Below are 57,671 nucleotides of genomic sequence, written 5' to 3' on the forward strand. Positions count from 1 at the left end.
GGGCATTCTTACACTGACTTTGTGGATGGCATTGATTGATGCCGTTATTGCGATACTGATCGGTATTTGGATGGTTCGCATGATTGCCCGCCCAATGGGCAAATTGAAAGATCTGATGCAAGAAGGTGCAAAAGGGAACCTCAAGGTGCGCACACCTTATAGCTCCCAGGATGAAATTGGCCAATTATCGGCTGCATTCAATCTGATGATGGAGCAAATTACGAAACTCGTGGAGCAAACCAACCGTTCTGCTCAGGAAGTATTGGATACCGCTTCTGAGCTGAGCAGTGCATCCAAGAAAACAGCAGTCTCGGCTTCCGAGATTGCCGTAGCCACTGAAGAAATTGCAGGTGGAGCAAGCAGTCTGGCAACAGAAGCGGAGCGTGGAAACGAATTGACCGACAATATCTCCCGTCAGATGGAGAGTGTGGTCGCCGCGAATGAACAAATGGGTGATTCAGCCCGTCATGTAGAGAAATCCAGTCAGACAGGTACACAGCATCTGAACCAGTTGATGACCAAAACGCAGAAGACAGAAGAAATGATTGGTGCGTTGGTAAACAAGGTGGATTCCTTGAAAGAGAGCACGTCCTCTGTTCTGAAGGTGCTTGATGTCATGCAGAATATTACCAAACAAACGAATATTCTCTCCTTGAATGCAACAATTGAAGCCGCTCGTGCCGGTACAGCTGGACGCGGATTCATGGTGGTAGCAAATGAGGTTCGTCAGTTGGCTGAACAATCCAGACAGTCCATTGATATGGTTGGCGACATTACAGACAAGATTATGACCGAAATGAATGAGACCGTGGATCAATTGTCTGCAGCTTATCCATTATTCAAAGAACAGATGGATGCCGTAAAAGATACCAATGTAATATTTGCTTCAGTACAGCAACAAATGGGTGCTTTTGTTGAGAGTCTGAGCATGGTCACTGGTTCAATCGGAGATTTGAATCAATCTCAAGGTACGTTATCCGAAGCGATGAGTAATGTCAGCGCTGTAGCTGAACAATCTTCTGCAACGTCCCAGGAAGTTGCCTCCTTGAGCAGTGAACAACAAAATATCAGCAACCAACTGGTGAATTTGTCAGCAAAACTGGAGAATGTATCGACAGAATTGAAAGATACATTGTCTCGCTTTACAGTCTAATTCGAACCTGTTTGCTTCATTCGAGATGCCTGTCCCTAATAAGGGACAGGTTTTCTTGTTGTTACCGGATAATTCCATTCCAAATGAAGAATACTATGCCAAAACGCTGAACGGGGTGGCTTGATGCATGTACAACTGAAGCGGCGCATTTATATTACATGTATTCTTCTTACGGGCTTATTTATTTTGCTTATGATTCGTTTGGCTTGGGTTCAGGGCATTCAAATCAACCGCACGATGCCAGGATTCCAACGTACCGTTCGTGAAATGTCCGTATTGCAGCGAGAGCGAGGAGTGGTACTGGATACGGGACGAGGCCAGTTTACCGATTATAAGGGTCAGCCCCTAACAGGCAAGCTGGAATGGGGCTTGGTCCTTTTTCCGCATTCAGATCAAACAAGTCATTCATATCCATCCACAATGGCAAATTCGGAAGTTAAGGAATTGGCGGCTCTCTTACATACTGATGTGAAGTCGTTACAAACGGAATGGAATCAAGGGAACGCACCTCATTTCTGGACAGCAGGTGCCAATCAGCCGAGTACGTTGACCGATTCTCAGGTTGCCCGATTACGTGAATTGAAGGCAGACGGAGCGAGTGTATATCCTATGATGACACGTTATGGACAAGCCGCTACGGGCATGCAATGGTTGGGTTATCTTGCTGAACAGCCTGGATTCCCGAACCCACAGTCGCGTCATAAGAATGAGGTGAAGCAGCCTTTTGCCATGAAATCTGGAGCAGCTGGGCTGGAAAGAATAATGGAGCCTTTATTGATGGGCATTGGGCCTACCCTGTTAACACGCATGGTTACAGGTTCAGGAGAAGTTATTCCGGATATCCAGCCACGCGTGATTGCCCCCTCCAATACACACTATCCATTGCATGCAGAGACGACGATCAATATCAATATGCAGCAAGGGATAGAGCAGATTGTGAAGAAGTCCGGAATGAAGGAAGGGGCTATCGTTGTGCTGGATGCAGCCAATGCAGACGTACGTGCAATGGTTTCTGCGCCGTTCTATGATCCTCAGCATGTGGACCCCAAACAAACGGCTTGGTCAAATCGTGCCGTGCAGGGGGCTGTACCGGGTTCCATATTCAAAATCGTTACAGCAGCGGCAGCGTTGGAATATCACGCTGTATCCAAAGGGGAGACTTTCCATTGTGATGGTGAGTGGGGGAAATATGGTCTGTCCTGCTGGAAGGAGCATGGACATGGGACATTGAATCTGGAGCAAGGGTTTGCCGAGTCCTGCAATATTGTTTTTGCTGAAACTGCTCGTCGGTTAAGTATGGAGCAGTTGGAACGTACGGCGGATGCTTTAGGATTGGCACGTCCAGTTGGCTGGGAGGGAAAGCAGGTCGCAGGTATGTCGGTACTGCATCATTTTGATCACGAGGAAGCAGGAAGAGTGAGACTGCCATCCGTCTCTCCTCAGGATGAAGGAGCCAAGGTACAGACGGCTATCGGTCAGCGGGATGTTCTAGTTACTCCATTACAAGCGGCCAATCTGATCGTCACGCTCTTGCATGATGGCCAGGTCAGCGCTCCACGCCTCGTTCAGCGTATCCGATATGCCGATGGCGATACGATGCTGGATATGCCGATACATGATTCCCCATCTTCAGCAGGATGGATCTCTCCAGCTACAGCGCATCAGCTGTTATCCTGGATGAAGAAGGTTGTTAGTGACGGAACGGGAAAATCCCTGCAACATGCACGGTGGCAGGTGGCAGGGAAGTCAGGCACAGCACAGGTACAGCAGCGTGGAGAGAAACGTAACCATCAATGGTTTATCGGGTATGGGCCTACGGAACAACCCAAATATGCTGTAGCTGTCCTTGTCCAAAACGTTGCTCCAAGCAGCCGTCATCAAGCAACAGCAATGTTCAGAAAAGTGATGGACTATTTGGCTGAATCCTCATGATTACCGGGAGGAGCAGGTTCTTGCACCGAAGGCTCATCATTCATACCAGGCGTGGTGCTGCCCTGTGTGTCCATCACTAATGGGGAAGATTCGAATTCATCCTTCGGCAAGTGAATCCATTGCTGGAGATATCCTTGTTGCAGTAGTTCTTTGAGCAGAATCAGCAGCACCGGAGACAATACCACACCGGCTAGGCCAAAGACGGAGAGCGAGATCAGCATAAAAGAAAGCATCAAGTAAGCGGAAGAGACTCCGATTGAATTACCCGATATTTTGGGCTCCAGCAGTTGGCGTGTCAGCATGGTTACAGCAAGAACTACAATTAGGCCAATCGCAAGGCTGCTATTCCCCACAATGAACAGATACACAATCCACGGAATGAATATAACTGGAACACCCAGCAAAGGCACAAGGTCAAAAACGGCGCAGATGGCTGCGATGGTGAAGGCATTGGCAGTTCCAAGAATCAACAAGCCTGCATAAATCAATACAAAAGTAATCAGCATCATAATCATCTGGGCCTTCAAATACGAACGAATCGTCTTGAACACATGATTACGCATAAATTCAAGAGCCAGCTTCAACGTTTTTGGTGTTTTGGCCCGGGCAAATTTCCGCCAGGATTCAATCTCAATGCTGAGAAAGAACGCGAGAATGATGGCAATCCCGAAATTAGTAATAAAGGAAGAAAATGAACTGAGAAAACCAATGACGAATTGCGCACCGCTGGTTACCCATTTGGACAGAAATCCGGTCAGTGTAGCAAAATAGTCATTAACCTTATCGGTTATTCCGTCAGGTAAAGCATCGGACTTGTCCTGAATGAAATAAACCAGATTGGTGAATTCACGCTGGACCATCTCGATATAATAAGGAAAATTATCTTGCAAATTAGAAATTTGAGATACGATAATTAATCCCAATCCAAAAAAGGCAGCAACAATAACCGCAAGAAACAACAAGACCGAAATGGCGGCGCCTAAGGTTTTGGGCAATCCTTTGCGATGCAGAAATCTTGCCAGGGGTTCAATCATCCAATACACTATAAATGAAAGAAAAACTGGCGCAGCCAATTGATATAATCGACTGAAACCGTACATGATAAAGTACACGGTTAATACTAGCAGCGCAATGTCAAAGACGGTGCGCCCGTATTTTTTGTAAAGCGGCAGCATGGGCAGGGCTCCTTTATACGTCATTAAGGTAAAAATTAGGATGCATTTATTGTACACGATAGCTATCTTTTTGGGAAAAGAGGATTCAAGAAAAGGCTGAATTATGATAAAATTAAAGGCGGTTTATTTTGGTTAGTGCTATATTATGGCACGGTAATTCAGCAAGAGAAGCGGGGAGTTTGTAGCATGACAAATTTACTTCAGAGCATATTACTGTGGTTATTGTACATTTCATCGTTTTACGCCTTTATTCCGAGTTTAGTTAGCAGACTTTTCGGTTTTCGTGTGTTTAGGCGCGGGAGAAGTGAGACGGAGTTTTCCTTAACCTTTGATGATGGGCCGGACCCGGAATACACACCCAGATTGCTTGATTTACTACGTCAGTATGAAGCAAAGGCAACGTTTTTTGTAGTCGGCGAGCATGCAGCCCGTCATCCCGAGCTTATTCAGCGTATACATGAGGAAGGTCATCTTCTCGGAATTCATAATTATATTCATAAAACGAATTGGTTGATGCGGCCGCGTACGGTTCGAGATCAGATACAACGAACAGGTCAGATTATTCAAGGGGTAACGGGGGTAAGAACTTGTTATTATCGTCCACCATGGGGCATTATGAATCTGTTTGATTTTTTCAGTAAAAAAGATCGCCGTATTATTCTGTGGTCGTCCATGTTTGAGGACTGGAGAAGCAGTGTGGGCGTTGAGAAATTGACGGAACGAATGTTGAAGGAGCTAAGGGGCGGAGAGGTCATGTTACTGCATGATCGAGGGACTACCCTCGGCGCTGATGCACACGCGCCGGAGCAGATGCTCCAGGCGCTCGAAGTCGTATTGCAGGAAGCTAACAGGCAGCAGTTGCACAGTGTACGCATCGATACGTTGATGGGAGGCGTTACGGTGAGCGAATCTAAAAGTACAGGTCAACCACAAACACATTTATCACCTTGGAAACGTATGGTTGTTGCGTTATGGCTAGGCTGGGAGAAGTTGTTTCATTGGGTATACCATTTGCATACAGCATCGCCGGAGGACCCATTGTTACACTACCGCTCCCGCGTATATCATGGAGCATTGGTTGAAATGAATGACGGTCATGTGATTCGTAACGGAGATCCGGTTATTGAACTTCATTTTGATAATAAAAAGCTTTTCGATCTAGGTATGACTTCACGCTCAAGTATGCATCTGGCCATTCGCATGATTCGGGCCATGGAACAGCAACTTCCTGATTTGGCCCGGCAGGTCGCACTTGAACCTGAACTTCGTTCAGCCAAGGCTCTATATGGTGTGAGTATGATTAACCGGGGACCGGAGAAATTCGGGTTTACGGTTCGGGAGTTGGCACCTGGGCCGTTCAGTTCTGCATCAAAAGTGTATCTGAAACTTCTGTTAAGCGTCATTCATCCGGCTGGAACGAAACGTCTGAAACAGCGTTCCGAACAATTGGTTCCAAAAATGATTGCCATGCCGCTTGATGTGCTGCTGGATCGATATGGTCAGCACGCTCTGGTAGCAGCGACAGCGGAACAGTCCTCAGAGGAATTGTTGGTTCCTGAACAGGATCTTGTACCTGAACGAAACTGATTGCGAAATGAATAAAGAAAAGGGTTGCCCTTCGCCGAAGTCGGCTGAAGAGCAACCCTTTATTTATGTTTCCGATAAACGAAATTCACCGGATATTACTTGAATTAGATACTGAGTACGCCACCGTTGCTTGCATTCGTTACCAGTTTGGAATAACGAGCGAGGTAACCGGTTTTTACTTTCGGTTCAAAGCCTTTCCAACCTGCGCGACGACGTTCGAATTCTTCGTCACTGATATGCAATTCGATGATGCGGTTGTTCAGATCAAGTTCAATGATGTCTCCTTCTTCAACAAAAGCGATTGGACCGCCTTCAGCAGCTTCCGGAGAGATATGTCCGATACTGATTCCGCGGGATGCGCCAGAGAAGCGTCCGTCGGTGATCAGACCTACTTTGGCACCAAGGCCCATACCTACGATCTGGGAAGTAGGAGCGAGCATCTCAGGCATACCTGGTCCACCTTTTGGTCCTTCATAACGGATAACAACAACATGTCCTTCTTTTACTTTGCCGTTTGCAATACCTTCGAGTGCTTGTTCTTGGGAGTCGAAGCAAATAGCAGGACCTTTGTGATATCCGCCAACCGAAGCGTCAACAGCACCAACCTTGATGATGGCGCCTTGTGGTGCAAGGTTACCAAACAATACAGCCAAGCCGCCTTTTTCGGAATGCGGATTATCCAGGTGGTGGATAACATTGGTATCCTGGATTTCTTGTCCTTCAACGTTCTCACGGATCGTTTTACCTGTTACCGTGATACAGTCGCCATGAATTGCACCTGGTTTCTTGAGCAACTCGTTCAGAACTGCACTTACGCCACCCGCATTATGAACGTCTTCGATGTGAAGATCGGAAGCAGGTGCCAATTTTGCCAAGTGAGGAACGCGATTAGCAACTTCATTGATTCGCTCGATTGGATACTCGATGCCTGCTTCATGAGCCAGTGCCAATGTATGAAGTACCGTGTTCGTGGAACCACCCATAGCCATATCCAGTGCAAAAGCGTTGTCGATGGCTTCTACAGTAACGATATCGCGTGGTTTCAGATCCATTTTGATGAGTTCCATCAGTTGTTTAGCGGATTGTTTAACAAACTCACGACGCTCAGGAGCAACAGCTAGGATGGTTCCGTTACCTGGCATAGCCAGTCCCATCGCTTCAGCCAGACAGTTCATGGAGTTCGCAGTGAACATACCGGAGCATGATCCACATGTTGGACAGCCGAACTGTTCAAGTTCAAGCAAGCTCTTATCATCAATTTTACCAGCTTGATAAGCACCTACGCCTTCAAATACGGAAGTCAAGGACAGAGCTTTACCATTGCTGTCACGACCTGCCTTCATTGGACCGCCGCTGACAAACACGGTAGGAATATTACAGCGGAGTGCGCCCATCATCATGCCTGGTGTGATTTTGTCACAGTTCGGGATACATACCATGCCGTCGAACCAGTGTGCAGATACAACGGTTTCTACGGAATCCGCGATAATGTCACGGCTTGGCAGCGAGTAACGCATACCAATGTGTCCCATGGCGATTCCGTCGTCAACTCCGATGGTGTTGAATTCGAATGGAACGCCACCGGCTTCACGAATAGCTTCCTTTACAATTTTACCGAATTCCTGCAGGTGGACATGGCCGGGCACGATATCGATGTAAGAGTTACAAACGGCAATAAATGGTTTGCCAAAGTCCTCTTCTTTAACGCCCGCTGCGCGGAGCAAACTGCGGTGCGGTGCACGGTCAAAACCTTTTTTGATCATATCGGAACGCATCTTCTTGGCTGACATGGTGTATTTCCCCCCAAATTTATAATATTGAGCAACATGAATGGAAATATAAATGGCAGTGCATCTGTCGTTTAATTTCATCCGTACTCTAAAAAAATAGACCAGTGATACTGGTTTCGAGCTTCCCGTAGTTTGTGAAGTTCTTTGCTGCTTTAAACCCGTGAACAACCCGGTTTTTCTATAGAGTCTATCACAACCGTCGTCATATTTCTACAATTCAATAGAAAGAAGCTTCAATCCATTAGTGGAATGAAGCTTTCTTGATTTGATGCACTTCCTCAGGTTATCTTTTACCTTACCCATGGGGATCGGTTAACTGCTCCCGCCTTTGCGACCAATCTCCCGATAGAATTCTTTATTATGAGTTTCGGAAGTTGCTTCTCCACCTTTGCGTCCAATTTCCTTATAGAACTGAGAATCATGCGCATCTGAAGTCGCTTCTCCACCTTTTTTACCTATCATTTGGTAGAAGCTCCGATCATGTTTTTTGGATGTGGCCTTGCCACCTAATCTACCCGCTTCCTCGCGACTCATTTTGTGTTCAGACGTCTGTGGACGTGCCATTACAAATCACTCCTTATATCATAAGTAGATTGTTGTAGCGCGTATTCCTACTTACCACATAATTTCCAGCCTGAAACAAGTCGATTTTGAGGAACAGAAGCAGGATTTCAGTTCATCTAAACCAGGATGCTGAACGTTTTAATACCCCCTGACGATTGAAGTGAAAGCGGGAAATATCGGGCTCAATGAGAGGCCGAAAGGCATGACGGACGGCTGGGTGGGCCAGCGTTATAGCGAACAGTAACGCAATGGAGACAATTACCGGAATGTACAAGCTGGTCTCCATATAGTTGTAAACCCCGGACCAGACCGCCAAGCGAACGAGAAATCCATGTAAAAGGAACACATACAGAGTGCGTCGTCCCAAATCAGTCAATCTGGATGTTAATGAAGGGACCCATGCGAGAAATAATGCTCCTGATCCAATCTCAAGTGCATAGATTCCGAGTCGGTAAATTCCTGCAAACCACTCATAATGTCCAAGCTCTGCGTAAGTCATGCTTCCCAGTAACCAGCCTGGTGAAATGTTGAGCCCTCCGAGTCCAATCCAACCAAGAAGAGCAGCAGATAACGTAGCTGCAATTCTTTGGCCCCAGCCGGATCGCAAATGGGAGCGGATGGACGCTCCGTAGTCATACCCAATAACAAAGAAGGGAAGAAATACAAACGTTCGGCTGAAGCTCAGCCAGAAACCGTCAATGGGTAAATATCCGGCACATACTCCCAGTGTCACGGCACCGAGTAATCTATAGATCGGTTTCCAAGAGAGTGTAAGACGAAGCAACAGCCGCCAGCAGAAATGACTTGCCAGAAACCAGAGCAATAGATAAGGTGCAAAGAAAGACAAACGCATATGCGGTGTGTGGAATACGGTGAAATCCATTACTGCATACAGAGACTGAAACAGAAGGTACTGTAATGCAATCTGCTTAAGCACATTGCGGCCAGATGTACCATTGAGTGAATGTCTGGCGAAGTAGCCGGTTACCCATACAAACAGCGGCATGTGAAACGTATATATCCACAGAAACAGAGCTTCTGCTCCTGCAAAACGTGTAATGATTGGTTCAAGAGCATTGCCCGCTAGTACACAGACAATGAGCATAAAGCGCAAGTTGTAAAAAAAGGAATCCTGATCGTCGTGAATGATGGTTGGTTTGTTCATGTTGTAGCCCCCCTGATAACCCTTGGCGATTGCAATCTTGTTCTGTAATAAGGGTAATATGGATGTGTAACATTAATTGTGATATATTTCACATGAGAAAGCGCTATCCTTTCTCAAAGCTGTGACAACAAAATGAACGCTCCGGGATTGACAACGGTTGCATAGAGGCTGACAATGGGGAAAGAAGATGAGAAATTGTAAATATAAGGAGGGGAGAATTCATGTCGACGAATACCCGCCCTAGCCCGGAAATTGTTACGTTTGGCGAAAGCATGGGTTTGCTGACAGCAAAGGATACAAGAGGTCTCGAATATGCAGCGACATTAGATAAATCATTTGGAGGCGCAGAGAGTAATCTGGCGATTGGTGTATCCCGACTAGGGCATACCAGCGGCTGGTTTGGCCGCCTAGGTAATGATCCGATCGGTAACATGATCTTGAAGGCTATTCGTGGTGAAGGTGTAGATGTATCCAGAGCAAGGATGAGCGACAAAGAGCCCACCGGTTTGATGATTCGTGAGAACGCTTCCGGGAAAGCCTCGGTGCACTATTATAGGAAGCTATCCGCTGCAAGTGCAATCACCCCTGAAGATCTGGACACGGATTATATCGCGGGTGCGCAAATCCTTCACGTTACAGGCATCACCGCAGCAATAAGCGCGTCGGGACTTGCTACTGTTGAAGCTGCTATACATATAGCTAAGCAGGCTGGTGTGAAAGTGAGTTTTGATCCGAATCTGCGTCTTAAACTGTGGTTAGCTGAAGAGGCGCGTCCCGTACTGCTTCGTCTGGCTGAGCAAGCGGATTATTTCTTGCCGGGTCTGGACGAGATGAAACTTCTGTATAACGAAGAGGATGATCAAAAAGTACTTGAGCGTTTGTCCGCCATGAACGCAGTCTGTATCGTGAAGGGCGGCCCTGATTTGACCTACGTATTGGTGAATGGTACCCTAACGGAAGTTCCGTACTTCAAGGCAGATCATGTCCTGGATACGGTTGGGGCAGGAGATGGATTCTGTGCGGGCTTTTTGTCCGGCCTTATTAAAGGATATTCTCCGCAGGAGGCGACCCGTCTCGGGAATTTGACCGGTTCCATGGTAATACAGGCTGTTGGCGATTGGGAGGCGCTCCCGACGTGGGAGCAGGTCGAGGCCAAGCTGAACAATGTAGCTCATGTTGAGCGCTAGTCGCTGCTGATATCATATATGTCTCATCTTCGTTCATTAATGTAAGGCTTGTAATAGACAACCACATTGACAAGGGAGAGAATGAAATGAAGAAGCTTCAGCTGCTACAAAAAATAACGGACAGTGGGGTTGTTGCGGTTCTGCGTGCAGATTCTGCTGATCAAGTTATCGCCATGGCCGAACAAGCCATCGCGGGTGGCATCAAGATTATCGAGATTACGATGACGGTGCCTAGTGCCCTCAAAGCCATCGAGAAATTAAGCCGTGTATACCATTGGAACACACAAGATCCAGAGAAATTTGCCATTATTGGAGCTGGAACAGTGCTTGAACCACAGACAGCGCGTGCTGCGATTATGTCAGGGGCTGAGTTCGTTGTGGGTCCTTCCCTGAACCCGGACACTGTAAAAATCTGCAACCTGTACCGGATTCCGATTCTTCCAGGGGTGATGACCATTGCGGATGTACAACGTGCATTGGAACTTGGCGTGGATATTGTGAAGTTGTTCCCGGGTAATCTCTACGATCCGTCCATTATCAAAACGATGAAGGGACCTATGCCACAAGCGAATTTTATGCCGACTGGTGGGGTGTCCTTGTCCAATCTAGGTGACTGGATTAAGGGAGGCGCTGTTGCTGTAGGTATTGGCTCGGACCTTACAGCGGAAGCAGTGAAGACGGGGGACTTGAGTCATGTTCGCCGCAAAGCGGAACAATATATGGATGCTTACCGCAAGGCCAAGGCTGAATAGCGATGAATGATGGAGAAGGGGAGCCTCAGGAATGAAGGCTCCCGTTCTGCAAGCCGCGGCACCTGCGGAAGTGCAGAAAGGTGATGAACGTTGAGAAACCGATATAGTACAGGGCGCAAGAAGAGGGGCATCGGGAAATTCCTGCTCGTTCTTCTGGCGCTCATTGTCATTGGGTGTGGGTTTGTGGCCTGGAAGCTGTTTACGCCTTATGGACCACAGGAGATGGCTCAGACAGCCATGGAAACTGCAAATCAGGTGACTGTAACTGAAAAAGACAACTGGATTAATTTTGTGCCGGACAAATCTGTTGGGGTGAGTGTTATTTTTTATCCAGGTGGATTGGTTAAACCGGAAAGTTATGCACCTCTTGCCCATGAACTTGCGGCAGCAGGACATCATACTATTATTGCGAAAATGCCGGTTAATCTGGCGGTAATCAAGCAGAATCTCGCAGATGATATTATTAAAGCCTATCCGGATGAACAATTTGTTATTGGAGGGCATTCTCTTGGCGGATCGATGGCGGCGCGTTATGCGGCTTCCCATCCAGATGCACTTCAGGGCATCTTTTTCCTAGCATCTTATCCGGATGAAAAAGGCAGTGTGAAGTCACTGGGGATACCCGCGTTATCCATATTGGGTACTAATGATGAAGTGGTGAATGCCACAAAGTATCAGAATGGTCGGTCATATTTGCCAGAAGATACGGTGTATTACACCATTGAAGGTGGTAACCATTCGCAGTTCGGTGACTATGGCCACCAGAGTGGTGACGGGGAAGCTGGGGTCAGTGAAGAGGAACAACTATCTCAAACGGTTAAAACGACTGTAGGCTGGCTGGATACAATCAAGTAATCTGCAAGTTCAACGGTGAGAGAGACTAATCCATAGCAGACGGAAACTGGAGGTGATACGTATGTCTATGCTTCAAATCCGTGGTAAGCAAGTTACCTGCCGAGGCATTCTTTTTGATAAGGATGGTACGCTGCTGGATTTCTTACAGCTATGGGGGCCGTGGGCGGAGTCTTTGCTGAATCAGTTGGAATCACAGCTGTCAGAGCTTGGTGCCTCGTTCACGGTGGAGCGTGAGCAAGTTCTCGGTACGGTCCGCAATCGCGAAGGTCAGCTGATCGGATATGATCTTCAAGGGCCATTAGCTATTGCCACGGTGGACGAGAGCAACGGTTTGCTTGCTGGGCAGTTGTATGCCGCAGGCATGCCGTGGAACGAAGCAATCACTACGATCCGTCATTTTTCCAGTGTCGCCATGGATGAGGTACGGCAGAGAAAAATGGCCGAACCACTACCTGGATTAAATGCATTTTTGCAGAGCTGCCAGGAAGCATCGATTCCGATGGCAGTGGTCACTTCGGACAGCACAGCTGCTGCCGAGGAACATCTGGAGTGGATGGGAATCCGGTCATATTTTACATCGATTGTTGGCAGTGACCGGGTGACTCGGGGCAAACCGGATGGAGAGGCTGCGGTTCTGGCTTGCCGGGAATTACATATTCTTCCTGAAGAGGCTGTTGTGATCGGTGACAGCAATGGAGATATGCAGATGGGACGTAAAGCAGGAATGTCCTGTAGGATTGGCTTCTGTCCAGAAGTTGAGGGAAGCCATTATTTATATGACGCCGATGTCATTATCCAAAATTATGATGAGTTAAAAATCATCTCTGAACGTTCCTCACAGGGGTGATCTCGTAAAGGAGGAGAGAGGATGAACGCAACAGAACAACTGGCTGCCTGGATTAAGGAAAGTTCAAATATTGTTTTTTTCGGAGGGGCCGGAACTTCAACGGAAAGCGGGATTCCCGACTTCCGCTCTGCCGCTGGCTTATACCAGACAGAGCAGCATTCACCCTATCCACCGGAAGAGCTGCTGAGCCGACATTTTTTTGACCAGCATGCTGATATTTTTTATGATTTTTATCGAGGTAAAATGCTACATCCCGATGCGATGCCCAACGGCTGCCATCGACTGCTCGCCAGATTGGAGCAGGAAGGAAAACTTCAGGCGGTTATCACACAAAATATCGACGGGTTGCACCAGAAGGCTGGCAGCAGCAATGTCCTGGAGCTTCATGGTTCGATCCATCGAAACGCCTGTATGGATTGCAAGAGGTTTTACGGGTTGGATGACATTATTACGGCAAAAGATACGGTTCCTTGTTGCACTGCGTGTGGTGGCGTGATCAAGCCGGATGTCGTGCTGTATGAAGAGGAGCTGGACCAGACGATATTATATCGTTCGGTTGACGCACTGTCTTCGGCGGATTTGCTGTTGGTAGGTGGAACTTCACTAACGGTGTATCCTGCCGCACAATTGATTACGTACTTTCAAGGGAAACATACGGTCTTGCTTAACGCTACACCTACGGCTTACGACAGGCAGGCTGATTTGCTGATTACAGACCCTATTGGTGAGGTAATGAATAAGGTGGACCAGCTTCTTGGTTAAACGTAAGTCAACAATGTCCGAATAACCGCATTCTCCGGCATACGGACCGGGTACTAGAGGCGGAACCTGGGGAAAGAAGGGATTCATGATGGTCTACGTAGCCAGCGATGCACGCTACGAAACAATGAAATACAACCGCGTTGGACGTTCAGGTTTGAAACTGCCAGCGATTTCACTTGGGTTATGGCATAATTTTGGTGGCATTAATAATGCGGAGAACGGCCGAAATATGATCACCCGTTCGTTTGATCTGGGCATTACGCATTTTGATCTTGCCAACAATTATGGTCCGCCGGCAGGTTCGGCAGAGCAGTTATTTGGTCAGGTATTGGCGCAGGATCTGAAGCCATATCGAGATGAACTCGTCATCTCGACCAAAGCCGGGTACTATATGTGGCCTGGACCTTACGGTGAGTGGGGTTCTCGTAAAAACCTGGTTTCCAGTCTCAATCAGAGCTTGAAGCGCATGGGTCTCGATTACGTAGACATCTTTTATTCTCATCGTTATGACCCCGAAACACCTCTGGAAGAAACGATGATGGCGCTGGACCATATTGTTCGTTCCGGCAAAGCACTATATGTCGGCATCTCCAACTATCCTGCAGAACAGACGAAGCAGGCGGCCGAGATTCTCAAAGGCCTGGGTACACCTCTGTTAATTCATCAACCCAAATATTCCATGCTGGATCGTTGGATTGAGGATGGGCTGCAGGATGTACTTGATGAGTATGGAACAGGCAGCATCGCTTTTTGTCCATTGGCACAAGGCGTGCTCACCAATAAATATCTGAATGGCATTCCAGAAGATTCACGTGCCAAGGGCCCGTCTGTATTCTTGAATGAAAACAACATCTCGCCAGAGACATTGCGCAAAGTGCGTGCTCTGAACCAGATTGCAGCATCGCGTGGTCAGAGTCTGGCCCAATTTGCTCTGGCTTGGGTATTGCGTGATGGCAAGGTAACTTCTGCACTGATTGGTGCAAGTCGTCCTTCGCAGATTGAAGAGAATGTCGCTGCTCTAAGCCAGTTGGAATTCTCCTCAGAGGAATTGGAGCGTATTGAATCGATTCTCCGTCCGGAACCGGATCATAAATAAAGTTCAAAAGGTGCATCTTAGCCATAATGGCGGGATGCACCTTTTTTGTTCCTTATTATGCAGACCTATGGGATAGGAGATCCTACTTTTGATTACAGGGTTACCGCTGGTTCGGTGGTACTTGGCGTGTCGCTTGATGCAAGGGCCTATTAAGGATGTTCTCCCGGTACAGACTAGGAGCTTCTCCATGGAATCGCTTGAACTGTTTGGAGAAATACAGCGCATCTGGCAAGCCCACGGAGGCCGATACCTGTTCGATGGACAGGTCAGGACGTTCCCGCAGCAGCTGGCGCGATTTATCGATCCGCAGTTTAAGCAGGTAGGTCACTGGTGATAGCCCGGTTTCCTGTTTGAAAATGCGGGACAGGTACGCACGGTTATAACCAAGGCTGGCCGACATTTGCTCAATCGAGACAGGATAGGCATATTGAGTAGACATGTATTGAATCATCTGTTTTACAGTTCTTCGTATGGAAGATTCACCTGGAATTAAGGTTTGACCCTGAGAAAGGTGATTTTGTGCCTCGGCTAGAATCATATATAACGTACCCAATGATGTAAAATGAGAGCTTTCTTTCCGCTCGGCAAAAGCCGTCTGCATCACGGATAACCAATCGGAAATACCGCAGGAAGGACCGGCATGAAAGACGGATTTCTCCGGAAGGAAACCTGCTTCCTCTATATGCTTCGCAGCCTGGCTGCCGGTAAAGGCCATCCAGCGGTATTGCCAGGGATGTCGTGTATGGGATTGATAGCTTACAAGCTGCCCTGGTTGAATAAGGAAACAATCTCCTGCGGATAGTTCGTAGGTATGTAGTTCAGTACGAAATGTACCGGCTCCTTTTTCTACATAATGCAATAGATAATAATCGTATAGCTTCGGTCCAAGGGCGTGACCGGGAAGGGTCTGGCTTGCGCCTGCAAAGAGGACATGCAATGCCCCTTTTTCATAATAAACAGGATTGGAGGCAACCGAGTAGCTGAGTGCTCCACTTTTGCCAGAGGTTTCCGGAATTTGTTTTATCGGATCCCCCGTTGCACCCGTTTTTGAAGCTTCCTTACGTTGTTCAGTCATGATGACATTCCTTTCCTTCCTGGATGTTCCATTCATTATACGTCGAAAGGTCACATTTATCCATATGGAACACACATGGTTTCATTTCAAGAGGAACCGCCTTCTTGTATAATAACATTAAGAAAACCAACAACATTGAGATGGGGTGCAGCAGCAATGAACATAAATGAATTGAAACAAAAGTTTATTGATAAGTACGGAGAGAGTGGAGCGGACCTCCGTGTATTCCATGCCCCTGGGCGGGTGAATCTGATCGGTGAGCACATTGACTATAACGGGGGGTACGTGCTTCCGGCAGCGCTTGAATTCGGTACCACTTTGATTATCCGTGAGCGTGAGGACAACAAGTTGCAGTTGGCTTCCACGAATATGTCCTATGAAGGAACGCTGGATACGTCCTCCATTGGCAAAGAGAAAACAGGGGAATGGACGGATTACCCGGTAGGCGTCATGGTTGAACTACAAGGCAAAGGCGTAAAAGTAACCAAAGGTTATGACTTCCTCTATCATGGAGAAATTCCGAACGGCGCAGGACTTTCCTCTTCCGCATCGCTGGAGGTACTTACTGGGTATGCCATCCAGTCACTTGAAGGTGTTAAGGATATTGATACGGTTCAACTGGCGCTGCTGTCCCAAAAGGCAGAGAACGAATTCGTTGGCGTCAACTGTGGCATCATGGATCAGTTCGCTGTAGCTAATGGAGCAGAGGATCATGCGATCCTGCTGATGTGTGACACCCTTGAATATGAAAAAGTGCCATTCCGTACCGGCGCCTACAAGCTGGTCATTGGTAACACGAACAAACGTCGGGGGTTGGTGGACTCGGCTTATAACGAACGTCGCTCCCAATGTGAGCAGGCACTTGCCATTTTAAAAGAACAATTGCCTGCACTGAACTATCTGGCGCAACTTACACCTGAACAATTCGTTACACTGCAGGATCACATCAAGGATGAGAAGGTAAGACAGCGTGCCCAGCACGTCGTGGAAGAGAATGCACGTGTACTTGCATCGGTGGATGCACTGCGTGATAACGATCTGGAATCCTTCGGCAAGCTGATGAATGCTTCTCATGAATCCCTTCGTTATCTATATGAAGTGAGTTGCGAAGAGCTGGACGTGATGGTAGAGGAAGCTCAACGAATTCCAGGCACTCTGGGTGCACGCATGACCGGAGCAGGATTCGGCGGATGTACAGTATCCCTTGTGCATGAGGACGATGTAGATCGTTTTGTAAGTGAAGTTGGAGCGGCATATGAAGCACGTACCAGTCTCAAGGGCGAGTTCTATGTATGCGGAGTAGGCGACGGCGTTAAAGAATTGAAGGAGGCGAAGTAAGATGGCGATTTTGGTGACAGGTGGAGCAGGGTATATTGGTTCTCATACGGTAGCGGCTTTGTTGGAGCGTGGCGAAGAGGTAGTTGTACTGGATAACTTGCAGACAGGGCATCGTGAAGCTCTGCTGGGCGGAAAATTGTATGAAGGTGATCTGCGTGACAAGGAACTTCTGGCGAAGCTGTTCGCTGAGAATTCCATTGATGCTGTCATCCACTTTGCGGCTAACTCACTGGTCGGCGAGAGCATGAAAGATCCCGTGAAATACTATGACAACAACGTGTTTGGCACATTGTGCCTGCTGGAAGCGATGAATGCAGCGAATGTACGTCGCATCGTCTTCTCCTCCACGGCTGCTACTTATGGCGAGCCGGAGAAAGTGCCGATTGAAGAGAGCGATCGCACAGAGCCTACGAACGTATATGGTGAAACCAAGCTGATGATGGAGCGCATGATGTCCTGGTTCGATAAAGTACAGGAGATCAAATATGTCTCCCTGCGTTACTTCAATGCTGCCGGAGCCCATGATAGCGGCAAAATCGGTGAAGATCACCAGCCTGAGAGCCATCTTATTCCACTCGTACTGCAAACGGCATTGAAACAACGTCCACACATCGCCGTGTTCGGTGACGACTACGCCACAGAAGACGGAACCTGTGTACGTGATTACATCCACGTAAGTGATCTGGCGGATGCGCATCTGCGGGCCGTAGATTACCTCCGTAAAGGGGAAAACAGCAACGTGTTCAACCTGGGCAACGGTCAAGGCTTCTCTGTTAAACAGGTTATTGAGACGGCTATGAAAGTAACCGGACTGGATATTCCGGTTGTTCAGGAACCACGTCGTGCAGGTGATCCAGCTGTACTGGTGGCCTCGTCTGCCAAAGCAAGATCCGTACTGGGCTGGAATCCGAAATGGACAAATCTTGAAGATGTCATTCAAAGTGCTTGGAGCTGGCATCAGTCCCACCCTGACGGCTACGGAAAAAACTAGGAGGCGAACATCGATATGTCACAGACTCATATTGCAGCAGGCGCCACAGAGCGGACACCGGAGCAGCAGGAAGCACTGCATGCCATTGAACGTCTGGTAGCATTTGCCTTGCAGAACAAATTGATTGAAGAAGCGGATCGGGATTACAGCCGTAATCTGATGCTGGAACAGTTCGGGTTCTCCGAGCCGTATGCTGGAGTATTAAACGAGACGGTGTTGGATGGACCCCAACCATTGCTGGATACACTGATTGATTATGGATTTGAGATCGGACTTATACCTGAAAATACGGATACGTACCGTGATTTGCTCGATGCGAAAATTATGGGTCAATTGATGGCCCGTCCATCCGAAGTGGTGCGCGCATTCCGTCATACAGAGCAGACCGAAGGCATCGAGGCGGCAACCTCCCAATTTTATGAGCTTTCGATTCATTCCAATTACATTCGGATGGACCGCATCTCCAAGAATGTGTATTGGACACAGGATACAGCTTATGGAGACATGGAGATTACGATCAACCTCTCCAAGCCGGAGAAAAGTCCGAAGGAAATCGCGATGGCCAAGCTGCTTCCGCCTCCGGTATATCCGAAATGCCAACTCTGTCGTGAAAATGTGGGCTATGCGGGTCGGGTCAACCACCCGGCCCGTCAAAACCTGCGTGTCATTCCATTGGAATTGAACGGCGAACCATGGTTCTTCCAATACTCGCCATATGTTTACTACAACGAGCACTGCATTATTTTCCATCACGATCATGTGCCGATGAAATTAACCAAGGATACGCTGCGCAGGCTGCTGGCTTTCGTGGGGGAGTATCCGCATTACTTTATCGGTTCCAATGCCGATCTGCCTATCGTTGGCGGTTCCATCCTGACTCATGACCATTTCCAGGGTGGACGTCATACCTTTGCCATTCAAAATGCGAAACCAGAGGCAGTATTCCGCCATGCTGGTTCGCCAGGGCTTACGCTTAGCCTTGTGAAATGGCCAATGTCCGTATTGCGACTGGCATCACAGGATCCGGCCGAGTTGCTCGAAGCGGGGAACGCTGTTTATGAAGCGTGGAAGGTATACAGCGATTCTACGGTGGAGATCGAAGCATTCAGTGAGGTTGATGGAGAGCGGATTCCACACAATACGGTTACTCCAATCGTTCGTCGCAGTGCGGACGGTGGATATGAGATGGACCTCGTTCTGCGGAACAATCGCACGAATGATGAACATCCCGAAGGGATTTTCCACCCTCACCGTGAAATGCATCATCTGAAGAAGGAGAACATTGGACTCATCGAAGTGATGGGTCTTGCAATTCTGCCAGGTCGTTTGAAAGAAGAGCTGGACAGCATCGCGGATATTCTCGCTGGGGATACCAAACTTGCTGAGGCGGCCAAAACTTCCGAACATGTGTTGAACAAACATCTGGGCTGGGCAGAAGAATTGATCGAACGTTTCGGTCCAAACCTGAACAAGGAGCAAGCCGTCGCGCTTGTGCAACAGGAAGTAGGCTTGAAATTTGCCGAGATTCTGGAACATGCAGGTGTTTACAAATATGATGAGGCAGGACGTCAAGCCTTCCGTCGTTTCGTGACCAGCATGGGATACACCGAATAGTAGCGTGGTGATGTGGACAGGGTACACTTTTGAGTTCCCTTCATCCCTCTTCAATTTATTTTATAATACGATGCACGACACAGAGCCAGCCCTTTAATAGGGCTGGTTTTTATCTGTGATCTAATCAGAGCATAGTCGTGGCAGAAGCAGGGGACTTCACTGTATAATGTGAGAAAGGGTCTCATTAACCAAGAGAAGACAAAGATCCTGAAATGTCAGGACACAAAAGAAACGGGGATGAATAATTGGAAAAGCAGCCATTGAACATACCGATCATTACGAGTGCAGAGGAATTGCAAAGCATGGTGGGTGAACCACACGAACATGTACGTAACAAGGCGATTTCGTTTGTGGATTCACATGTTCAGAACTTTGTATCTCTGTCGCCTATATTTTTCCTCTCCACCTCTGATCGGGAAGGAAAGAGTGACGCATCCCCTCGGGGAGACGGACCAGGGTTTGTGAAGGTACTGGATCAACATCGGCTTGTCTATCCCGAACGTCCAGGCAATCGCCGAATCGACTCATTGCTGAATATTTTATCCAACCCCGGAGTTGGTATGATCTTTTTGATTCCGGGTCTCAACGAAGTGCTGCGAATTAATGGAACAGCTTCGATTACCAAAGATGAAGAATTTATCGAGAGTATCGGATGGAGCGGCAAAACCATCGGTGCGGCTGTCATTGTGGATGTGGAAGAATGCTTCATTCATTGTCCAAGAGCATTTAAACAGGCGGGATTATGGTCGTCCGAGACATGGGTGGATCAGGAAAATCTGCCTTCTACCAGCGAAATGTTCCGTGCCCATTTGCAAATTAACGGATTGATATAAAGTGAGTGGCTATCGATTTGTTTTTATATAATCGGGGTACTATAATGGGAGTTGCACTAAAAAATGAATCTCCATTGGAGGCGACATAGATATGCGATCTTTTCAATTTTATAATCCAACCCGACTGATATTCGGTAAAGGTCAGCTGGAAGCACTGAAAACCGAAGTGCCGAAATACGGCAAACGGGTTCTGCTTGTATATGGTGGCGGCAGTATCAAACGCAGCGGTTTGTACGATCAGGTGATCGGTTTTCTGAAGGAAGTTGGAGCTGAGGTTACGGAGCTGGCTGGTGTAGAACCGAACCCACGTCTTTCGACGGTACACAAAGGGGTAGACCTTTGCAAAACGAACAACATTGACCTGGTCCTCGCTGTAGGCGGCGGCAGTGTACTGGACTGTGCCAAAGCGATTGCCGTAGGTGCTAAGTATGACGGTGACATGTGGGACTTTGCTCAGCGCAAAGCCGTTGCACAGGATGCACTTCCGCTCGGTACCGTGCTGACAATGGCTGCAACTGGCTCGGAAATGAACTCCGGTTCGGTTATTACGAATCAGAATACACAGGAGAAGTTGGGCTGGGGCAGCGCGTATTCGTTCCCTGCGTTCTCGATCCTTGATCCAGTAAATACATATACCGTCCCTCTGGACCAAACGGTTTATGGCATGGTTGATATGATGTCCCACGTACTGGAGCATTACTTCCATCTGGATGCCAACACACCGGTCCAACTCGGATTCTGTGAGACGATTCTGCGCACAGTTATGGATGCAGCGCCTCGTCTGGTTGAAGACCTGGAGAACTATGAACTGCGTGAAACGATTCTGTACTGTGGAACGATGGCATTGAACGGCGTACTGAACATGGGTCTCGCTGGTGACTGGGCTACTCACAATATCGAACACGCGGTATCCGCAGTGTATGACATTCCGCATGGCGGAGGGCTGGCGATTCTGTTCCCGCACTGGATGAAGCATAATGTGGACGTAAATGTGGATCGTTTCAAACGTCTGGCGATCAATGTGTTCGAAGTTAACCCTGAAGGTAAATCGGACAAACAGATTGCTGAAGAAGGCATCGATGCGTTGAGCAAATTCTGGACATCCATTGGTGCGCCTAACCGTCTTGCTGATTATGATATCGATGACAGCCAAATCGAAGTGATGGCTGACAAAGCCATGCTCTTCGGTCCATTTGGTAACTTCAAAAAATTGCAACGTGAAGATGTTGTATCCATCTACAAGGCTTCTCTGTAAAAATAAAACATAAAAACACAACAAAAAACCGCACGTCTCCTTTAACGGAGATTTGCGGTTTTTTGTTGTGAATAAGAGCGAATTGGAGAATGTTCCAGGAACTGGACTATATTGCGATGAAAATAACCATTATCGGGTCTAGGATACAAATGAGGAAAGATTTTGAAACATAACGGCACCTTGCTACGTATTTATTTACATGAGGAATGCCCAGTTGGATGGAATTGCGGCAGAAGAGAGGAGGAACGGGGAATGGAGTCAATCTATTGGGGGTGTCTAATCGGAGGAGCCATATTTGCAGTCGTCAGCCTTGTGCTAGGTGACTTGATTGATGGCTTGCTGGACGGGGCCTTTGAATTGCCAGGCCTTGATTTTTTCAAACCTGTTGTGCTGGCTGGTTCTATAACCACCTTTGGCGGAGCCGGTATTATGCTGACACGTTATAGCTCGATAAGTGCGATTTCGGCACTGATACTATCCCTGCTTATAGGTATTGCTGCAGCCATGCTGGTATTCTTTGCATATATCAAGCCGATGCGTAACAGTGACGTTTCCATTGCGTTTTCCATGAAAGAGCTATCCGGGAAAATTGGAGAAATCACCATTCCGGTACCAGAAAAAGGTTTTGGTGAAGTCATGATCAAGATTGCTGCCGGTAATACGGTGCACACGGCATCCAGCTTTGAACATCGTCCCATTGCGGCGGGAGCGCGTGTTGTAGTTGTGGATGTGACCGAAGGTGTACTGCGTGTGTCGGAATGGGATGAAGATGTACTTAAAGATGTTTAAGGTAGTTTAACCGTTAGCAGTGTAAGCACTCATGAATGAATAAGGGGAGAGATGTGGAATGGATTTGAATTTGGATTGGGATGTATTGTTGATTCCTGCAGTTGTGGTAGGTGTTATTCTGATTCTTGGTTTGGCTTTCTGGGCAAGGTACAAAACGGTTGGGCCGGATGAAGCGATGATCGTGACGGGTTCATTCCTTGGAAGTAAAAATATTTCTGACGATGACTCCGGACGAAAAATTAAAATTGTTCGTGGAGGCGGCGCGTTTATTCTGCCAGTGTTCCAGCAATCTGAGTTCATCTCACTGTTGTCTCATAAGCTGGACGTCTCTACACCGGAAGTATACACGGAACAAGGTGTACCGGTTATTGCTGATGGGGTCGCCATTATCAAGGTCGGAAGCTCTATAGAGGACGTTGCTACCGCAGCCGAGCAATTTATCGGTAAGCCTGTGGAAGCATTGCGAGGCGAAGCGCAGGAAGTTCTGGAGGGGCATTTGCGGGCCATTCTCGGAACGATGACGGTCGAAGAAGTATACCGTAACCGCGATCGCTTCGCGCAAGAGGTTCAAGGTGTAGCTGCCAGGGATCTGAAAAAAATGGGACTGCAAATTGTTTCTTTTACTATCAAAGATGTTCGTGACAAACAAGGTTATCTGGATGCTCTCGGTAAACCGAGAATAGCAGCCGTCAAGCGGGATGCTGAAATTGCGGAAGCGGAAGCGATGCGGGATGCGCGTATTCAGAAGGCCAATGCGGAAGAGCAAGGGCAAAAAGCAGAGTTGCTGCGTGATACGAATATCGCTGAAGCTGCAAAAGAAAAGGAACTGAAAGTAGCGACGTTTAAGCGGGATCAGGATACTGCTAAAGCGGAAGCGGATCAGGCGTATCATATCCACGAAGCACGTGCGAGACAAACCGTGGTAGAGGAAGAAATGAAAGTTGAACTCGTTCGTAAAGAACGTGAGATTGATCTGCAAGAGAAAGAAATTATCGTACGTGAGAAACAATATGATGCTGAAGTGAAGAAAAAGGCAGAAGCGGATCGTTATGCGGTGGAGCAGGCTGCCGAAGCGGATAAAGCCAAAAGAATGCGTGAAGCCGATGCGGTACAATACTCCATTGAAACGCATGCAAAAGCTACTGCGGAGCAGAAGCGTCTTGAAGGTCAAGCGATGGCAGATGCTGAACGCGCCAAAGGTACAGCGGATGCAGAGGTCATTCGTCTCCGGGGTCTGGCGGAAGCAGAAGCGAAGGAAAAACTGGCCGAGGCGTTCCAAAAGTTTGGCGAAGCTGCCGTGCTAGATATCATCGTCAAAATGCTGCCTGAACTTGCTGGTAAAATTGCAGAGCCGATCTCCGCGATTGATAAGCTGACCGTTGTGGACACAGGGAAGGGCGAAGGCGCCACTCGTGTAAGTAATTATGTAACTGAGCTCATGGCGACAGCTCCCGAGATGCTCAAAAGTGTCTCCGGCATTGATGTGGAGCAGTTAATTAAAGGTCTCACCAAGCCTAAAACAACAGCACCGGTTGCTATCCAACAGAGTGAACCTGTAACGACTCCCTCTATTATCGATAAGATTGTGGAAAAAGCTGGAGTTGACGAGTAAGACAACGAATTATAAAGCAGTCATGCTCTATTGACCTTAAGGCGAATTTTTGTTACTTTTTAAGCGAGACGTCCGGCGCGGTTTGCCCGCTTCGGATGTCTTTTCTTTCTTACTAGGGTGTGACTGAATCACACCTAAGATGGTGTGAAAAAGAGGTGCAAATATTGAGTAGCCTGCAAGTAGCCAAAGCGCTAAATAATAATGTAATTATTGCACAGCATCCTGAACATGGAGAAGTTGTCGTGATTGGTAAAGGCATCGGCTTCAATCGGAAAACAAATGATATTATTCCACTGATGGCTGTGGAGAAGATGTTCATTTTGAGAAACCAACAGGAGCAGGAGCAGTATAAGCAGCTTCTACCACAAGTGGATGAAGCATTGATCGAAATTATTAACGAAGTCATTACGTATATTGCAGAGCGTACGGACGTTCCTTTAAACGAACATATTCATATCGCGTTGACCGACCATATTTCTTTTGCATTAAAACGGAAAGAACAAGGGATTGTTATCCAGAATCCGTTTCTATATGAGACCCGTGAAATTTATCCTGATGAATATCGTATGGGTGAATACGCAGTTCGTTTGATTAAAGAAAAACTGGGCGTAGATCTGGGAATGGATGAAATCGGTTTTATTGCGCTTCACATCTACAGTGCCATGACCAACCAAAATATTTCCCAAGTTCGAGAGCATTCTCAACTGATTACCGATTTGGTGAGCCTGGTGTCAACCCAACTGGAGTATTCGTTTGAGACGCAGTCACTGGATTATTCCCGGTTACTGACTCATCTTCGGTTTGCCTTGGAACGTGTCCGTCGGGGAGACAAAGTGGAAGAGATCCACAAATTAGATTCCCTGTTGAAGTTGGAATATCCTGAAATGTACTCGCTTGCATGGAAGCTAACGAAGGTGATGGAAAAAAGGTTGAATCTTCCAGTGTATCCTGCTGAAGTGGGGTATCTGACCATTCATTTACAGCGACTGAATCAAAGGAAAGAAGAAGAGAGTAAGTGAAATATTTCCACTAGTGGGACTCTAATTCGAGAAATTTCGTGTAAAGGCTTGCATCGTTTTTGAAGTGGTGCTACAATGGTCTCCGTAATCAAGCAACTGAATAAACACAAACGACGTGTTACTGATTCGATCAGGCATGAGTTATCTAGAGCGTGATTGTTCTTACCTTATACCGGGTATGCTATACCCGAAGGTTGGACCAATTTGCTTTGTTAACTCGTGCCTTTTTTGTTTTCCCTTGCTTGCATCACAACATAAAAATTAAAAGAAAGGGTGGATACGACGCAATGTTTAAAAAGCTTTTTGGTGTATTGCAAAGAGTAGGTAAAGCTCTTATGTTACCTGTAGCAATCTTGCCAGCGGCAGGTTTATTGCTAGGGATCGGTAACATGCTTGTGAATCCGGATTTTCTGCAGTATGCAACAGCGCTAGATACCCCATGGGTAAGCTCGATCGCGACCATTATGATGAATGCGGGTCAGATCGTATTTGATAATCTGGCATTGCTGTTTGCTGTCGGTGTAGCCGTTGGGCTGGCCGGAGGCGAAGGTGTCGCAGGTCTTGCGGCTATTATCGGTTACCTGGTCATGAATGTGACTTTAGGTACGGCTGTTGGTGTTACGCCAGCCATGATAGGTGAAGTACCCGGTTATGCCAGCATCTTGGGTATCCCTACATTGAGTACCGGCGTGTTCGGAGGTATTATCATAGGTATTACCGCCGCGCTATGTTACAATCGATTTTTCAAAATCGAGCTGCCGTCTTACCTTGGTTTCTTTGCAGGTAAACGCTTTGTCCCAATTATCACTTCAGTCGTTTCCCTCTTAATCGGGTTGCTTCTGGTAATCATCTGGCCTCCGATTCAAAATGGGCTGAATGCTGTATCTCACTTCATGGTAGATACAAGTCCGACATTGTCGGCATTCATTTTTGGAGTAGTAGAACGGTCACTTATTCCGTTCGGTCTACATCACATTTTCTATTCACCATTCTGGTTTGAGTTCGGTGAATATGTGAACAAAGCTGGAGATGTCATTCGTGGAGACCAGCAAATCTTCTTCAATCAACTGCGAGATGGTGTGAATCTCACAGCGGGGACGTTCCAAGTTGGTAAATTCCCGTTCATGATGTTCGGTTTGCCAGCTGCGGCGCTTGCGATGTACCATGAAGCAAGACCGGAGCACAAAAAGTATGTTGCAGGGATCATGGGATCAGCTGCGCTGACTTCGTTCCTCACAGGGATTACAGAACCGCTTGAGTTCTCATTCCTGTTTGTAGCACCAATCCTGTTTGCAGTACACTGTATCTTTGCAGGTTTGTCTTTCATGACGATGCAAATTCTTGGAGTCAAAATCGGGATGACATTCTCCGGTGGATTCATTGACTTCCTGATCTTCGGGATAATCCCGAACCGCACGCCTTGGTGGGATGTGATCATCGTAGGTTTGATTCTTGCAGTGATCTACTATTTCGGATTCCGCTTGATCATTCGCAAATTCAACCTCAAAACACCAGGTCGTGAAGAGGCAACACCTGAAACATCTTCGGGTGGTGGAGGCTCAGGTTCAACGGATGATCTGCCTCACAATATTCTTGCTGCATTCGGCGGACAAGAAAATATCAAACATCTGGATGCCTGCATTACTCGTTTGCGGATTGAAGTAAATGAGAAATCCAGTGTAAATAAAGATCGTTTGAAACAATTGGGTGCATCTGGCGTACTTGAAGTGGGTAATAATGTACAGGCCATCTTCGGTACACGTTCAGATACGATTAAATCTCAAATGCAGGATATCATTGCAGGACGGACACCGGCACCAGCTCCAGCAGCTGTGGCTAAGCCAGCTCCTGAACAGGAAAAGGCGCAAGGTGAAGAAGGCGAACGTATTATTGCGGAAGACATCGTTATGCCAGTTAACGGCGAATTGATGGATATCACAAACGTTCCTGATCCGGTCTTTGCTGAGAAAATGACAGGCGATGGCTTTGCTGTTCTGCCTCATGATGGCAAGATTACTTCTCCTGTATATGGTAAGGTGTTTAACGTATTTCCAAGCAAACATGCCGTGGGCATTATGTCTGACGGAGGCAAGGAAGTACTTGTTCATATAGGTGTCAACACGGTGAAGCTGAAAGGTCAGGGCTTTAACGTGCTCGTGCAGGAAGGCGACCTGGTATCGGCAGGACAGCCGATTATGGAAGTGGATCTGGAGTATGTGAAAGCTAATGCTCCGTCAATCATCTCTCCGGTCATTTTCACCAATCTGCCAGAAGGCTCGACAGTAACGCTAACGAAAAGTGGGTTACTGAAAATTGGCGATCAGCCGATTATTGAGATAAAATAAGAAGTGTTACGACGATGGCGAGCAAGTGTAAATATATGCAATGCCTAAACTAAATTATTGAAAGTGAGATGATTGTAATGCAACAAACATTCAGAATTACAGACGAAGATGGTATCCACGCACGTCCGGCGACAGCCCTGGTTAATACAGCAAACAAATTCAAAGGTGCAGAATCCTTTGCAGAAGCTAACGGTAAAAAAGTAACTTTGAAATCCATCCTGGGCGTACTTTCCCTTGGTCTGGAACAAGGCGACACCATCAACATCATCGTTGAAGGCGAAGGAGAAGCTGAAGCTCTTCAAGCTCTGACAGACGTTATGGTTAACGAAGGGCTGGGCGAAATTAATGCTTAATGTTTCTGGGATCGCGGCTTCGGCGGGTATTGCTATCGCCAAGGCGTTTATCTTGGAGCATCCCAACTACTCTGTAGAAAAACGCGAAATCAACGACGTTGACGCAGAGATCGCGAAACTCGACTCAGCTCTGGGCAAGTCCCAGGCTGAGCTTGAGGCGATCAAAGAGCGTACTTTACAAGAGCTTGGCGAGAAAAAAGCTGAGATTTTTGCTTCGCATTTGCTCATTCTGAATGACCCTGAACTGATTGATCCGGTTAAAGCGAAAATTGCAGATGATAAGATTAATGCGGAATTCGCATTGAACGAAACAGCAACGCAATTTATCGAGATGTTCGAAAACATGAAGAGTGCTTACCTGCAGGAACGTGCTGCGGATATGCGTGATGTAACCAAACGTGTGCTAAATCACTTGCTTGGTATCGAATTCATGAGTCCGGCTGAGATCAGTGAAGAAGTGATCGTGCTTGCGGAGGATCTTACGCCTTCCGACACGGCTCAACTGAACCGTCAATATGTTAAAGGTTTCGCAACCAATATTGGTGGACGTACTTCTCACTCCGCGATCATGGCTCGTTCACTTGAAATCCCGGCTGTCGTTGGAACCAAGGACATTCTGGCTCAAGCGAAACAAGGTGATATGATTATCGTTGATGGTTTGGACGGTCACGTACTGGTTAATCCAACGGATGATGTTATTGCTGAGTATCGTTCCAAACAGGAGCAATACGATGCACAACGTGCCGAGTGGAGAAAACTGCGTGATGAGCCAACGGTAACGGTGGACAACGTTCATGTGGAACTGGCAGCCAACATTGGTACACCAAATGATGTTGCTGGTGTTCTGGAGAATGGCGGCGAGGCTGTAGGCCTGTACCGTACCGAGTTCCTGTACATGGGCAGAGACAAGCTTCCTTCCGAGGACATTCAGTATAATGCTTATAAGGCTGTACTGGAAAAAATGGAAGGCAAACCTGTTGTTGTTCGTACACTCGACATTGGTGGAGACAAAGAGCTTCCATATCTGGATCTGCCAAAAGAAATGAATCCATTCCTCGGTTTCCGTGCAGTTCGTCTGTGTCTGGACCGTTTGGACATTTTCCGTACTCAATTGCGTGCATTGCTGCGTGCAAGCGTACATGGTAACCTGCGTGTTATGTTTCCAATGATCGCAACACTGGGTGAATTCCGTGAAGCCAAAGCTGTCCTGCTCGAAGAGAAGGAAAAGCTGGTTGCTGAAGGTATTGCGGTTTCAGACAGCATCCAACTGGGAATCATGGTCGAAATTCCTTCGACTGCGGTTCTGGCGGATCAATTTGCCAAAGAAGTGGATTTCTTCAGTATCGGAACGAACGATCTGATTCAATACACGATGGCTGCTGACCGTATGAACGAACGAGTGGCATATCTGTACCAACCTTACAACCCAGCCATTTTGCGTTTGGTTAAAATGGTTATCGATGCAGCGCATCGTGAAGGCAAATGGGTTGGCATGTGTGGTGAGATGGCCGGAGACGAAACAGCAATTCCATTGCTGCTCGGTCTCGGACTGGATGAGTTCAGCATGAGCGCAACATCTATTCTGCCAGCTCGCAGTCAGATCACCAAACTGTCCCGTGCAGACATGCAAGAACTTGCTGCCAAAGCACTGGATATGCAAACGGCTGAACAAGTCGTCGAATTGGTTCAAAGCATTCAAGCGTAATGTAATTTTACGGGGTTTCCACCCGATTTTAAGGGTTTCTTTTTCCGATAAAAAAGCTGCAGTCGTGCAGCGATTTTGCCGGTATCTGTTGTTACAGCAGATACCGGCTTTTTTTGTGCGTCAATGTTGGAAAGGGAATGACGATGTGAGAGGGGGGCATCAGGAATGATGGACATGAACAATACAAAAAAAGCTCTTGCTGACGTTGAGTCATCAGCAAGAGTTCGTTACTTCATTCACTATATGCTTCAACTGCAAGCGCAGTTCAATACAGGTTTACGGGCTGCTGTTGTTTCATCCAGACGGGTAACCGGTGTGCCATAAGGGGCATTGAGTACCAGTTCAGGCGTTTCTTCTGCTTCCTTGGCAATGCGAATCATCGTATCGATGAACCCATCAAGTGTTTCTTTGCTCTCGGTTTCCGTTGGTTCGATCATGATGCACTCCTCAACGTTCAGCGGGAAGTACACGGTTGGCGGGTGATACCCAAAATCAAGCAATCGTTTGGCAACATCTAGCGTGCGTACACCATACTGCTTCAACCCTCGACCAGACATAACGAATTCATGTTTGCAAACGCCTGGATACGGAATTTCGTAGTAAGGTGCGAGACGAGCCATCATGTAGTTGGCGTTGAGCACCGCACATTCAGATACCCGGCGTAAGCCTTCAGGTCCATAAGTACGAATGTAGGCATAGGCGCGGACCAGAATACCGAAGTTACCATAGTAAGCTTTGACCCGGCCAATGGATTGATCACCTTCACGATCCAATGCATATATGCCCTCATCATTTTTGATGACCATTGGTTTTGGCAGAAACGGAATCAAGCGGCTCTTCACACCAACCGGGCCGGCACCAGGTCCACCTCCGCCGTGAGGAGTACTCATCGTTTTATGCAAATTCAGATGCACCACGTCAAAGCCCATATCGCCAGGTCGGGTGATGCCCATAATGGCATTGGAGTTGGCTCCATCGTAGTACAGCAAGCCACCTGCCTGGTGCACAATGGAGGCAATCTCCTGAATGTCTTTTTCAAAAAGTCCGAGCGTGTTCGGGTTGGTCAGCATGAGCGCTGCGGTGTCCGAACCAATAGCTGCGCGAAGTGCGTCCAGATCCACCAGCCCGTCTGCACGGGAAGGGATCGTTACCGTTTCGAAACCTGCTACGGTTGCACTTGCCGGGTTGGTCCCATGAGAAGAGTCCGGTACGATAACTTTTGTGCGCTGCTCACCACGACCTTCGTGGTAGGCACGGATCATCATGAGCCCGGTCCATTCACCATGTGCACCAGCGGCCGGTTGCAAAGTAACGGCGTCCATACCGGTTAGTCCGGCAAGGTCATTTTGCAACGTATAGAGAAGTTCAAGTGCACCTTGAATGCTGGATTCGTGCTGATATGGATGAATTTTGGCGAACCCGTTGTAACGGGCCACATCCTCATTAATCTTCGGATTATATTTCATCGTACAAGAGCCCAACGGATAGAATCCGTTATCTACCCCGAAATTACGACGAGACAGGGCAGTGTAGTGGCGAATGACGTCAACTTCAAAAACCTCAGGCAATGCCGCTGCTTCCGACCGAAGCATTTCCCGGGGAATCAGGGAATCCACAGCTTGATGGGGAACATCGCATTCAGGCAAGGAGTAAGCGACCCGACCCGGACTGCTGAGTTCAAAAATCAACGATTGCTCCGGTGCTGGAGAGGCAGACTGAGTAGTGAGTGTTGTGATCGTTTCAGGTTGGCCCGAAGTGGAGATAGAGGTTACCGTTTCCGATTGTCCTTGTGCTGATGTCGTCGTTGTCTTTGTTGTCGTTTCCTGAGTCACAGCGATCCCTCCAATACACGTGCGAATTCGTCGATCTCTTCCTTGCTGCGTCGTTCAGTAACCGCAATCAGCATATGTCCAGCGAGCTCTGGATAATCACGTCCAAGTTCATACCCACCAATGAAACCTGCATCTAGCAATTTCAGTTGCAGTGATTCCACATTTGTTCCTTCAGGCAGTTGAATAACAAACTCATTGAACGTCGGTGCGGTAAATGTAAGAGAGACGCCTGAAATTGCGGTAAGCGTGTTAAGGGAATAATGGCTCTTTTGCAAATTCAAATCAGCGACGTCGATCATGCCTTGTTTACCCATGATAGACATATAGACAGATGCGCTCAGCGCGAGTAACGCCTGGTTCGAACAGATGTTGGACGTCGCCTTTTCCCGGCGGATATGCTGTTCCCGTGCTTGCAGCGTGAGTACAAAACCACGCTTGCCGTTGCGGTCCGTTGTCTGGCCTACAATTCGGCCAGGAATCCGGCGCATATGAGCCTGAGATACGGCGAAGTATCCGCATGTTGGGCCGCCGAGTGAAGCGGCGATGCCAAGGGGCTGTGCGTCGCCAACGACGATGTCAGCACCCAGCTTGCCTGGGGCTTCCAGCAGACCCAGCGATAGCGGGTTGGCGCTGACCACGAGCAGGCTTTTGTGCGCATGCGCAAGATCTGCGGCCTGTTTTACATTTTCCACGGCGCCGAAGAAGTTTGGGCTCTGAATCATGACGGCTGCGGTGTCATCGGACACGGCGGCTTGCAGGGCATCCCAGTCTGTTACACCATTTTGATATCCAATCTCAACAATCTCCAGATTGAGGCCATGAGCGTAAGCTTGCAATACCTGACGGGATTCAGGGTGTACGGTACGTGACACAATCAGTTGTTTGCGGCGGGTTGCCGCTGCGGCCAGATTGCCTGCTTCCGCAAATGCAGTTGCACCATCGTACATGCTGGCATTGGCTACAGCCATACCTGTCAACTCACAGATGTAGGATTGAAACTCGAAAATCGCCTGCAATTCTCCTTGGCTGATCTCGGGTTGATAAGGTGTATAGGCGGTATAGAACTCGGAACGGGAGATGACATGATTAATGACGGAGGGAACGTGGTGATCATAAATGCCTGCACCCAGGAAACTGGCGTGTGTCTCGAAGTTGGCATTCGCTGCCGCTTGCTTCGACATATGACGTGTCAGTGCATATTCATCGAGTTTGGAGGAAACAGGCAGTTCACCCTGATATCGAATCTCCTGTGGAATGTCATGGAACAGATCCTCAATCGTTTCCACGCCGATGGTTGCCAGCATGGCATTCTGATCCTGCTCGGTCATGGGAATGTAGCGATGCTTGCTCATGCTTGATCAGCTCCTTGAGTAGGTGTCTTTGGCGCACGTGTCCGTTTATGAAAAGGGGTCTTTACAACCTCGGCTTTTAGTTTCTTGCCACGAATCTCAATCTCCAGCGGGGTACCCAGTGCAGCATATTTGCTGTCGATCAAGGCCAGCCCCAGATTGCGTTTCAACGTAGGCGATTGGGTGCCTGTGGCCACTTCACCAATCTGCACGCCTTCGGCGTAAATTGGATAATGAGGACGAGGAATGCCGCGCTCCAGTACTTCGATGCCGACCAGCTTGCGGGCAGGCCCATCATTTTTTTGCTGCAACAAGGCTTCATGTCCGATAAACGGTCCTGCATTTAGCTTCACAAACATGCCAACGCCAGCCTCTAGCGGTGAGATGGTTGCAGACAATTCCTGTCCATACAGGGGCAGCTTGGCTTCAAAGCGCAGCGTATCCCGGGCACCCAGTCCTGTCGGAACGAGTCCGTGACCTTCTCCCGCTTGCATCAATCCGTTCCAAACCGCAGCGGCTTGTTCCGTAGGAACGTAGAGCTCAAAGCCATCTTCACCCGTATAACCGGTGCGGGATAACAGCAATGTAACGCCACATACCTTCGCATTTGCCACAAAGCGGAAAGGCTCAATTGAAGACACATCGATGTCTGTCACCGTTCTGAGAATATCCACTGACAGCGGACCTTGCAGAGCAAGAAGCGCCGTTTGATCCGAATCATTGGACATCGTTACGCCTGGCATCATGTGCTGTTGCAGCCATGCCCAGTCCTTGTCGATGTTGGAGGCGTTAACCACCAGCATATAATGCTGGTCTTTCAGTTTATAGATCAGCAGATCATCGACCACGCCGCCATCCGGATAACACATTAACGTGTATTGGGCCTGACCGGGAACGAGTGTTGTTACATCATTGGTGGTCATGTGCTGTAAAAAAGCTTCTGAGTGTTCACCTTGTACTGTGAATTCGCCCATGTGGGATACATCAAACAATCCGGCACGTTCTCGCACCGCTTCATGCTCTTTCTGAATTCCACTGAATTGTACCGGGAGCTCCCAGCCACCAAAATCAATGCATCGTACGCCTTCATATTGCTGATAGAGTGGAAAGAGTGGGGTTCTAAGCAAATCGGACATCCAATCACCTCGTCATGGGCCGTCAACCGGCCGAGTGTATAACCATGGATCAATGAATCTGGCATCATATTTTATTATAAAAGTAAGGTAAGGACGCTATAGGCAGCGCCGCTCTATAACCTGTTTTCGTTTTTTGGGAAAAAGGAAAAGGACAGGCCAAAGAATCGGCATGCCAGAAGCACGCTGTATTCTTAGGCTCTGTCCTTGGTACCTGAGAGTTACCCCGCCGCCTGATGCAGCAGGTTTCCCCTTGGGTGATCATAACGCCCACACAGGGCGATTAGATGCTCTCCAGAGTTGCGTCCCGTAAAAGTCCTTTTGCCTGAGAGATTCACCTCCGCTTGTCGGTGGTTTACTCCTTCGGCGTTACCGCATGTACACCCTGAGTCGGTGTCAAGGGTAATCTCTCCCTTTACATTCATCCGCGGGTATTGCATAGACCAATTAAACACATTTACTACTCTCATTAAAGCCTGAATCGACTATTGATGTCAAGAACGATATCATAGAAATTAATAAAAAATCCGAATGATATTTGCTATTGATTATATAATGTTCGTTTATTTATAAAGAGTGCGCTTACTTTTCTAATATTCACCATTATATGTAGGGAGGGTCCATTTGAGTTACAGACATATAAGGAAGAAATACAAATAAATTGTGAGGTATCTTGACATTTGAATCGAAAATATCATACGCTATGTTCTGGGAAAAAGGTTAAGGTCAAAGAAACGCATGCACTCATTAATGAAAAGCGAGGCGGATATCGATGAGCGAATTGAAAAGTGATTTCCTGTACAGTGAAGAGCACGAATGGGTGCAGACCGTAGGGGAGGATACCGTACGTATTGGTATTACCGAGTTCGCGCAGCATCAGCTGGGTGACATTGTGTTTGTGGAATTGCCTGACCTTGAATCGGATGTAAAAGCGGAAGATGGTATTGGAACGATTGAATCCGTCAAAACCGTTTCGGATTTGTTTTCTCCTGTCAGTGGAACGATTATTGCTGTGAATGATGCATTGCAGGATTCCCCGGAGCTGGTTAACAACTCTCCATATGAGGAAGGCTGGATGATCGAGATTCGTGTTGAGGGCGACCTGACAGCAGCACTTTCCACATTGATGAACGCGGATGCGTATCGTAAACATACGGAATAATAATAAGGTACAATTCACCGGTTGGATAGAGAGTTTTAGCTTGATGTAAAAGTCCTTTTAACGTAATAAAATGAATCGATTGATTATAGCTCCGAATGGTGATATTGCTTATTCGGAAAATATTTAGGCGCAATTGCCTCATCTGAATCAGGATGAAGTAATTGCGCCTTTTTCCGTTGTTAGTCGACGAATTAGATGGAATAAATATCAATCTAACATGTTTCATCATCATTTCTAATGAGGTAGAAACAGCTCGCCCAAATAGAATAAATTTACAATTTCATTTGTCAGTAAAATGGGGCAACTCGTGGGTATGATACATGAAAGGGAATAACAGTTTTCGATCCATATACAGGTTTAAATATGGAACAATCCTTTAAATTTAAATCTTGTCATCAACGTTCATGACGGAAGTAGGTTTTCATTTCGTTGTAGAAGATACCGTTTTCATTTACGATATGGTTGTAAATTAAGATTTATTGCAGATTTATACCTTCGTTCGTCTGGATCATCGTTGTCAAAATTCAGTGGAATCAAGGTTTAATATGTTGAGGAGGTTTTCAATATGAGTTCAGTGGACGCAAAGTCCGAAAAAAGCGGAGGAATACGGGTCGGCGTTCAGAAGTTTGGACGTTTCCTGAGTGGTATGGTTATGCCGAACATGGGTGCTTTTATCGCCTGGGGGCTGATTACGGCATTGTTCATTCCAAAAGGATGGTTCCCTAACGCAGATTTTGCATTATTGGTTGATCCAATGATCAAATATTTGCTGCCTTTGCTTATCGGTTACACAGGCGGTACCATGGTACACGGCCAACGTGGTGGTGTAGTCGGTGCAATTATGACCATCGGGGTTATTGTCGGCAGTGACATTCCAATGTTTCTTGGCGCCATGATAGCCGGACCGTTGGGAGCCTGGGTCATTAAGAAATTTGACAAGGCTGTCGATGGCAAAATCAAATCAGGGTTTGAGATGTTGGTTAACAACTTCTCCGCTGGTATTATTGGTGGGATTTTGGCGCTTCTAGCCCTTAAAGGCATCGGGCCTTTCGTTGAAGCGATTAGCAAGGTGTTATCAGCTGGGGTAGAAGCTTTGATGAATGCTGGTCTTCTCCCGCTGGTCAATCTGATCATTGAGCCAGGAAAAGTATTATTCCTGAACAATGCGATCAACCATGGGATTCTGACACCAATTGCTACAGATCAAGCAAGAGAATTGGGTCAATCCGTATTATTCATGCTTGAATCCAATCCAGGACCTGGACTCGGTATTTTGCTGGCATACTGCTTCTTCGGTCGCGGATCAGCCAAATCTTCCGCTCCAGGTGCTGTAATCATCCATTTCTTTGGCGGGATTCACGAGATTTATTTCCCTTACATTCTGATGAGACCGATACTGATTCTGGCTGCGATGGCTGGTGGTGTGGCGGGTACATTGACCTTCATGTTGACTGGAGCAGGTTTGGTATCAGCACCGTCACCGGGAAGTATCATTGCCTACTCGTTGTTAACACCTAAGGGTGGATACCTTGGCATGTTTGCAGGGGTAGCCGTAGCTGCGATCATCTCGTTCCTCGTAGCATCCATACTGCTCAAAACTGGTAAACAGAAGAACGATGAAGAAGATCTGGACAGTGCGTCCAACCGTATGAAAGATATGAAAAATCAGGGCAAAACAGGCAACCTCACCGTTGATAAAGACAATCGTGAAGCTGACCGTGCAGCCGATATTGCTTCTTCGGCAGTAAAAACGGATATCAATAAAATTGTATTCTCCTGTGATGCAGGTATGGGTTCGAGTGCCATGGGTGCCTCGATTCTGCGGAAGAAAATGAAAGCAGCCGGTGTGGATGTCGCTGTAACCAACACGGCGATCAGTGAGATTCCACAAGATGCTGACATCGTCATCACACAGAAAACATTGACAGACCGGGCCAAATCCGTGGCTCCAAATGCAGAGCATATTTCCATCGACAACTTCCTGAAGAGTCCTGAATATGAGGCACTGGTGGAGCGCCTCAAATCCGACTCCTGATGAGTAATATTACAAGGAGACAGCGTGAGATCGTGGAGTTCCTGCTGGAGCATCCTCATGAGGTAACTGCTGGCGATATAGCTGTTGCGGTCAAAGTAAGCACTCGTACCGTACATCGAGAGTTGCAGATGATTGAACAATGGCTTGAGCCCCTTGGCATGAGATTAGAAAAAAAATCGGGAACCGGGGTTCGAATTGATCCCGGTTCCGATGATTTGGCCGTATTGCGTCAACAACTTGAGCTTAACGAATATGTGGAGTTTACGCCCGAAGAGCGTAAACTCTTCATGCTTTGTATTTTGCTTGATGAATCCGAGCCTGTGAAGCTGCTTGCATTGGCCTCAGATCTGAAGGTAACCGTGTCTACGGCAAGTAATGATCTGGACGATCTGGAGCCACGCATTCAGCTTGCAGGATTGAAGCTGGTTCGCAGACGTGGATATGGGGTCAAGATCAATGGAAGCGAGCTTGCTCATCGCATGGCTATCTCAGCCCTCGCTCTTGAATATCTGGATGAATCCGATTTGTTCGGTAGACAGGCGGAGCAAGGGGGTTCCAAAGTAAGCAGCAAACTTCTGGAAATGATAGGACATGAGGATGTACTTACGGTCGAAAATGCATTATGGCAGCCGGATATTGAGTGGTTGGAAAATATACCGGAGCGTCAATACATGAAGCTACTGATCCAATTGTCTGTAGCCGTTGTGCGGATTCGCAAAGGCTTTGGCATAGGGCGGAATACTCAGCAAGACAAAAAAGATGTTGGAATGCCTCTGCAAGACGAGCAGAAGGTGCCGGAATATTTAGCTTCCAGACTGTGCGGTGTTCTATCTGCCCAACTTGGGCTGGAGTTTGTGAGCGAGGAGCAGGCTTATTTTCACAGGCTGCTGATTGAAATCGAGCAATCGATTCATTCCTCGCGTCTGCTGCCCGTAGACGATCTGGTTTTACTTGACATGGTTCGTTCCCTCACAGACCGGATGCAACAGAAAACTCATTATTCGTTCCATGAGGATCGTCTGCTCCGTGAAGGTCTGATTGCCCATATGGAGCCGGTGCTGGAAAGAATGGATGAGCGGCAGCTCATCCGTAATCCGTTGCTTCAGCAGATCCGCAAGGATTATGAATCACTGTTTGAGGATGTAAAGCAAGCAGTGCGAGAGGCTTGGCCCAATACGGATGTTCCGGATGAGGAGATCGGATTTTTGGTGATGCACTTCGGTGCTTCCATTGAACGACTGCGGGTGCTGAAACGTGAAATCAGGGCTGTCGTCGTTTGTACGAGCGGGATCGGATCTTCACGGATGTTATCGAGCCGCCTGTCCAAGGAAATTCCCGAGATTCGGATTGTGGACAGTGTGTCCTGGTATGAAGCCGCGCGTATACCAAAGACGGAATATGATCTGGTTCTCTCTACTGTGGATCTGCCAATGGATAAACATCAATACTACAAGGTGAGCCCACTGCTGACGGCAGAAGAAAGTGAACGTTTAAGGCACTTCATCAGGACAACGACGCTTCAGCGGGAACATAGTCCCCCACCTGAAGTAGATTCAAGGTCAACAGGACGAATTTCCGATCCGGTTGGACTGGAAGCGACCCTGATTGAAATCGTACAGATTATCGGCAAGTTTCAGGTGTTCCCGCTGGATAATCAGAAGATTGGATTTTTTGACACGGCCTACGCCATGTGCAGCGTTTTACATCATTCTGGTGTGTTAAATAATCCTGAAGAGATTGCCAGGCTGCTGGAGGAGCGTGAAGCGGTTGGAAGCCAGAAAATTCCGGGGACTTCCCTCGCTTTGTTTCATACACGCAGTGATGGCATTCACAGTCCTTCAATCACGCTGTTCCAGTTGACAGAGCCGCTTCTGCGCACGCCGGAAGACCCGACAGGTGTCAGCCATGTGCTTTTGATGCTAGGACCCAGACAGTTATCGAAGGAAAGTTTGGAGGTACTGAGTGAGATCAGTGCACTATTGTTGCAGGAAGAAATGATCACATTACTTGAAAAAGGCAACCGGGATGATCTTATTCATTACTTGTCCCAAGAACTTGCGGGATTTTACCGCAGCAAAACAGAAATTGGAGGTATTCAAACATGAGTGTGTTAACTAAAGATAAAGTCATCATGAATGCAACGGCTCAGGATAAATACGAAGCGATTCGAATGGCAGGTCAAATTTTGAAAGACGCGGGACATATCACCGCTGAATACATTGACAAAATGCTGGAGCGTGAAGAGATTGTCTCCACGTATGTCGGCAACGGACTTGCGATTCCACACGGCACGAAGGAATCCAAATCATTCATCCTGTCCACAGGTATATCGGTCATTCAGTTCCCGCAGGGTGTTGATTTTGGGGAAGAGAAAGCGTATATGGTCATTGGTATCGCTGCTCAGGGCGGAGAACATATGGAGATCCTGACCAGCATCGCAGTCATCTGCGCCGAGGAAGAGAACATGGAAGCTTTGCGTCATGCTCAAACCGCTGAAGAAGTCATCACTATTTTGGAAAGTGAAATGGAACTATGAAGGCCCTTCACTTTGGAGCAGGTAATATTGGACGTGGCTTTATCGGTTTGATTCTGTCCCGTGCAGGCTACAATGTCGTTTTCTCGGACGTTAACCAGGAGCTGGTTAAGGCTCTGGAGCAGCGTGGAGAGTACACGGTTGAACTGGCTAACGAGGCCAAGGACCTGGAGACAGTTACCGGTGTGAGTGCCATCGATGGAACCAATCTGGATACCGTTGCTCAGAACGTTGCAGAAGCTGAACTGATCACAACCGCAGTAGGTGTGAACATTCTGAAACATATTGCTCCGGGTATTGCCAAAGGACTTACATCCAGACTGGGAACAGGCGATGTCTTCCAGCCGCTTCACATCATTGCTTGTGAAAACGCAATTGGAGCCAGCACTCAGCTGAAAGAACATGTATATGGTTTGCTTGATGAGCGGACTCGCCTGCTTGCGGATCAGTATGTGTATTTCCCGGACTCTGCGGTGGATCGGATTGTGCCGATTCAGCATCATGAAGATCCATTGCATGTACAGGTAGAACCTTTCTATGAATGGGTTGTTGACCGTTCACAAATGGCCCCTGCGTTCAAACCGGTTGAGGGTGTAATGTATGTGGATGATCTGGAGCCTTATATCGAACGGAAGTTGTTTACCGTAAATACTGGACACTGTATTGCCGCTTATATTGGATATGTGAACGGGTTTGATACAATTCAGAAGGCAATTGCCGATGAAAAAGTCAAATCCATCGTATATGGTGCCTTGCAGGAAACCGGAGCAGTTTTGGTGAAGCGTTTTGGATTCAATGCCGACGATCATCAGTTGTACATTGCCAAAATATTGGAACGGTTCGTTAACCCGCATCTGACGGACGAAGTAACTCGTGTAGGACGTTCTCCACTGCGGAAACTGTCCCCGAATGACCGTCTGGTTCGCCCGGCTCTCCAGGCTTACGAGTATGGAACGGAGACAACACATTTGGCAATGGGCATGGCCGCTGCCTGCAAGTTCGACATTTCCGAAGACCCGGAAGCAGTAGAACTCCAGACTACGATCCAGCAAAAAGGGATTGAAGCAGCACTCAGCCAGTATACGTCCATGGATGAGAGTCATCCTGTACTGAAGCAGGCTGTAGCGCATTATCAACAACTGCAGAAGTAACGGTCTGTATTTCAATACAACATCATATCGATAGAAGAAGAGCCTCACAGGGTTAACTGTGGGGCTCTTTATTTTGCTCTGTCTTCTTTTTATACGTATCCAGACATGCCTCGCAGATGCAGGACTTCCTTCGCTGTTCTGCCGGAATGGGGTCAAATACCCCTTCTGGGAACACAGCCCGGTTACACCAGCATTCTGAATGAGGACGACCAGCGGCATAGGAGCAGCCATTGGCCTCCCCACACAAAGGACATACAAGAACTTCTGGAGTGACTTTCTTTGTATCTTGCTCAACAGACATACGAGTCTTCCTTCCCCCATGAATTTCAAACCACGAACGATCGATAGGTTTATTAAAGTATAGCAACTCAACCCATTATATCAATCCTGTGGTTATTCTTCAGGGGGCAATTCAATCTTTAGTCCTTCCACATGCTTGCGACTCATCAGTTTGCGTTTCTTACGGTTCTCTTTGGTCTCCAGCACAATGTCGAGGTCATAGTCACCCGGATATAGTTCATCTGCGGAGATGTGCAGAGTTAGACGTTTCTTGTGAATTTTGACTTTACGTCCGCGCAGCATGACTCCGATATTTCCGCGACTGTCCTCCACATCACAGACGATGCCTGACTGGTTCAGATAAGCTGCATAGACGCGATCCCCTTTTCGGAATGCTTTGGCAGGGGAAGCGGGTTCTAATAGTTCAGGCCGATCAGCAGATTGCTTTTTTGTTTCAGTTTGTACGGACGGGCTGACAGGTTTCGTCTTGTTCTTTGTTTCATTCCATTGTTCTTGTTCAACCGTGCTGTTTATTTGCGATGACGTTGAATTTACGTTAGGCACGGATGAAGTGAAGCTGGAAGAGACACTTTGTGGGACACCCTGATCTGAAATGAGCTTGGAGCGCTCAATAATACGCTGTGGCATACCCAATTTCAGTGCAATGGAATAGGCATAGCTGTCCCCTGCTTCTCCGATCCGCAATCGATAAAGAGGTTGAAGAGAGACTGTATCGAACTCCATTCGGGCATTCTCAAATCCAGGCGTGGCTGCTGCAAAATGTTTGATTTCCCCAAAATGGGTTGTGGCGATAACGGTAGCTCCACGGCTGTGCAGCTCCTCCAGCATGGCGATCGAGAGTCCCACTCCCTCACCGGGATCGGTACCGGAGGCCATCTCGTCAATAAGAACAAGTGTCGATGAATCGGCTTGCTCCAGGATGCCAATCATGTTGCGAATATGTGCAGAAAAGGTACTGAGTGCTTGCTCTAGGCTCTGTCCATCACCGATATCCACAGCGACTTCATGATATACGGCCATCTCGCCATCTTCAGCGACAGGCACAAGCAGACCGGATTGCATCATCAAGGTGAGCAGACCCAATGTTTTGAGTGCAACCGTTTTGCCACCCGTATTCGGCCCTGTAATGATTAGTGAAGAATACGTTTGACCGATTGCAAAATCAAGCGGAACCATGGATGCACCCATAAATGGATGGCGGGCATTATGAAGCCGAACCCGTCCATTGGCATTGACACGTACAGTCCGTCCATCCATGGTCGCCGCATATTTCGCTTTGGCGAACAGGAAATCCAGAATTCCTACCGTTTCCGTGTTTAGTGAGATTTCTCGATTATAAGAATCTGTGAGGGAGGTTAAGTCACCGAGAATTTTCATCTCCTCCCGTGATTCCTCGGCTTGCAGTGAAGCCAGCTCCATTTGCAGACCTACTAATTCAGCAGGCTCAATATATACGGTTTGGCCACTTCCCGATTCATCCAGCACACTGCCTTTAACGTGTTTGCGGAATTCTTTCTTAATGGGCAGCACTGTTCTTCCACCACGCTGACTAATCACATTTTCCTGCATGATGGAGCGGTGTTTGCTTATAAGAGAATCCAGCTTGCGTTTCATGCGTTCCTCATTCACCGTCATTTTTTTACGAATACGTATCAGCTCCTTGCTCGCCTGATCCTGAATGCGTCCACTATGGATACAGCGTTCAATCTCACTCAGCAGGGATTCCATCCATATCATGGATGAAGCGTAGCGACTAACTGTCGGGGCCACTTCGGATTTGCCCTCCATGTATTTCATAAGCTGTGCGCAGCTGCGAAGAAACTGAGCGAGATGGCTGAAATCACGTTCCGTAAATAAATAACCGGTACCTAGCAGGTCCATAATGGTCTCCATGCCATCCAGTGATGGAATGGGCACACTGGCGCCGTTACGAATCAAAGCAGCCGCTTCAGCGGTCTCTTCCAGACGCATTTGTATCAGAGAAGCGTCCACCATTGGCTTCATGTCTCTTGCGTAACGTTTGCCCAAATAGGATAGGGCACAGGCTGCAACGTTTTTTTGAATTTGGGGATAACCCAGACTGGTTAAAGTTTTTTCATTCATGCTTGATCTCTCCTTGGATATAAAATGGAATTTCGGTTAAAGCGATGGGACATATTCCCGGAAAACGCAAAAAGGGCGGAGAATGAACAAACGTCATTCTCCGCCCTTAACGTACGGGAAAGTAGGGCCCGTTATAGGTCTATACAAAAAAATCCACGCTGAACACAGCGCGGAAATAGACCCGGACACGTACAATCCCGGAGGCGATTTATGATATCCGCTGTTCTTAACTAAGTACAGGGTAATGGCGCATCATGAAATACACGTATGCCACAAGGCACAAGTGAATCGAAGGCCAAACTCCTGAATATGAAACTTGTTAGTTAAGAACGCTCACCGACATCAAAATCTCTCCTTTGATTGAGGAATATGCAACTAATATAAACTGGAAATTGCTTTGAAGTCAACCTTCAATAATAAATAGTGGACTTGAATAACAATGGGTTTTAAAATAACAATAGTAAATTAATCCAATGAAAGCGATATTATACATACGTTTTGCATTAGTTCGGGAAGTGATTCCGAAATCGTTCTCGTTCAAATCACGCAAAATGCACAAAGGAGGATGCTCTTTTTGCCTAAATACCTGCTGCGTTTGCTCTGTTTTACCATGATACTCGGAGCCCTTCCGGTCATTATAATTGGTTCGGTCTCCTATTCGATTGCCTCAAGTGACATTGAGCAGAAGGTGCGGGAGAGTAATTTGCAGATTCTGCATCAGACCCAAATGCGGGTAGAGCAAGTTTTGCGCAGCCTGCAATTATCGTCCATCCAATATGTGAATTCTCCACTGGTATTACAAGCGATGAAAAAACCGCTGGACAGCAGCGAATTTCAGGAAATTCGTGATCTGACTTCCGGATTTAATAATTTGCAATCGGTTACAAATATTGATCAGGCCTATCTCGTGAATCTGGATGAAGACTGGGTTGTTTCGATGCGATCCTTTGGAAAATTGGATGATTTCAGTATTCGGGACCGGATAGGCTCTTATTTGAAATATACAAACAGCCTGTTTTGGGTGACGCAAAATGTGAGTTCAACCAATGAAAGTATACCGGTATCGGCCGGAGTCGGTGAAGCGGCACAAGAACAAGCGCCTACCCTTATTTCATCCGACAATGTGGTCAGCATGGTATTCAAGATTCCGATGATACCGACGAATGTGAAACCAAAGGGATTTCTGGTTATAGATATAGCCGATACAGAGCTAAGCACATTTCTAAGTCGAAATCCGAATTCAGGGGATATGTACGTCCTTGATCGGGAGCAGAAATATTTTCTCAATGATACAGAACAAGACGGGAAATACGATGCGCTGAATCAGGAAATCCACGAAAAGGTAGAAACGACGGGACAGTCGGAGGGTTTCTTCAGCGCAGAGGTGGAAGGAAGTCAGGTGGCGGTTAGCTACAGGCAGTCCCCACTCAATGGCTGGTTGTATGTGTCCGTTGTATCGCTGAGTCAGATAACTGCCCAGTCGCAGAAAATTGCATTGGTTACAGGTGTGGCTACGCTGGTCATGTTATGTTTGACGGGACTAGTAGCCTTCTATGGCAGTCGTAAGATGTATTCTCCCATTTCCAGACTTCTGCAGTTTACGAAAGGACTGGATTCTCCAATGGCTCCGTCGGGACGCCGTCAGGATGAATTTATATACATTGAAGAGCGATTATCGACTTTGTTCAGCTCGGAGAAAACGATGCGTGAGCAGATGAAGGGACAGCATGTTCATTTGCAGGAATTTTTTATGACCAAACTGCTTACAGGCAAAATATCGGAAGATGACTTCAGATATCAGGGTCAGTTATACGATTTTCCAACCTCATGGGCTAGACTTGGGGTACTTACACTTCAGATTGACACCCTTGAAGGGACAAGGTATGAAGAGCAGGACCGGGATCTGCTGCTGTTCGCATTAAACAATATGGTTGGTGAACTGCTGCCCTCTGAGATTCGTTTCGCACCTGTCATGATTGATGACGCCCAAGTTACGGTATTGGCATCCGTGCTGGATGATGAAGTACAACTAAAAGAGTGGATGCACACTCAAGCGGAATTGATCCGTGAGCGGGTCGTTACCTATCTGAACCTGCCTGTAAGTATCGGTATTAGTCGTTCCTATTCTGCAATAGGTGATTCGCCAAGGGCTTACCAGGAGAGTCGTGAGGCTCTGCAAGGCAGGGTAAGTCTGGGCAGTCGTATTATTTTGCATTACGAGGATATTCAGCCGCGCGGACAGACGGAGGCAGCGTTATATACACAGCTCAGGATGATTGAGGACCAGTTGGCTTCTGCACTCAAGCAAGGGGACGAGGAGAAAACCGATGCGTACTTTAAGCAATACCTCAGTCTGCTCGCGGACAAGAAGCTGCACTTCAGCGAATACCCCGTTATCATGGTTCAGCTATTGTCCCGTGTGTATCAGCTTGTACAGGAGCAGGGGGGGAATGTTGCGGAAGTATTGGGTGAAAAGGCCTCCATGGCTCGATTGCTGAAGTTGTCCACATTGGATGAAATGACGAACTGGTTCCGCAAATGTTTATTTCAACCTGTCATTCGATTCTGGCGCGAACAGGAAGAGTCACAATATTTGAATATTGCCCGGCGCATGATTCGGCTGATCGAGGAGCGATATGATCGTGAATTGTCACTGGAAGCTTGCGCAGAAGAACTGAATTTTCATCCAGTCTATCTGAGCCGTGTGTTCAAGAAGGAGGCTGGTGTGAACTTTACGGAATACCTTGCCGAATACCGGATGGAAAAAGCTAAAACCTGGCTGCAGACGACCAACCTGAAAATATCAGAGATTGCCGAGAAACTCAATTACACGAACCCTACCGCTTTTATCCGTACATTTCGTAAAATTACGGGAACTACCCCCGGAAAATACCGGGAGCAGCAGCGATAAAAGCAACCTGCTCTGCCTGCCATGGCAGGCAGGTTTTTCTTTGTTTTAGGGTCATTCTTTGTTCTGTGTTCGGAGCAGGGTTAAGACGGGAATATCGAAGGTTAAATGTGGTTCATTCAGGGGAGCAACCCAGAGTTACAAATGCCTTAAACCCTTGCTGCATAAGGGAAAACAAGAAGCTAAAACGAGACGATAGCCAGTTACCCGTTTATCCTCCACAATGAAGACATGAATTCAGGAAGTGATATTTTGTAATCGTTTCCAACGTGGGGAGGAAGACACTATGAAAGCCGAAACGGCGGCTCGGACACGACCCGCTACCCGCAGTGACAAAAACCTGCTGTGGAGGGACATCATCAAAAACCGGTGGCTCTATATTATGTTGATACCGGGCGTGCTCTACTTTGTTATTTTCAAATACATACCCATGTACGGCATTACGATGGCTTTTCAGGATTACACGCCTTACAAGGGCATTCTGGGCAGCGACTGGGTAGGGTTCAAGCACTTCCAGCGTTTCTTCGGGGAACCGCAGTTCTGGACTTTGTTCCGGAATACGTTTTTGCTAGCGATTTATAATATGGTGTTCTTCTTCCCGCTGCCAATTGTATTGGCACTCATGATGAATGAAGTTCGCCGTGAACGATTCAAACGATTTGTACAGACGCTGGTATATGTTCCGCACTTTGTTTCCTGGGTTGTTGTGGTTGGTGTGTTCTACATGCTGTTCACAACCGAGGGCGGAGCTATTAACGAATTACTTTATAACCTGACGGGGCAAAAAGTGGCGTTCCTGCTTGAGCCTGGCTGGTTTCGAACGATGATTGTTGGACAATCCATCTGGAAAGAGGTAGGTTGGGGCACGATTATTTTCCTTGCGGCACTCTCCGGTGTAGATACACAGCTCTATGAAGCTGCACGGATGGATGGTGCCAATCGCTGGCGTCAGACATGGCATATTACGCTGCCTGCCATCCGCAGTACAATCATTATTTTGCTCATTCTGCGTCTGGGTAACTTCCTGGATACAGGCTTTGAACAGATCTTCCTGATGCTCACGCCGACGAACCGGGATGTGGGTGAGGTATTTGATACCTACGTCTACACCAAAGGTCTCACACAGGCACAGTACAGCTATAGTGCTGCTGTTGGTTTGTTCAAGTCGGTGGTCGGATTGGCGCTTGTACTGGGTGCCAACACGATGGCCAAAAAATTCGGGGAGGAAGGCGTCTACTAACGCTTGGCAGCAGACGTTCTTCACCAGACAGGAGTGAACATTAAGATGCAACAGGATAAAACGTGGGGCAACCGGATCTTTGATATCCTCAATCATGGTTTTCTGCTATTGATCGGAATCGTGACCGTTATCCCGTTCATTTATATTTTGGCCGTCTCGTTTACTAGTCCACATGAAGTAGCGAAGGGAGGATTCATTCTTTTTCCGAAAGAATTTTCCCTTGCTGCTTACCGTTATATCTTCTCTACAGACACATTGATTCGCAGTCTGGGTGTATCAATCTACATCACCGTCATCGGAACACTGCTTAACCTGCTGTTCACGTCGCTTATGGCGTATCCGCTCTCCAGAAGATACTTGCGTGGACGTCAGCCGATCTTGCTGGGTGTACTGTTCACCATGCTTTTCAGCGGGGGAATGATCCCAACCTACTTTGTCGTAAAATCATTGCACCTGACCGATACATTATGGTCTTTGATGCTGCCTACCGCAATTAGTGCGTTCAACCTGATCGTACTTAAGAACTTCTTCCAAGCCATACCGGACGAACTGGAGGATGCCGCCAAAATTGATGGATGTAACGATGTGGGCGTATTGTTCCGTATTGTTCTGCCTTTGTCGATGCCAGCAATGGCTACATTTTCTCTCTTTTACGCGGTGGCTCATTGGAACAGCTTCTTCAACGCTGTCATTTATATCAACGATAGTGAAAAGTGGCCCGTACAGGTATGGTTGCGGGAAATTGTCATCCTGGCTCAGAGCCGGATCGGGGATACCAGTATCGAAGAGACCGAGATTCAGCCGCTTACCATTCGCATGGCCGTTATCGTGTTCTCCACGATTCCAATCATGCTGGTGTATCCGTTCCTGCAAAAACACTTTGCCAAAGGAGTGATGCTGGGATCGGTAAAAGGTTGAAAATGCGCATGGTTGTACATCAGAACGGGTTCATGACTGTATAAAACAGGGGAGGTTTTCGTTTAATGAAAGCAACAAAAAAGAAAGCCGTAGCTGTCTTGAGCACACTGGCATTGGTAACAGGCCTGCTGGCAGGATGCGGATCGGATGAAGGTCAGGCTGCCGAGGGCGGCGTGCAGAACGTGTCCATTGCAATAGCACAGGTGGGCGACGTACCGAGCAAAGGTAATGAGGTTCAGCAAAAGATCGAGGCGTATACGAACACCAAACTGGACATTCAATGGATTCCGGCTTCGGCTTACAATGACAAAATTAATGTCATGATCGCATCCAGCGATATGCCCAAAATTGTGAAAGTGCAGTATAACCCAACCGTAACCAGTGCGATGCGTAACGATGTATTCTGGGAAGTTGGACCTTTGTTGAAGGATTATAAAAATCTGTCTGCACAGAACGAGCGTTTCTTCGACAATATCAAGGTGGAAGGCAAAATCTACGGGGTACCCGTATTCTCTGATATTGCCCGTGCAACGGTGATTTACCGTAAAGACTGGTTTGATAAGTTGAATCTCAAGGTACCAACGACACCGGATGAATGGTATGAAACGATCAAGACGCTGGCGACCTCCGATCCGGATGGAGACGGTCAGGATAATACGTTTGGACTAATGCTTTTCAAAAAGTATAACGAGGATCAATATTCCTTCACTACACGTCTTGGCGTAAGTTTTGGTGCACCAAACAAGTGGAAGGTAGAAGATGACGGCAGTTTTACGCCGGAATTCATGACACCGGAATATATGCAGGTGCTGGATTTGCTGAAACGTTTGTATAGCGAGAAACTGCTGAATCAGGACTTTGCCGTATTTGACTCCACAGAAGCGGAGAAGAAATATGATACAGGCGTTGTTGGCATGCGTATCGGTGTTGCCCAGAACGGGAAGAGCCAGCAAGAGCGTCTGTCCAAGAATGACCCGGATGGCGTAGTAGACATTGCAGGTTTGCTTGGCGTGAGTGGCGACCGTGTAGCGGGGCAGACGGGTAACTCCGGTATTCTGGCCTTCCCAAAAGCGACGGTGAAATCCGAAGATGAGCTGAAAAACTTGTTGTCTTTCCTGGATAAATTGATGGACCCGGAGATGGCGACACTGCTGATGCGTGGTATTGAAGACAAACATTACAAGAAGGCTGGCGAAGACCAAGTGGAGATGAGCGACTTCGATGCGTTCCAGCGTGAAGTGAAGCCATATCGTGATAACTTGCCTTACGTAGAAGGATACAATGTGCCGAAATTGAAAGATACCGAACTCGGTGAGAAGGGTACGGAACTTGCCAAAGAGCTGGCGGAACATGCTGTGCCAAACCCTGCATTAACCTTGTACTCGTCTACTTATGGCGACCGTGGGGCAGATCTGGATCAGATGATTGCAGATGCGCAGACCAAATATATTATGGGCAAAATCGATGAAAATGGCTGGAAACAGGAAATCGAGAATTGGGGCAATGCGGGCGGTACCAAAATTCGTGAGGAATATGCCGAAGACTACAAAAAACAGGCTAAATAAAAAGCCGGAAGCGGAGGAACATCATGAAAGAAACCCTGCAATTCACACCGGTACGGATGGCTGAACAGTTCATGGAAAGTTATCGCAATCATGAGCTGTATCCGACCTGGCATTATGAAAATGGTTGTCTGCTGAAAGCGCTGGAAGAGCTGTACACCCATACCGGAGAACAGAAATATTTCGACTACATCCGTGAACTGATGGATAACTTCATTCAGGAAGATGGCTCGATTCGCTCCTATGCAGTCGAGGAGTATAACCTGGACCAGATTAACCAGGGGAAATCGCTGTTCCTGTTGCTGGACAAAACGGGTGAAGAGAAATACCGTAAAGCCGCGGATTTGCTCATGGTACAGCTTAAGGGACAGCCTCGTACGAGTGAAGGTGGATTCTGGCACAAGAAAATCTATCCGTTCCAGATGTGGCTGGATGGGCTGTATATGGCCACGCCGTTCCTAACGCAGTATGGTTCGGTTACAGGCGAGGAGAAGTGGTTTGACAAGGCGGCATTACAGCTGCTGCTGGTGGAGAAACGTACACGTGATCCACGCAGTGGTCTGCTGTACCATGCCTGGGATGAGAGCAAGGAACAGCGCTGGAGCTCGGGAGAAACCGGATGTTCTCCGCATGTATGGAGCCGGGCGATGGGCTGGTATGTGATGGCGGTAGTGGATACATTGGATCATCTGCCTGTAGATCATGAGCAGCGGGGTCAGATTGTGGGGATTTTCGAACGTGTAGCGAATGCGCTTGTACATGTACAGGACCAACAGTCCGGGTTATGGCCTCATTTGCTCGATCAGCCAGGGCGTGAGCGTAATTATTTGGAGGCTTCGGGAACCTCAATGTTTGTATATGCACTGGCGAAGGGCGTACGTAAGGGTTATCTGAGTGGCAAGTTTAAAGCGATCGCAGAAAAGGGTTATCAGGGTCTGCTGCTGCATCTGCTGCAAACGGACCGTGAAGGTGTATTGTCCATGACGCAGTGTAATGGCGGAGCAGGATTGGGCGGTACCCCGTATCGTGACGGGTCATACGAGTATTATGTGACTGAATCCATTCGGATCAATGATCCGAAATCGGTAGCTCCATTTATTTTGGCAGGAGTGGAGATGGAACTTTACAAGCCCAACTAACATGTATGAGAACGGAGAGGACAGAAATAACCTGAGGAAGCGAAGCGTTCGCCTAAAAGCTTTCTGAAAGAAAGCTGCATCGGAAGCATACGCTTATCCCCGGATTTTCCCCTTTATTTAAAAGGGAATCAAAAAAAATCTGGGGATAACAGCGATCAGAAGGTTGTTCTGTCATCCGAGTGCTTAAGTACATAACCTTTATCCAAAGGAGAGATGGTTCATGAGTCCAAAAGGTCGGATGTCTCGTTTAGGCGGATTGGTCGTGGTTGGTGCAATGTCCGCCGGACTGCTTGCAGGCTGTGGGGGAGAGAAAGCGCCTGCGGCAGGGGAAGGCAAGCTTCCCATTTCGATTTCTTTGATGCAGGTTGGTGATGTGCCAGCCAAGGAGAACGGGATTGAACAAAAGATTGAGGAATATACGAATACGGATGTCAGTGTACAGTGGATTCCGCAATCTGCTTTTGATGATAAAGTGAATGTCATGGTAGCTTCGGGCGAGATGCCAACCATCATGCGCGTGAATTATGTACCCACAACATTTAACGCAGCCAAAACGGGGCTGTTCTGGGAAATTGGACCCTACCTGAAGGATTACAAAAACCTGTCTGCCCAATCCGAGGCTTATTTTGACAATATCAAAATCGAAGGAAAGGTCTACGGGGTACCCAACTTCCGCGATATCGGGCGTACAGCCATCGTGTACCGCAAGGACTGGTTCGACAAGCTGAAGTTGGATGTACCGAAAACACTGGATGACTGGTACGAAGTGATGCGCTCCATTCGCAAGGATGATCCTGATGGTAATGGCAAGGAAGACACGTATGGAACGGTACTGTTCAAAAAGTACAACGAAGGTGTATCCTCTCCGCTCACACGGATCGCCGTAAGCATTGGTGGGGTGAACAAGTGGGGTGTGGATGATGCGGGTAAACTTACCCCTGAATTCCTGACCACAGAATATGTGGATACGATGAAGCTGTTCAAGCGTCTATTCAGTGAGGGATTGATCAACAGTGACTTCCCAGCGCTGGACCCTTCCGATGCGGACAAAAAAATCGACTCCGGTCTCGTAGCCATGAAGCTGAACGGTGTTGCTCAAAACGGAAAGTCGTTCCAGCAACGGCTGACACCAAATGTGCCTGATGGCGAGATTGATGTGGCCCCGTTCCAAGGACCAGATGGCATTCGAATTGCCGGGGAACCGGGGAACTATGGGATGCTTGTTATTCCTAAAGCTTCCGTACCGGACGAAGAACAGTTAAAACAGGTGCTGACGTTCCTGAATCAACTGATGGACGAACCGCTGAGTACACTTCAGTTGCGTGGTCTGGAAGATGTGCACTATACGAAGACTTCAGATGGCAAAACCGAGTTCAAAGACTTCGACGGATACCAGCGTGAAGTGAAGCCTTATCGTGACAATCTGCTAAGCGTTGAAGGTTATAACGTGCCTGAGCTTGTCGATGTACCAATCGGTATGAAGGGCACGAAGATGGCACGTGAGAATGAGCAGTATGCTATTCCAAATCCGGCGCTGACCTTGTCTTCTGCTATCTATACTGAGCGTGGCCAGGAGCTGGACCAGATGATCTGGGATGCACAGACCAAATACATTATGGGCAAAATCGATGATGCTGGATGGGAGCAGGAAGTGGCGAACTGGAGAAAATCCGGTGGTGACCAGCTCATTTCCGAATTTGAAGCGTCTTATGCCCAGCTGAACGGGAAGTAATTTGAAGAACAAGCTGTGTTTTACGTGAAATGACGTGAAGCATGGCTTGTTTTTTATGTTCTTTTTCATCCTCGAGATTATGGTTAGGTGACAGAAGGGGTATAAAAGGTAAGGAGCATTTGTTCACATCCATTTTATTGCTCATCGAGAGGGGAATATACAGCATGATTGATGACCATCACAAGTTAGACGTATTAAACGTAGTAGATACATACCAAGGAAGAGATCTGGGTGTCACGATGGAACCACAAGCCTGTAGTTTCAAAGTGTGGGCGCCTACCGCAAAGCAGGTTGACGTGCTGATATCCCCGCCTTCAACAGGGGGAAATCCCAATGAACAGAAGAATCAGGACGAACAGAAAGAAATACCTATGCACAAGCAGGATCAGGGCATCTGGTCCCTGAAGCTCGAAGGTGAGTGGAACGGTTATTGTTATATGTACAGAGCCACCTTTGAGGACGGACGGCAGGAGATAGCGGTTGACCCCTATGCACGAGCTGTAACCATGAATGGAGAAATGGGAGTCATCGTCAGCCTGGAACAGACCCACCCGAGTGGCTGGAATGAGGATATACGTCCAGAACTGGCGAGCCCGGTAGATGCGGTCTTATATGAGCTGCATGTACGCGATTTCTCGATCCATGAGTCATCCGGCATGAGGCACAAAGGAAAGTATCTTGCTTTTACCGAGACAGGTCTGCGCGATTCAAACGGGAATACACTGGGAATCGATCATTTGGCTGAACTGGGAATTACTCATGTACATCTGCTACCGGTTTATGATTTTGCGACAGTGGACGAATCGAAGGCAGATGACGGGACTTCCGATTGCTCACGTTATAACTGGGGCTATGATCCGCTCCACTACAACGTTCCAGAAGGTTCCTATGCATCCCGTGCAGATGAGCCGGAGACAAGAATTCGTGAGTTCAAATCGATGGTACTCGCCCTTCATCAGAAGGGGATCGGAGTCATTATGGATGTGGTGTACAATCATACGTTTGATACGGCAGCCAGTTCATTTGAGAAGCTTGTTCCAGGATATTACTACCGTCAGAATCCGGATGGCACGTACAGCAATGGATCAGGTACAGGCAATGAAGTGGCTACCGAGCGACCTATGGTGCGTAAGTTCATTATCGACTCCGTACGGTACTGGGCAGAGGAATACCATGTGGACGGGTTTCGTTTTGACCTGATGGGTCTGATCGACATGACAACGATGAAAGAGCTCGCAGCTGAACTGCATGCCGAGGTTTCTCCATCCATTCTCTTATACGGGGAACCTTGGGGTGCGCTGGAATCACCACTTGGGGATCAAATGACACTTAAGGGAGCACAGCGCGAAGCCAGGTTTGCCGTATTTAACGATAACTTCCGTGGAACGATCAAAGGCGATAGCGACGGAACGGGGACCGGATTTGCTACAGGAGCGGAGGGAAAGGAAGATGACATATGGACAGGCGTACGGGGAGCCATTACCGATTTTACCGCTGGCCCATCTGAAACGATTAATTATGTAACTGTACATGATAATCTCAACCTGTGGGACAAAGTCGTCCAGACACAAGGATTGCACGATACGCTGGGATTTATCACATATAGCGAGGATGGTCGTGTGAAAGGCAGCGCCAACGTGGCAGAGGCTGTACAGCAGGCGAAGCCGTATTTGTACGTTGACACGGATCACATACTGGAGAACGAAACGGTCCGGCGCTGTCTGCTTGCTAATGGCATAGTATTGACTTCCCAAGGGGTTCCATTGCTTGCGGCTGGAGATGAACTTCTGCGAAGTAAATATGGCGATGCCAACAGTCATGAGAGTGGAGATTCAGTCAATGCCATTCGGTGGGAGCAAAAGCAGCAGTTTAAGCCTGTTTATGATTATTATCGTGGCCTGATCCGTCTTCGGCGCGAGCATCCTGCCTTTCGTCTTCGCACCCGGGAAGAGATTGAGCTCCATGTTCGATTGCTTGAAAAAGGAAAAGGGCTGTTGGCCTATGAACTGGCAGGAACGGCTGTCGGAGATTCATGGGGACGAATAATCATTATCTACAATGCTTCCAAAGAAACCCGTACAACCTCCGTTCCTTCAGGTACATGGAATGTGGTTGTAGAGCAGGGGCAGGCTGGCACTGAGACGCTGCGTACAGCCAAAGACGGTCAGGTCAGCGTTCCTGCTATATCCATGACGGTTATGTATTCAGATGAGTGAACTTGTTGCACCCTTTCTCCATTGTGGAGCGAGGGTGTTTTGCTTTTCACCATCTTTTTTTCATCAGGACAGGTACAAATGCTGTCAATCTATGGCGCTTGTTTACATATGCTGTATCTTGAAAGCGATTGCTGTGAGGATTTGCTTCACATTCAATATGCTAATTGAAAGCCTCTGCTCAACCGATATGTTGAGTACAGACAACCCCGGGTTGACAAATGACGTCTCGCTCCGTAACATCGGGACAACACGAAATCAATGGATATAAAGGCGGTGGGAACGATGCCGGAATGGACATCTTTTCGTTATGAAGGCAACGATCTTGGCTTAACATATACGCGTACAGCAAGCACATTCAAGCTGTGGGCACCTACAGCTCAGCAGGTTTCGTTACTCATTTTTGATAATGAGGGACATTACGATGCAACTGGTAAAGTAACCGAACATGATGACGGACAGAAACGGTCGATGACCCGTGACCCGGATGGAATATGGAGTGTACAGCTTGAAGGGGATTGGGCCGGACATTATTATATGTATCACATTACGCATGATGATCAGCATATTGCAGTGGCACCCGATCCTTACGCTCGTGCTGTATCGGTGAATGGTCAGCGAACAGCCATCATTGACCTGGATACAACCAATCCAGTGGATTGGGAAGAGGATGTGAAGCCTGTATTCCTGCGTCCGGCAGATGCAGTGCTATATGAATTACATGTGCGAGACTTCTCCTCCGACCCCCATGCCGATATTCCGTATAAGGGCAAATATTTGGCATTTACAGCTTCCGGGTTGACGGACAGAGGTGGCAATTCCATCGGAGTAGACCATCTTGTCGAACTCGGCATCACACATGTGCATCTTCTGCCTGTAGCGGATTATCAGACGGTTGATGAATTGGCAGTGACAGCAGACGTCGGTTCGAATGCCAAATTGCCATACAACTGGGGTTATGATCCACAGCACTATAACGTGCCGGAAGGTTCCTATGCGACCAATCCACGTGATCCTGCGGTTCGAATCAGGGAATTCAAGGCTCTCATTCATTCCTTGCACCGACAAGGCATTCGTGTTGTGCTTGATGTGGTTTATAACCATACGTACAGCGTGGATGATGGACCTTTTGAACGGATTGTACCAAATTATTATTATCGTTACCGTGAGGACGGCACATTGAGCAATGGTTCGGGTGTAGGCAATGAACTGGCTACGGAGCGCCCCATGGTGCGAAAATATATTTTGGACTCTCTCCTGTATTGGGCAGAGGAATATCATGTGGACGGGTTTCGCTTCGACCTCATGGGTCTGATTGATACAGACACGATGAACGAAGTGACCCGCGAGCTAAGAGAACAGATTGATCCGGCTTTTCTGATCTACGGGGAGCCGTGGACAGGCGGAGATTCACCTCTGGATCGGAAAACGTTAAAAGGAACACAACGCGGTCAGGGATTTGCTGTATTTAACGATCATTTCCGCAGTGCCATCAAAGGGGATAGTGATGGGATCGGCAAAGGTTTTGTTACCGGAGCAGACGGTAGGGAGTACGAAATTGCCATGGGTGTAGCCGGAGCGCTGGATGATTTCACATCTTCACCGGTGGAATCCGTTAATTATGTGACGGCACATGATAATCTCAACTTATGGGACAAAATCGCAACAACGATGTACCTCAGGCATGATCTCGGTTACCCGGTATGGAGAGACGGGCAGCCCGTAGAAGGAGGCAGTGCGGAATCGGCGGTTAAAGCGGCGGACCCTTATCGTTATGTCGATGCGGATGATGTACTTGATCATGAGATGGTCCGTCGTTCCTTGCTCTCAACAGGAATTTTGCTTACCTCACAGGGTATTCCATTTCTTCATGCAGGAGATGAGATGCTGAGATCCAAAGCAGGAGATCACAATAGTTATCGCAGCGGGGACGCCGTGAATACGATCACTTGGGCTAACAAAGCTCGATTCAGACCTGTTTTTGACTATTATCGCGGCTTGATTCATCTGCGGCGTACACATCCGGCCTTTCGCATGATTAACGCCGAGCAGGTACGTAACCATCTTCGCATGATGCGTGCAGAAGGAAATGTGGTTGCATTTACACTGGATCACGGAGCGAATCAGGATACTTGGAATCAGATCGTGGTAATTTACAACGGAACGGGTCAGCAGCAGCAAGTGAGTCTGCCGGAGGGTGACTGGCATATTGTTGTGAATGATCACCAAGCAGGTACAGACCTCATTGAGACGGTGAGCGGGAACGCAATGGTAGAACGGTGGTCATTGATGGTACTGTACGACACGGAATATGCTGGTGGTACTGAACCGGCTGTGATTGAGATTCATTCGCCGCGTCTTGTGTACAGTGCCGGAGAGATTGCTGGTTTGCGAGCATCAGTCAGAGACCGTTTTGGTAATGTGGTGGAGAATGCATCTGTGACCTGGAGCTCTTCGAACCCACAGATTATTGCGATTCAATCCGATGGGACAATTCATATGGGGGAGATTGGGGAAGCAACGATCAGCGCCCAATGTGGCACGATTACCACAGAGTGTACGCTGCA

General features: G+C 47.7%; 42 protein-coding genes, 1 pseudogene and 2 riboswitches (2 of these 45 cut by a window edge). Of the genes and pseudogenes, 33 read left to right on the forward strand and 10 right to left on the reverse strand.

All coding sequences use genetic code 11. The features are described 5' to 3' along the window. Positions 1-1,153, forward strand: partial view of a methyl-accepting chemotaxis protein gene (locus tag G3352_RS14830; RefSeq protein WP_240343085.1) — the 3' portion only. The gene continues 1,130 nt to the left of window position 1, outside the view; only the last 1,153 of its 2,283 coding nucleotides appear in the window; its start codon lies beyond the left edge, outside the window; the stop codon is at positions 1,151-1,153. 123 nt (positions 1,154-1,276) lie between these two features. Beyond that, a complete protein-coding gene (locus G3352_RS14835) occupies positions 1,277-3,085 on the forward strand; it encodes a peptidoglycan D,D-transpeptidase FtsI family protein (RefSeq protein ID WP_163757539.1) in 1,809 nt (602 codons plus the stop codon). On the opposite strand, the gene G3352_RS14840 is transcribed toward G3352_RS14835, so the two are convergent. Next, positions 3,064-4,260, reverse strand: coding sequence for an AI-2E family transporter (locus G3352_RS14840; protein ID WP_163757541.1), 1,197 nt, complete (start codon positions 4,258-4,260; stop codon positions 3,064-3,066). The genes G3352_RS14835 and G3352_RS14840 overlap by 22 nt on opposite strands. Positions 4,261-4,446: 186 nt before the next feature. On the opposite strand from G3352_RS14840, the gene G3352_RS14845 reads away from it, so the two are divergent. Next, positions 4,447-5,847, forward strand: a complete 1,401-nt coding sequence (locus G3352_RS14845; RefSeq protein ID WP_163757543.1) for a polysaccharide deacetylase family protein — start codon at positions 4,447-4,449, stop codon at positions 5,845-5,847. 104 nt (positions 5,848-5,951) lie between these two features. Here G3352_RS14845 and ilvD read toward each other — a convergent pair whose 3' ends face one another. From ilvD to G3352_RS14860, 3 genes and pseudogenes are all read right to left on the reverse strand, one after another. Further along, positions 5,952-7,637, reverse strand: a complete 1,686-nt coding sequence (gene ilvD, locus G3352_RS14850) for a dihydroxy-acid dehydratase (RefSeq protein ID WP_090903949.1) — start codon at positions 7,635-7,637, stop codon at positions 5,952-5,954. 315 nt (positions 7,638-7,952) lie between these two features. Next, a pseudogene (locus G3352_RS14855) lies at positions 7,953-8,201 on the reverse strand (KGG domain-containing protein); the annotation flags it as partial. Between the two features lie 112 nt (positions 8,202-8,313). Further along, positions 8,314-9,366, reverse strand: a complete 1,053-nt coding sequence (locus G3352_RS14860; RefSeq protein ID WP_163757545.1) for an acyltransferase family protein — start codon at positions 9,364-9,366, stop codon at positions 8,314-8,316. Between the two features lie 221 nt (positions 9,367-9,587). Between G3352_RS14860 and G3352_RS14865 the strand changes: the two genes are divergently transcribed. From G3352_RS14865 to mgrA, 6 genes are all read left to right on the forward strand, one after another. Next, entirely contained in the window at positions 9,588-10,553 is a 966-nt protein-coding gene (locus tag G3352_RS14865) for a sugar kinase (RefSeq protein WP_163757547.1), read from the forward strand. 86 nt (positions 10,554-10,639) lie between these two features. After that, a complete protein-coding gene (locus G3352_RS14870) occupies positions 10,640-11,305 on the forward strand; it encodes a bifunctional 2-keto-4-hydroxyglutarate aldolase/2-keto-3-deoxy-6-phosphogluconate aldolase (protein ID WP_063566860.1) in 666 nt (221 codons plus the stop codon). Positions 11,306-11,395: 90 nt separating this feature from the next. Then, complete coding sequence (locus G3352_RS14875) at positions 11,396-12,160, forward strand: alpha/beta fold hydrolase (protein ID WP_163757549.1); 765 nt, start codon at positions 11,396-11,398, stop codon at positions 12,158-12,160. A 61-nt stretch (positions 12,161-12,221) separates the two neighbouring features. Further along, on the forward strand, positions 12,222-13,007 hold the full coding sequence (locus G3352_RS14880) for an HAD family hydrolase (protein WP_163757551.1): 786 nt from the start codon (positions 12,222-12,224) through the stop codon (positions 13,005-13,007). Between the two features lie 21 nt (positions 13,008-13,028). Further along, a complete protein-coding gene (locus G3352_RS14885) occupies positions 13,029-13,769 on the forward strand; it encodes an NAD-dependent protein deacylase (protein ID WP_163757553.1) in 741 nt (246 codons plus the stop codon). An 88-nt stretch (positions 13,770-13,857) separates the two neighbouring features. Beyond that, positions 13,858-14,865 (forward strand): L-glyceraldehyde 3-phosphate reductase, encoded by a 1,008-nt coding sequence (mgrA, locus tag G3352_RS14890; protein WP_063566864.1) that lies wholly within the window; start codon positions 13,858-13,860, stop codon positions 14,863-14,865. Positions 14,866-14,965: 100 nt separating this feature from the next. Here mgrA and G3352_RS14895 read toward each other — a convergent pair whose 3' ends face one another. Beyond that, positions 14,966-15,940, reverse strand: a complete 975-nt coding sequence (locus tag G3352_RS14895; protein WP_240343086.1) for an AraC family transcriptional regulator — start codon at positions 15,938-15,940, stop codon at positions 14,966-14,968. Positions 15,941-16,096: 156 nt separating this feature from the next. On the opposite strand from G3352_RS14895, the gene G3352_RS14900 reads away from it, so the two are divergent. The 11 genes from G3352_RS14900 to ptsP all read left to right on the forward strand — a co-directional run bounded on the left by G3352_RS14900 (position 16,097) and on the right by ptsP (position 29,794). Continuing rightward, positions 16,097-17,278 carry a galactokinase gene (locus tag G3352_RS14900; RefSeq protein ID WP_163757555.1) on the forward strand — a complete coding sequence of 394 codons (1,182 nt, stop codon included), beginning with the start codon at positions 16,097-16,099 and terminating at the stop codon, positions 17,276-17,278. 1 nt (position 17,279) lies between these two features. Continuing rightward, positions 17,280-18,269: a UDP-glucose 4-epimerase GalE gene (gene galE, locus G3352_RS14905; protein ID WP_163757557.1), complete on the forward strand. Its 990-nt coding sequence runs from the start codon at positions 17,280-17,282 to the stop codon at positions 18,267-18,269. A 15-nt stretch (positions 18,270-18,284) separates the two neighbouring features. After that, positions 18,285-19,883, forward strand: coding sequence for a UDP-glucose--hexose-1-phosphate uridylyltransferase (locus G3352_RS14910; protein ID WP_163757559.1), 1,599 nt, complete (start codon positions 18,285-18,287; stop codon positions 19,881-19,883). 245 nt (positions 19,884-20,128) lie between these two features. Continuing rightward, positions 20,129-20,716 (forward strand): MSMEG_1061 family FMN-dependent PPOX-type flavoprotein, encoded by a 588-nt coding sequence (locus tag G3352_RS14915; protein WP_275898430.1) that lies wholly within the window; start codon positions 20,129-20,131, stop codon positions 20,714-20,716. Positions 20,717-20,807: 91 nt separating this feature from the next. Continuing rightward, positions 20,808-21,971, forward strand: coding sequence for an iron-containing alcohol dehydrogenase (locus G3352_RS14920; RefSeq protein ID WP_163757561.1), 1,164 nt, complete (start codon positions 20,808-20,810; stop codon positions 21,969-21,971). Positions 21,972-22,223: 252 nt separating this feature from the next. Further along, complete coding sequence (locus G3352_RS14925; RefSeq protein WP_063566870.1) at positions 22,224-22,760, forward strand: NfeD family membrane protein; 537 nt, start codon at positions 22,224-22,226, stop codon at positions 22,758-22,760. Positions 22,761-22,818: 58 nt separating this feature from the next. Beyond that, positions 22,819-24,372 carry a flotillin family protein gene (locus tag G3352_RS14930; protein WP_163757563.1) on the forward strand — a complete coding sequence of 518 codons (1,554 nt, stop codon included), beginning with the start codon at positions 22,819-22,821 and terminating at the stop codon, positions 24,370-24,372. Between the two features lie 164 nt (positions 24,373-24,536). Next, positions 24,537-25,391, forward strand: a complete 855-nt coding sequence (gene glcT, locus G3352_RS14935) for a glucose PTS transporter transcription antiterminator GlcT (protein ID WP_163757564.1) — start codon at positions 24,537-24,539, stop codon at positions 25,389-25,391. A gap of 287 nt (positions 25,392-25,678) precedes the next feature. Next, a complete protein-coding gene (gene ptsG / locus G3352_RS14940) occupies positions 25,679-27,736 on the forward strand; it encodes a glucose-specific PTS transporter subunit IIBC (RefSeq protein WP_163757566.1) in 2,058 nt (685 codons plus the stop codon). 77 nt (positions 27,737-27,813) lie between these two features. Beyond that, positions 27,814-28,089, forward strand: a complete 276-nt coding sequence (locus G3352_RS14945; protein WP_024633102.1) for an HPr family phosphocarrier protein — start codon at positions 27,814-27,816, stop codon at positions 28,087-28,089. After that, entirely contained in the window at positions 28,082-29,794 is a 1,713-nt protein-coding gene (ptsP, locus tag G3352_RS14950) for a phosphoenolpyruvate--protein phosphotransferase (RefSeq protein ID WP_063566874.1), read from the forward strand. The genes G3352_RS14945 and ptsP overlap by 8 nt, the downstream gene beginning before the upstream one ends. Positions 29,795-30,042: 248 nt before the next feature. On the opposite strand, the gene gcvPB is transcribed toward ptsP, so the two are convergent. The 3 genes from gcvPB to gcvT all read right to left on the reverse strand — a co-directional run bounded on the left by gcvPB (position 30,043) and on the right by gcvT (position 34,111). Further along, on the reverse strand, positions 30,043-31,530 hold the full coding sequence (gene gcvPB / locus G3352_RS14955) for an aminomethyl-transferring glycine dehydrogenase subunit GcvPB (protein ID WP_163757857.1): 1,488 nt from the start codon (positions 31,528-31,530) through the stop codon (positions 30,043-30,045). A gap of 92 nt (positions 31,531-31,622) precedes the next feature. Further along, positions 31,623-32,978, reverse strand: a complete 1,356-nt coding sequence (gene gcvPA / locus G3352_RS14960; protein WP_163757568.1) for an aminomethyl-transferring glycine dehydrogenase subunit GcvPA — start codon at positions 32,976-32,978, stop codon at positions 31,623-31,625. After that, positions 32,975-34,111 carry a glycine cleavage system aminomethyltransferase GcvT gene (gcvT, locus tag G3352_RS14965; protein WP_163757570.1) on the reverse strand — a complete coding sequence of 379 codons (1,137 nt, stop codon included), beginning with the start codon at positions 34,109-34,111 and terminating at the stop codon, positions 32,975-32,977. Before gcvT ends, gcvPA begins: the two co-directional genes overlap by 4 nt. Before the next feature lie 196 nt (positions 34,112-34,307). Then, positions 34,308-34,408, reverse strand: a riboswitch (glycine riboswitch). 3 nt (positions 34,409-34,411) lie between these two features. After that, a riboswitch (glycine riboswitch) is annotated at positions 34,412-34,533 on the reverse strand. Positions 34,534-34,880: 347 nt separating this feature from the next. On the opposite strand from gcvT, the gene gcvH reads away from it, so the two are divergent. The 5 genes from gcvH (at position 34,881) to G3352_RS14990 (ending at position 40,989) form a co-directional block, all read left to right on the forward strand. Then, positions 34,881-35,270: a glycine cleavage system protein GcvH gene (gene gcvH, locus G3352_RS14970; RefSeq protein ID WP_063566882.1), complete on the forward strand. Its 390-nt coding sequence runs from the start codon at positions 34,881-34,883 to the stop codon at positions 35,268-35,270. Positions 35,271-35,835: 565 nt separating this feature from the next. Next, a complete protein-coding gene (locus G3352_RS14975; RefSeq protein ID WP_163757572.1) occupies positions 35,836-37,305 on the forward strand; it encodes a PTS mannitol transporter subunit IIBC in 1,470 nt (489 codons plus the stop codon). Further along, complete coding sequence (locus tag G3352_RS14980; RefSeq protein ID WP_163757574.1) at positions 37,305-39,410, forward strand: BglG family transcription antiterminator; 2,106 nt, start codon at positions 37,305-37,307, stop codon at positions 39,408-39,410. Before G3352_RS14975 ends, G3352_RS14980 begins: the two co-directional genes overlap by 1 nt. Then, entirely contained in the window at positions 39,407-39,841 is a 435-nt protein-coding gene (locus tag G3352_RS14985; protein ID WP_024633110.1) for a PTS mannitol transporter subunit IIA, read from the forward strand. Before G3352_RS14980 ends, G3352_RS14985 begins: the two co-directional genes overlap by 4 nt. Further along, positions 39,838-40,989 carry a mannitol-1-phosphate 5-dehydrogenase gene (locus G3352_RS14990; protein WP_163757576.1) on the forward strand — a complete coding sequence of 384 codons (1,152 nt, stop codon included), beginning with the start codon at positions 39,838-39,840 and terminating at the stop codon, positions 40,987-40,989. The genes G3352_RS14985 and G3352_RS14990 overlap by 4 nt, the downstream gene beginning before the upstream one ends. 52 nt (positions 40,990-41,041) lie before the next feature. Here the strand turns inward: G3352_RS14990 and G3352_RS14995 are convergent, their stop codons facing one another. Together G3352_RS14995 and G3352_RS15000 are read right to left on the reverse strand one after the other, a co-directional pair. Then, on the reverse strand, positions 41,042-41,290 hold the full coding sequence (locus G3352_RS14995; RefSeq protein ID WP_079697440.1) for a cysteine-rich CWC family protein: 249 nt from the start codon (positions 41,288-41,290) through the stop codon (positions 41,042-41,044). 92 nt (positions 41,291-41,382) lie between these two features. After that, positions 41,383-43,392, reverse strand: coding sequence for an endonuclease MutS2 (locus G3352_RS15000; protein ID WP_163757578.1), 2,010 nt, complete (start codon positions 43,390-43,392; stop codon positions 41,383-41,385). 574 nt (positions 43,393-43,966) lie between these two features. Here G3352_RS15000 and G3352_RS15005 point away from each other — a divergent pair. The 8 genes from G3352_RS15005 to pulA (G3352_RS15040) all read left to right on the forward strand — a co-directional run. Continuing rightward, positions 43,967-46,303 carry a helix-turn-helix domain-containing protein gene (locus tag G3352_RS15005; protein ID WP_163757579.1) on the forward strand — a complete coding sequence of 779 codons (2,337 nt, stop codon included), beginning with the start codon at positions 43,967-43,969 and terminating at the stop codon, positions 46,301-46,303. A gap of 283 nt (positions 46,304-46,586) precedes the next feature. Further along, the gene (locus G3352_RS15010) at positions 46,587-47,540 is read left to right on the forward strand and encodes an ABC transporter permease (RefSeq protein ID WP_063566889.1); all 954 of its coding nucleotides are present in this window, start codon (positions 46,587-46,589) and stop codon (positions 47,538-47,540) included. Positions 47,541-47,585: 45 nt separating this feature from the next. Continuing rightward, complete coding sequence (locus G3352_RS15015) at positions 47,586-48,458, forward strand: carbohydrate ABC transporter permease (protein ID WP_024633116.1); 873 nt, start codon at positions 47,586-47,588, stop codon at positions 48,456-48,458. Positions 48,459-48,523: 65 nt separating this feature from the next. Further along, complete coding sequence (locus G3352_RS15020; protein WP_099856847.1) at positions 48,524-50,023, forward strand: extracellular solute-binding protein; 1,500 nt, start codon at positions 48,524-48,526, stop codon at positions 50,021-50,023. Positions 50,024-50,046: 23 nt separating this feature from the next. Further along, positions 50,047-51,159, forward strand: a complete 1,113-nt coding sequence (locus tag G3352_RS15025; RefSeq protein ID WP_163757581.1) for a glycoside hydrolase family 88/105 protein — start codon at positions 50,047-50,049, stop codon at positions 51,157-51,159. 220 nt (positions 51,160-51,379) lie between these two features. Next, positions 51,380-52,891 (forward strand): extracellular solute-binding protein, encoded by a 1,512-nt coding sequence (locus tag G3352_RS15030; protein WP_163757583.1) that lies wholly within the window; start codon positions 51,380-51,382, stop codon positions 52,889-52,891. A gap of 164 nt (positions 52,892-53,055) precedes the next feature. Next, complete coding sequence (pulA, locus tag G3352_RS15035; protein ID WP_163757586.1) at positions 53,056-55,107, forward strand: type I pullulanase; 2,052 nt, start codon at positions 53,056-53,058, stop codon at positions 55,105-55,107. Between the two features lie 282 nt (positions 55,108-55,389). Next, positions 55,390-57,671 carry the 5' portion of a type I pullulanase gene (gene pulA / locus G3352_RS15040; RefSeq protein ID WP_163757588.1) on the forward strand. It continues 598 nt past the right edge of the window, so only the first 2,282 of its 2,880 coding nucleotides appear in the window; it begins with the start codon at positions 55,390-55,392; the stop codon falls past the right edge of the window.

It is taken from the genome of Paenibacillus sp. ALJ109b (assembly GCF_010747435.1).
In the GTDB taxonomy this organism is placed as follows: Bacteria; Bacillota; Bacilli; order Paenibacillales; family Paenibacillaceae; genus Paenibacillus; species Paenibacillus taichungensis.

Coding starts and splice junctions, on each gene's coding strand:
- G3352_RS14835 (WP_163757539.1), top strand. CDS start 1,277: ATGCATGTACAACTGAAGCGGCGCATTTATATTACATGTATTCTTCTT.
- G3352_RS14840 (WP_163757541.1), bottom strand. CDS start 4,260: ATGCTGCCGCTTTACAAAAAATACGGGCGCACCGTCTTTGACATTGCG.
- G3352_RS14845 (WP_163757543.1), top strand. CDS start 4,447: ATGACAAATTTACTTCAGAGCATATTACTGTGGTTATTGTACATTTCA.
- ilvD (WP_090903949.1), bottom strand. CDS start 7,637: ATGTCAGCCAAGAAGATGCGTTCCGATATGATCAAAAAAGGTTTTGAC.
- G3352_RS14860 (WP_163757545.1), bottom strand. CDS start 9,366: ATGAACAAACCAACCATCATTCACGACGATCAGGATTCCTTTTTTTAC.
- G3352_RS14865 (WP_163757547.1), top strand. CDS start 9,588: ATGTCGACGAATACCCGCCCTAGCCCGGAAATTGTTACGTTTGGCGAA.
- G3352_RS14870 (WP_063566860.1), top strand. CDS start 10,640: ATGAAGAAGCTTCAGCTGCTACAAAAAATAACGGACAGTGGGGTTGTT.
- G3352_RS14880 (WP_163757551.1), top strand. CDS start 12,222: ATGTCTATGCTTCAAATCCGTGGTAAGCAAGTTACCTGCCGAGGCATT.
- G3352_RS14885 (WP_163757553.1), top strand. CDS start 13,029: ATGAACGCAACAGAACAACTGGCTGCCTGGATTAAGGAAAGTTCAAAT.
- mgrA (WP_063566864.1), top strand. CDS start 13,858: ATGGTCTACGTAGCCAGCGATGCACGCTACGAAACAATGAAATACAAC.
- G3352_RS14895 (WP_240343086.1), bottom strand. CDS start 15,940: ATGACTGAACAACGTAAGGAAGCTTCAAAAACGGGTGCAACGGGGGAT.
- G3352_RS14900 (WP_163757555.1), top strand. CDS start 16,097: ATGAACATAAATGAATTGAAACAAAAGTTTATTGATAAGTACGGAGAG.
- galE (WP_163757557.1), top strand. CDS start 17,280: ATGGCGATTTTGGTGACAGGTGGAGCAGGGTATATTGGTTCTCATACG.
- G3352_RS14910 (WP_163757559.1), top strand. CDS start 18,285: ATGTCACAGACTCATATTGCAGCAGGCGCCACAGAGCGGACACCGGAG.
- G3352_RS14920 (WP_163757561.1), top strand. CDS start 20,808: ATGCGATCTTTTCAATTTTATAATCCAACCCGACTGATATTCGGTAAA.
- G3352_RS14925 (WP_063566870.1), top strand. CDS start 22,224: ATGGAGTCAATCTATTGGGGGTGTCTAATCGGAGGAGCCATATTTGCA.
- G3352_RS14930 (WP_163757563.1), top strand. CDS start 22,819: ATGGATTTGAATTTGGATTGGGATGTATTGTTGATTCCTGCAGTTGTG.
- ptsG (WP_163757566.1), top strand. CDS start 25,679: ATGTTTAAAAAGCTTTTTGGTGTATTGCAAAGAGTAGGTAAAGCTCTT.
- G3352_RS14945 (WP_024633102.1), top strand. CDS start 27,814: ATGCAACAAACATTCAGAATTACAGACGAAGATGGTATCCACGCACGT.
- ptsP (WP_063566874.1), top strand. CDS start 28,082: ATGCTTAATGTTTCTGGGATCGCGGCTTCGGCGGGTATTGCTATCGCC.
- gcvPA (WP_163757568.1), bottom strand. CDS start 32,978: ATGAGCAAGCATCGCTACATTCCCATGACCGAGCAGGATCAGAATGCC.
- gcvT (WP_163757570.1), bottom strand. CDS start 34,111: ATGTCCGATTTGCTTAGAACCCCACTCTTTCCACTCTATCAGCAATAT.
- gcvH (WP_063566882.1), top strand. CDS start 34,881: ATGAGCGAATTGAAAAGTGATTTCCTGTACAGTGAAGAGCACGAATGG.
- G3352_RS14975 (WP_163757572.1), top strand. CDS start 35,836: ATGAGTTCAGTGGACGCAAAGTCCGAAAAAAGCGGAGGAATACGGGTC.
- G3352_RS14980 (WP_163757574.1), top strand. CDS start 37,305: ATGAGTAATATTACAAGGAGACAGCGTGAGATCGTGGAGTTCCTGCTG.
- G3352_RS14985 (WP_024633110.1), top strand. CDS start 39,407: ATGAGTGTGTTAACTAAAGATAAAGTCATCATGAATGCAACGGCTCAG.
- G3352_RS14990 (WP_163757576.1), top strand. CDS start 39,838: ATGAAGGCCCTTCACTTTGGAGCAGGTAATATTGGACGTGGCTTTATC.
- G3352_RS14995 (WP_079697440.1), bottom strand. CDS start 41,290: ATGTCTGTTGAGCAAGATACAAAGAAAGTCACTCCAGAAGTTCTTGTA.
- G3352_RS15000 (WP_163757578.1), bottom strand. CDS start 43,392: ATGAATGAAAAAACTTTAACCAGTCTGGGTTATCCCCAAATTCAAAAA.
- G3352_RS15010 (WP_063566889.1), top strand. CDS start 46,587: ATGAAAGCCGAAACGGCGGCTCGGACACGACCCGCTACCCGCAGTGAC.
- G3352_RS15015 (WP_024633116.1), top strand. CDS start 47,586: ATGCAACAGGATAAAACGTGGGGCAACCGGATCTTTGATATCCTCAAT.
- G3352_RS15020 (WP_099856847.1), top strand. CDS start 48,524: ATGAAAGCAACAAAAAAGAAAGCCGTAGCTGTCTTGAGCACACTGGCA.
- G3352_RS15025 (WP_163757581.1), top strand. CDS start 50,047: ATGAAAGAAACCCTGCAATTCACACCGGTACGGATGGCTGAACAGTTC.
- G3352_RS15030 (WP_163757583.1), top strand. CDS start 51,380: ATGAGTCCAAAAGGTCGGATGTCTCGTTTAGGCGGATTGGTCGTGGTT.
- pulA (WP_163757586.1), top strand. CDS start 53,056: ATGATTGATGACCATCACAAGTTAGACGTATTAAACGTAGTAGATACA.